The organism is Acidobacteriota bacterium (assembly GCA_003225175.1).
Classification (GTDB): Bacteria; Acidobacteriota; Terriglobia; order Terriglobales; family Acidobacteriaceae; genus Gp1-AA112.
Genome location: QIBA01000058.1, coordinates 1 through 57,671 on the forward strand (window position 1 = coordinate 1; position 57,671 = coordinate 57,671).

50 protein-coding genes and 1 tRNA gene (1 of these 51 running past the window's edge) are annotated in these 57,671 nt (G+C 55.5%); 22 read left to right on the plus strand and 29 right to left on the minus strand.

Annotated elements, in window-relative coordinates; all coding sequences use genetic code 11:
• Both DMG62_17140 and DMG62_17145 read left to right on the plus strand, forming a co-directional pair.
• The coding region (locus DMG62_17140) for a hypothetical protein (GenBank protein ID PYY21653.1) at nt 1-446 on the plus strand (446 nt) is incomplete at its 5' end.
• Nucleotides 447-499: 53 nt separating this feature from the next.
• Nucleotides 500-2,014 (plus strand): glycosyl hydrolase family 39, encoded by a 1,515-nt coding sequence (locus DMG62_17145; GenBank protein ID PYY21654.1) that lies wholly within the window; start codon nt 500-502, stop codon nt 2,012-2,014.
• A 58-nt stretch (nt 2,015-2,072) separates the two neighbouring features.
• On the opposite strand, the gene DMG62_17150 is transcribed toward DMG62_17145, so the two are convergent.
• The 3 genes from DMG62_17150 to DMG62_17160 form a co-directional block, all read right to left on the minus strand.
• A complete protein-coding gene (locus DMG62_17150; GenBank protein ID PYY21655.1) occupies nt 2,073-2,315 on the minus strand; it encodes a prevent-host-death protein in 243 nt (80 codons plus the stop codon).
• Nucleotides 2,316-2,373: 58 nt separating this feature from the next.
• A complete protein-coding gene (locus DMG62_17155; GenBank protein ID PYY21713.1) occupies nt 2,374-3,594 on the minus strand; it encodes a hypothetical protein in 1,221 nt (406 codons plus the stop codon).
• A 195-nt stretch (nt 3,595-3,789) separates the two neighbouring features.
• Nucleotides 3,790-4,101 (minus strand): hypothetical protein, encoded by a 312-nt coding sequence (locus DMG62_17160; GenBank protein ID PYY21656.1) that lies wholly within the window; start codon nt 4,099-4,101, stop codon nt 3,790-3,792.
• A 584-nt stretch (nt 4,102-4,685) separates the two neighbouring features.
• Here DMG62_17160 and DMG62_17165 point away from each other — a divergent pair.
• The 3 genes from DMG62_17165 (at nt 4,686) to DMG62_17175 (ending at nt 9,061) form a co-directional block, all read left to right on the plus strand.
• A complete protein-coding gene (locus DMG62_17165; GenBank protein PYY21657.1) occupies nt 4,686-5,900 on the plus strand; it encodes a peptidase S41 in 1,215 nt (404 codons plus the stop codon).
• A gap of 165 nt (nt 5,901-6,065) precedes the next feature.
• Nucleotides 6,066-8,336 (plus strand): penicillin-binding protein, encoded by a 2,271-nt coding sequence (locus DMG62_17170; protein ID PYY21658.1) that lies wholly within the window; start codon nt 6,066-6,068, stop codon nt 8,334-8,336.
• Nucleotides 8,198-9,061 carry a hypothetical protein gene (locus DMG62_17175; protein PYY21659.1) on the plus strand — a complete coding sequence of 288 codons (864 nt, stop codon included), beginning with the start codon at nt 8,198-8,200 and terminating at the stop codon, nt 9,059-9,061. The genes DMG62_17170 and DMG62_17175 overlap by 139 nt, the downstream gene beginning before the upstream one ends.
• Nucleotides 9,062-9,091: 30 nt before the next feature.
• Here the strand turns inward: DMG62_17175 and DMG62_17180 are convergent, their stop codons facing one another.
• Genes DMG62_17180 through DMG62_17190 form a run of 3 tightly spaced genes read right to left on the minus strand, consistent with a single transcriptional unit; the run spans nt 9,092 to nt 11,743 of the window.
• Nucleotides 9,092-10,402 carry a hypothetical protein gene (locus DMG62_17180; protein ID PYY21660.1) on the minus strand — a complete coding sequence of 437 codons (1,311 nt, stop codon included), beginning with the start codon at nt 10,400-10,402 and terminating at the stop codon, nt 9,092-9,094.
• A 4-nt stretch (nt 10,403-10,406) separates the two neighbouring features.
• Entirely contained in the window at nt 10,407-11,342 is a 936-nt protein-coding gene (locus tag DMG62_17185) for a methionyl-tRNA formyltransferase (GenBank protein PYY21661.1), read from the minus strand.
• Between the two features lie 20 nt (nt 11,343-11,362).
• Entirely contained in the window at nt 11,363-11,743 is a 381-nt protein-coding gene (locus DMG62_17190; protein ID PYY21662.1) for a hypothetical protein, read from the minus strand.
• 72 nt (nt 11,744-11,815) lie between these two features.
• Here DMG62_17190 and pgeF point away from each other — a divergent pair, with 72 nt between their 5' ends.
• Entirely contained in the window at nt 11,816-12,721 is a 906-nt protein-coding gene (pgeF, locus tag DMG62_17195; GenBank protein PYY21714.1) for a peptidoglycan editing factor PgeF, read from the plus strand.
• A gap of 6 nt (nt 12,722-12,727) precedes the next feature.
• On the opposite strand, the gene DMG62_17200 is transcribed toward pgeF, so the two are convergent.
• Nucleotides 12,728-13,063: an integration host factor subunit beta gene (locus DMG62_17200; protein ID PYY21663.1), complete on the minus strand. Its 336-nt coding sequence runs from the start codon at nt 13,061-13,063 to the stop codon at nt 12,728-12,730.
• Between the two features lie 82 nt (nt 13,064-13,145).
• Nucleotides 13,146-14,057, minus strand: a complete 912-nt coding sequence (gene sppA / locus DMG62_17205) for a signal peptide peptidase SppA (protein ID PYY21664.1) — start codon at nt 14,055-14,057, stop codon at nt 13,146-13,148.
• 188 nt (nt 14,058-14,245) lie between these two features.
• Here sppA and DMG62_17210 point away from each other — a divergent pair, with 188 nt between their 5' ends.
• The gene (locus DMG62_17210) at nt 14,246-15,361 is read left to right on the plus strand and encodes an alanine--glyoxylate aminotransferase family protein (GenBank protein PYY21665.1); all 1,116 of its coding nucleotides are present in this window, start codon (nt 14,246-14,248) and stop codon (nt 15,359-15,361) included.
• Between the two features lie 277 nt (nt 15,362-15,638).
• Complete coding sequence (locus tag DMG62_17215) at nt 15,639-17,258, plus strand: phosphoglycerate dehydrogenase (protein ID PYY21666.1); 1,620 nt, start codon at nt 15,639-15,641, stop codon at nt 17,256-17,258.
• Nucleotides 17,259-17,309: 51 nt separating this feature from the next.
• On the opposite strand, the gene DMG62_17220 is transcribed toward DMG62_17215, so the two are convergent.
• The 7 genes from DMG62_17220 to pstC form a co-directional block, all read right to left on the minus strand.
• On the minus strand, nt 17,310-17,939 hold the full coding sequence (locus DMG62_17220) for an HslU--HslV peptidase proteolytic subunit (GenBank protein ID PYY21667.1): 630 nt from the start codon (nt 17,937-17,939) through the stop codon (nt 17,310-17,312).
• Between the two features lie 147 nt (nt 17,940-18,086).
• Complete coding sequence (locus DMG62_17225) at nt 18,087-20,558, minus strand: glycogen phosphorylase (protein ID PYY21668.1); 2,472 nt, start codon at nt 20,556-20,558, stop codon at nt 18,087-18,089.
• 162 nt (nt 20,559-20,720) lie between these two features.
• The gene (locus DMG62_17230; GenBank protein ID PYY21669.1) at nt 20,721-21,143 is read right to left on the minus strand and encodes a hypothetical protein; all 423 of its coding nucleotides are present in this window, start codon (nt 21,141-21,143) and stop codon (nt 20,721-20,723) included.
• Between the two features lie 216 nt (nt 21,144-21,359).
• Nucleotides 21,360-22,022 carry a phosphate transport system regulatory protein PhoU gene (gene phoU, locus DMG62_17235; protein PYY21670.1) on the minus strand — a complete coding sequence of 221 codons (663 nt, stop codon included), beginning with the start codon at nt 22,020-22,022 and terminating at the stop codon, nt 21,360-21,362.
• Entirely contained in the window at nt 22,019-22,780 is a 762-nt protein-coding gene (gene pstB / locus DMG62_17240; GenBank protein PYY21671.1) for a phosphate ABC transporter ATP-binding protein, read from the minus strand. The genes phoU and pstB overlap by 4 nt, the downstream gene beginning before the upstream one ends.
• Nucleotides 22,780-23,646: a phosphate ABC transporter permease PtsA gene (gene pstA, locus DMG62_17245; GenBank protein ID PYY21672.1), complete on the minus strand. Its 867-nt coding sequence runs from the start codon at nt 23,644-23,646 to the stop codon at nt 22,780-22,782. Before pstA ends, pstB begins: the two co-directional genes overlap by 1 nt.
• Entirely contained in the window at nt 23,639-24,652 is a 1,014-nt protein-coding gene (gene pstC / locus DMG62_17250; GenBank protein PYY21673.1) for a phosphate ABC transporter permease subunit PstC, read from the minus strand. The genes pstA and pstC overlap by 8 nt, the downstream gene beginning before the upstream one ends.
• 138 nt (nt 24,653-24,790) lie before the next feature.
• Here pstC and DMG62_17255 point away from each other — a divergent pair, with 138 nt between their 5' ends.
• Nucleotides 24,791-25,618, plus strand: a complete 828-nt coding sequence (locus DMG62_17255) for a hypothetical protein (protein PYY21674.1) — start codon at nt 24,791-24,793, stop codon at nt 25,616-25,618.
• A 95-nt stretch (nt 25,619-25,713) separates the two neighbouring features.
• Here the strand turns inward: DMG62_17255 and DMG62_17260 are convergent, their stop codons facing one another.
• From DMG62_17260 to DMG62_17275, 4 genes are all read right to left on the minus strand, one after another.
• Complete coding sequence (locus DMG62_17260; protein ID PYY21675.1) at nt 25,714-27,564, minus strand: hypothetical protein; 1,851 nt, start codon at nt 27,562-27,564, stop codon at nt 25,714-25,716.
• A 747-nt stretch (nt 27,565-28,311) separates the two neighbouring features.
• A complete protein-coding gene (locus tag DMG62_17265; GenBank protein PYY21676.1) occupies nt 28,312-28,779 on the minus strand; it encodes a hypothetical protein in 468 nt (155 codons plus the stop codon).
• Nucleotides 28,780-29,052: 273 nt separating this feature from the next.
• On the minus strand, nt 29,053-29,259 hold the full coding sequence (locus tag DMG62_17270) for a hypothetical protein (protein ID PYY21677.1): 207 nt from the start codon (nt 29,257-29,259) through the stop codon (nt 29,053-29,055).
• 73 nt (nt 29,260-29,332) lie between these two features.
• The gene (locus DMG62_17275; GenBank protein ID PYY21678.1) at nt 29,333-30,217 is read right to left on the minus strand and encodes a hypothetical protein; all 885 of its coding nucleotides are present in this window, start codon (nt 30,215-30,217) and stop codon (nt 29,333-29,335) included.
• Nucleotides 30,218-30,358: 141 nt separating this feature from the next.
• On the opposite strand from DMG62_17275, the gene DMG62_17280 reads away from it, so the two are divergent.
• Nucleotides 30,359-30,964 (plus strand): chemotaxis protein CheB, encoded by a 606-nt coding sequence (locus DMG62_17280; GenBank protein PYY21679.1) that lies wholly within the window; start codon nt 30,359-30,361, stop codon nt 30,962-30,964.
• Between the two features lie 6 nt (nt 30,965-30,970).
• Nucleotides 30,971-32,941, plus strand: coding sequence for a chemotaxis protein CheR (locus tag DMG62_17285; GenBank protein PYY21680.1), 1,971 nt, complete (start codon nt 30,971-30,973; stop codon nt 32,939-32,941).
• Nucleotides 32,942-33,146: 205 nt separating this feature from the next.
• Here DMG62_17285 and DMG62_17290 read toward each other — a convergent pair whose 3' ends face one another.
• Nucleotides 33,147-33,671, minus strand: coding sequence for an inorganic pyrophosphatase (locus DMG62_17290; GenBank protein ID PYY21715.1), 525 nt, complete (start codon nt 33,669-33,671; stop codon nt 33,147-33,149).
• 151 nt (nt 33,672-33,822) lie between these two features.
• On the opposite strand from DMG62_17290, the gene DMG62_17295 reads away from it, so the two are divergent.
• A complete protein-coding gene (locus DMG62_17295) occupies nt 33,823-34,596 on the plus strand; it encodes a DNA-binding response regulator (protein PYY21681.1) in 774 nt (257 codons plus the stop codon).
• A gap of 93 nt (nt 34,597-34,689) precedes the next feature.
• On the opposite strand, the gene DMG62_17300 is transcribed toward DMG62_17295, so the two are convergent.
• Entirely contained in the window at nt 34,690-35,238 is a 549-nt protein-coding gene (locus DMG62_17300; GenBank protein PYY21682.1) for an inorganic diphosphatase, read from the minus strand.
• Nucleotides 35,239-35,285: 47 nt separating this feature from the next.
• Between DMG62_17300 and DMG62_17305 the strand changes: the two genes are divergently transcribed.
• The 5 genes from DMG62_17305 (at nt 35,286) to DMG62_17325 (ending at nt 42,938) form a co-directional block, all read left to right on the plus strand.
• Nucleotides 35,286-35,531, plus strand: a complete 246-nt coding sequence (locus DMG62_17305) for a phosphoribosylformylglycinamidine synthase (GenBank protein ID PYY21683.1) — start codon at nt 35,286-35,288, stop codon at nt 35,529-35,531.
• A 142-nt stretch (nt 35,532-35,673) separates the two neighbouring features.
• Nucleotides 35,674-37,545 (plus strand): glutamine--fructose-6-phosphate transaminase (isomerizing), encoded by a 1,872-nt coding sequence (gene glmS, locus DMG62_17310; GenBank protein PYY21684.1) that lies wholly within the window; start codon nt 35,674-35,676, stop codon nt 37,543-37,545.
• 57 nt (nt 37,546-37,602) lie between these two features.
• Nucleotides 37,603-38,223 carry a hypothetical protein gene (locus tag DMG62_17315; GenBank protein PYY21685.1) on the plus strand — a complete coding sequence of 207 codons (621 nt, stop codon included), beginning with the start codon at nt 37,603-37,605 and terminating at the stop codon, nt 38,221-38,223.
• A gap of 202 nt (nt 38,224-38,425) precedes the next feature.
• Entirely contained in the window at nt 38,426-42,145 is a 3,720-nt protein-coding gene (locus tag DMG62_17320) for an alpha-amylase (protein ID PYY21686.1), read from the plus strand.
• Between the two features lie 55 nt (nt 42,146-42,200).
• Nucleotides 42,201-42,938 carry an oxidoreductase gene (locus DMG62_17325; protein PYY21716.1) on the plus strand — a complete coding sequence of 246 codons (738 nt, stop codon included), beginning with the start codon at nt 42,201-42,203 and terminating at the stop codon, nt 42,936-42,938.
• Nucleotides 42,939-43,248: 310 nt separating this feature from the next.
• Here DMG62_17325 and DMG62_17330 read toward each other — a convergent pair whose 3' ends face one another.
• The gene (locus DMG62_17330) at nt 43,249-44,004 is read right to left on the minus strand and encodes a macrolide ABC transporter ATP-binding protein (GenBank protein PYY21687.1); all 756 of its coding nucleotides are present in this window, start codon (nt 44,002-44,004) and stop codon (nt 43,249-43,251) included.
• A gap of 105 nt (nt 44,005-44,109) precedes the next feature.
• Complete coding sequence (locus DMG62_17335) at nt 44,110-45,606, minus strand: secretion protein HlyD (protein ID PYY21688.1); 1,497 nt, start codon at nt 45,604-45,606, stop codon at nt 44,110-44,112.
• A gap of 274 nt (nt 45,607-45,880) precedes the next feature.
• On the opposite strand from DMG62_17335, the gene DMG62_17340 reads away from it, so the two are divergent.
• The 4 genes from DMG62_17340 to DMG62_17355 all read left to right on the plus strand — a co-directional run bounded on the left by DMG62_17340 (nt 45,881) and on the right by DMG62_17355 (nt 52,032).
• Nucleotides 45,881-47,644 carry a GWxTD domain-containing protein gene (locus tag DMG62_17340; protein PYY21689.1) on the plus strand — a complete coding sequence of 588 codons (1,764 nt, stop codon included), beginning with the start codon at nt 45,881-45,883 and terminating at the stop codon, nt 47,642-47,644.
• Between the two features lie 110 nt (nt 47,645-47,754).
• On the plus strand, nt 47,755-49,458 hold the full coding sequence (locus DMG62_17345; GenBank protein ID PYY21690.1) for a hypothetical protein: 1,704 nt from the start codon (nt 47,755-47,757) through the stop codon (nt 49,456-49,458).
• Nucleotides 49,459-49,628: 170 nt separating this feature from the next.
• Entirely contained in the window at nt 49,629-50,486 is an 858-nt protein-coding gene (locus DMG62_17350) for a hypothetical protein (GenBank protein ID PYY21691.1), read from the plus strand.
• A 25-nt stretch (nt 50,487-50,511) separates the two neighbouring features.
• On the plus strand, nt 50,512-52,032 hold the full coding sequence (locus DMG62_17355; GenBank protein ID PYY21692.1) for an exopolyphosphatase: 1,521 nt from the start codon (nt 50,512-50,514) through the stop codon (nt 52,030-52,032).
• Here DMG62_17355 and sixA read toward each other — a convergent pair.
• Together sixA and ppk1 are read right to left on the minus strand one after the other, a co-directional pair.
• Nucleotides 51,984-52,637 carry a phosphohistidine phosphatase SixA gene (sixA, locus tag DMG62_17360; protein PYY21693.1) on the minus strand — a complete coding sequence of 218 codons (654 nt, stop codon included), beginning with the start codon at nt 52,635-52,637 and terminating at the stop codon, nt 51,984-51,986. The genes DMG62_17355 and sixA overlap by 49 nt on opposite strands.
• On the minus strand, nt 52,634-54,790 hold the full coding sequence (gene ppk1, locus DMG62_17365; GenBank protein PYY21694.1) for a polyphosphate kinase 1: 2,157 nt from the start codon (nt 54,788-54,790) through the stop codon (nt 52,634-52,636). Before ppk1 ends, sixA begins: the two co-directional genes overlap by 4 nt.
• Nucleotides 54,791-55,149: 359 nt before the next feature.
• On the opposite strand from ppk1, the gene DMG62_17370 reads away from it, so the two are divergent.
• Nucleotides 55,150-55,225, plus strand: a tRNA-Lys gene (locus DMG62_17370).
• A 351-nt stretch (nt 55,226-55,576) separates the two neighbouring features.
• Here the strand turns inward: DMG62_17370 and DMG62_17375 are convergent.
• From DMG62_17375 to DMG62_17390, 4 genes are all read right to left on the minus strand, one after another.
• Nucleotides 55,577-56,143: a hypothetical protein gene (locus tag DMG62_17375; GenBank protein ID PYY21695.1), complete on the minus strand. Its 567-nt coding sequence runs from the start codon at nt 56,141-56,143 to the stop codon at nt 55,577-55,579.
• A gap of 324 nt (nt 56,144-56,467) precedes the next feature.
• On the minus strand, nt 56,468-57,160 hold the full coding sequence (locus DMG62_17380; protein ID PYY21696.1) for a hypothetical protein: 693 nt from the start codon (nt 57,158-57,160) through the stop codon (nt 56,468-56,470).
• Nucleotides 57,161-57,229: 69 nt separating this feature from the next.
• Entirely contained in the window at nt 57,230-57,469 is a 240-nt protein-coding gene (locus DMG62_17385; GenBank protein PYY21697.1) for a hypothetical protein, read from the minus strand.
• Nucleotides 57,456-57,671 carry the end of a hypothetical protein gene (locus DMG62_17390; protein PYY21698.1) on the minus strand. It continues 987 nt past the right edge of the window, so the window shows 216 of its 1,203 coding nt (coding positions 988-1,203); its start codon lies off the right edge, out of view — the gene reads right to left on this strand; it ends in the stop codon at nt 57,456-57,458. The genes DMG62_17385 and DMG62_17390 overlap by 14 nt, the downstream gene beginning before the upstream one ends.

Sequence of the window (57,671 nt, forward strand, 5' to 3'; positions counted from 1 at the left end):
CTGCGATCGGGAGCTGCGATACGAACAATGACCGCAACGGCAACGATACTTGCCCGGATTATCCTTTCGCCTACCTCGGCGGCGTAATTCAGGACCCCTCGAAGCAGCAGTTCATTAACGGGATCTTCCCGAATCCGAAAACGGAATTCGACACCACTACAAAAGGACCGGGATGCCGCTGCCGCAACATTTTCCTCGGACCAGGTTATTCGGACGTCGATCTCTCGCTGGCGAAGAGCTTCCTCTTGCCCAGCATGCCGGTGCTGGGAGAACAGGCAAGATTGGTATTCAGAGGAGATTTCTTCAACGCCTTCAATATCCTGAATCTGTCGAACTTTGGAGTGGCATTGGCGCCGACGGACATTCTGAATACAGGTCAGTTCGGCAAGGCTCAAACGGCTTATGAGGGCCGTGTGATTCAATTGCAGGCTCGGTTCCAGTTCTAAAGCGTTCCACTCGAATAAGGCGGCGCCCATAGTCGCCGCCTTTACTTCCATTCATGAACAGGCACGTCGCTACGAAGCTCATTTTTTTTCTATTACTAACCTTTGCGGTTGACGTCGCCGGGCAAACGCCGACTTCGACTCCCGCGAACGAAGTTGTGCGTGTGGATCTCTCAGCTCCCACCACTCCCTTTCCGCATTTCTGGGAGCAGATGTTCGGATCGGGACGCGCGAATCTTACGCTGCGTGATTCCTATCGTCGCGATCTGGACTGGACGCGCGAGATCACGGCACTCAAGTATGTCCGGTTCCATGCCATTTTTCACGATGAGAATGGCGTGTATGACGAAGATGCGCAGGGTAATCCGATCTACAACTTCTCTTATGTTGATCAGATCTATGACGGGCTGCTGGCGCATGGAGTGAAGCCGTTTGTCGAGCTCGGCTTTATGCCGAAGAAATTGGCGGCAAATCCTGTCCTGCACGCCTTCTGGTATAAGCCCTCTCCCGCGCCTCCGAAGGATTATTCGAAATGGGACGCGCTGATAACGGCTTTCGTGCAGCACCTGGTCGAACGCTACGGACTTGATGAAGTAGCGCAGTGGTACTTCGAAGTCTGGAACGAGCCCAACATCGATTTCTGGTCAGGAGAGCCGAAGCAGGCGACATACTTCGAGCTGTACGATCACACTGCGCGCGCGGTAAAGGCGGTGAATCCGCGATTGCGGATCGGCGGTCCGGCAACGGCGCAGGCGGCGTGGGCTGAGCCTTTTATTCAGCACGTCGCACAAAATAATGTCCCTGCTGATTTCTTCTCTACGCACGTTTATGCCAACGATCGCTCGGAAGACGTTTTTGCTACCCACGAGACGATTGGGCGCGACCAGATGGTTTGTCGTGCGGTGAAGAAGGTGCACGATCAGATCAAAGCCTCGGCGCGGCCGAGCCTGCCTTTGATCTGGAGCGAATACAACGCCAGCTACAAGAATGAGCCTGAGATCACCGATCAGGTATTCATGGCTCCGTGGCTGGCCGATACCATTCGCCAGTGCGATGGACTGGTTGACATCATGTCGTACTGGACCTTCTCTGATGTCTTCGAGGAGCAAGGAGTAGTGAAGACGCCTTTCTACGGTGGTTTCGGAATCATCGCTGCCGGAGGCTTGCCGAAGCCCGCTTTTAATGCATTCAAGGTCTTGCACTGGCTTGGTGAACAACGCCTGGCGGTGGATTCCAATATGGCACTCGCGACTTTGAAAGCAGGATCGCCGGTGCTGGCGGCGTGGAATCTGGTCTTGCCTGGAGCTACAGGCGCGGCAAAGACCGTGACCTTTCAGTTCTCTGGACTCAGTGGGCAGCACATCGCGATGATCCATCGCGTGGATTCTACGCATGGATCCTTGCTGGATGCGTACGCCCAGATGGGCAGTCCCAAGTATCCGACGCGTTCTCAGATCGTAACGCTGCAGCGGGCAGCAGCGCTGCCTGAGCCGGAGCGCCGGCAGATCGCGGACAATCAACTGACGTTAGAGTTGCCGGCGCAGAGTTTGATTGTGGTGGAGGTAAAGTAGTCATCGGAAGTTGAGACCACTGTGGCACAGCCGCCCTCGGCTGTGTGGGTTTGTGCCCTCAACGCTTCTTTCTTTTTACTCTCGTTGCTCGATTAAGCGCGGTCAGTAATCGTCGTGCATTCTTGTCTGAGCGAAGCAGGTGCAAGGTTTCAAGAAGGCCTGAGAGGTCCTTTGCAGGTAACAGAGCCACGTCTTTCGTGCCTCGATGCTTCACGATCACGATCCTCTGGCCGCTGCCCACCAAGTCAAGAAAGGATGCGAGATGTGTCCGTAGCTTCGTGTATGTTGTCGTTATAGCCATACCTTACTAAGAGCACAGCCGAGGGCGGCTGTGCCACACTTCCAGAGAAAAGCTTTTTCTAAAGAGAAGCCTCTTTAAATCCTACCGCTTTCATCGCCCTAACAATCTCCTCATTGCGCATGAATACCCTCCACACGCCTTCATTGCGAAGATTCTCAGCCATCAGCAACATGATTCCCTGATCGATGCCGAGAATCTCCGGATCGTACCATCCTGTTTTGGGATTGAAGGCGTCTACGAACCCATAGCGCGTCCATGCTTTAGGGTAGCGATCGAGGATTGTCTTGAGCACGAGCTTGCAATCGTCGGGCAGGAAGACCAGCGACCCGCCTGCGGCGCAGGGAACGATGCTGCCGTCGATCGGGCCCATTGGTGGTGGTCCGCCCCATACTACATAGCCATGTTCGGAGTCTGATGCCGTAATCCCCCACAGTTCGTCGCTGTACCAGGGATATTTGTCCCGCAAGCTGAGACAGAAGCGTTTATGGGCGAGGGTAGCGATGCGTGAGTTCTCGAAATAGTCAGCGTGGGCGTCGCGTTTGCGGCGGAAGTCTATCCAGGCGTGCGCAGACTGATGAATGAAGAGCGGAGCGGGCGCGCTGATGTAGCGCAGGTCGCCGTATTCGTAGATCGGCCGGGTCCACGCTTCCCAGGAGGATGCAGGAATTGGATGCGCCGGCGACCCGATCGCCATCAGGTACATGCCCTTCAGTTCGGAGTAGGAATCCCAGCGCGACTTCAAGAATCCCGTTTCGGGCTTCAATCCGTGGTCGAGGCTCGCGCCACTGTTCAGCATCCACTTCCAGTCGACGCGCTCGTAAATCTCGGTGGCGAGTTGGCGAATGGGATTGGAGTCGAAATAGGCGCGGGCGTGCAGGACCCCGAGCAGCAACAACGCTGTGTCAATCGATGAGACCTCCGATTTGAATGCGCGTTCGGCGGTGTGCATGTCCACGAAGTGATAGAAGAAGCCGTGCTCGTGGGGCATGCGGCTCGCCAGAAATTCCAGTGTCTTCAGCACGCGGCTCTGCGCATCATCCCGTTTCAGGAATCCGTTCGCGTGGGCAATGCACATTCCACTTAGCGCGAAACCTACCGCGGCGATGCTTGAAATGGTATGTGTGTCGGCTCCGCTGTGGACGGCGCGGTCTTTGACTAACCCGGTTGCGGGATCGGCTTGCTCGTAGAGGAAAAGACAGGCTCGTCGCTCGATCTCAGCTAAGAGATCGTTGGCGCGGCTGAGTTGGCTGGAATCCGCAGTTAGCTTTTGCGCGACCAGCGCGTACCCCAAACCGCAAAGACCATTGCGAAGGAAGTCGCGCCGGGTAGAGACGCAGCATGCTGCGTCTTCTCCATACACGGCGCAATGACGGGGCTGTTTAATCCTCGAATCTTGAATGACTGGCACGATTCACTGAGTCCGCAGCCACAGGCAGAGACGCAGCATGCTGTCCCTACCAGGTTGAGAATCGCTCTAGATCAGCTGAGGCCACTCCGATTCCCATTCGCGTTGGAAGTCTACGCAGTTCAGGGTGAACCGGAAGCGTCTTCCCAGTCTAACAGCGTGAAAGCTGATGACTTCTAAGGGCCAGGGCAGCTTGGCGGTGTTGTCATGTTCTTGCCAGCCGGACTTCACCACCGCTTGAGAAAAACGCGCGGTGATGACCTTCTCTGGATTTGATCGCGCATAGGCCGAGCATACGATGCTGCCGCCAGCTTCGAGCTCGAACTGGCGCAGCACGTAGACCCTGTGTTGCTCGAGAGCGAAATCGGAGAGGTTCTTCATTGCGACGCCGTTTGCGTGCCCTTGCTTCCCATCTTTGCACGCAGCTAGCTACACCAAGGTTCAGGGGAAACGCAGCGAGCAACACTGGTGTGGGCATGCGTGAGGAGCTGTACACGTTGTGATGGGGGAATTTCGCAGAATGCTATATCTTGCGAGTCATGGCGCCAAGCCGCCTATTCCCACGCAACGCTTGGGCGCCCCGCCCGGTACGAAGAGGTAAGAGGCTCCAGTGGAGGGAGTTTAGCCCCGGTACGCCGGGTGAGGGAACTCGGGCGCACTGTTCCTGGTTTGACCCTTGCTGACGGGTTAAAACATCATTTTCCTGGGACGTGAGGCTTGGGACAAAAACTAGTGATCTGAGCCGCCGGCATGATTATCGTTCTATGTATAACAGCAGCTTGGGTTTACGTTCATCAGAAGAATAAATCGCGGTGAGCGGGGGAAGCGCACGAACAAGCTAAAGACTTGTACGAAAGTGCTAGAAAACAAGCAAAAAAAGGCTTTGTGACTGGGTCTAATTTCAGAGCATCCAAAGCTATAATCAGGTTGCAAGCCGCGGGTTATCGCGCTTGCCAGAAGGTCTAATGTCGAAGCATCTGAAGATTGGTGTGCTCTCTCTTTCCTTTTTAATGGTTCTCTTTGTTGTTCTCGGCGGACTGGGTGTCCACGCGGCCAGCAGCAATAACGACGGAGCTTATCGCCAGCTTGGCGTTTACAGCGAAGTCCTCTCGCGCATTCGGACTGAGTATGTCGAAGAACCGAACTTCTCAGCCGTTACCAGCGGCGCACTGCACGGTCTGCTGGATTCGCTCGATGCCAACTCAAGCTACTTGAATCCTGAAGAGTACAAGTTCTACAAGAGCCATCAGAACGATGGACACGCGAACATCGGAGCTACCATCTCGCGGCGCTTTGGTTACGCGGCAGTGGTTTCCGTATTGCCCGGTGGACCAGCCGATAAGGCGGGGGTTCAGACCGGTGACATTATCGAGGCGATCGAGGGCAAGAGTACGCACGAGATGTCGCTGGCTGCGGTAGAAGAGCAGCTTGCCGGTAAGCAGGGATCGAACATTGAATTTGCGGTTGTGCGCCCAGGCAAGGCTGAGCCACAGAAAATCACGGTCACGCGGGACAACATCGCCATTCCTGGCACTACCGACAAGATGATGGAGGACGGAATCGCCGACATCCAGCCGGTGACTCTGACTAAGGGCAAGGCTCAGGAAATTGCCAGCAAAATTCGCGAAGAGCAGAAGAAAGGCGCGAAGAAGCTGATCCTCGATCTTCGCAATGTCTCAGAAGGAGACGCTGCCGAGGCAGCCGCGGTGGCCAATCTGTTTCTGAATCACGGCACGATTACTTACTTGCAAGGGCAGAAATATCCGAAGCAGATGCTGGTTGCTGAGGCACAAAAGGCGATCACCAACCTGCCACTGGTCGTATTGGTAAATCGCGGAACAGCCGGACCCGGAGAGATAGTGGCTGCGGCGATCCTCGACAATAATCGCGGCGACCTGGTCGGCGACAAGACCTTTGGCAGCGGTTCCATACAGAAGGTGATCGACATTCCCGATGGTTCCGCTCTCATCCTCTCGGTGGCGAAGTACTACACGCCAAGCGGGAAGGCCATTGAGGATAACGCGGTAACGCCCAACGTTGTGGTTGCCAGCAACATCGACGACCTTATTCCGGACGACGAGGATGGCGAAGCGGCTCCAGCGCCGCAGGAAAAACCGAAGCAGCCGAAGGATGACGATCAGCTTCGCCGCGCGGTTGAGGTATTGAAGGCTAGAAGCTAGTCAGTTCAATCGAGAATTCAAGGAGCGTCAGATGAACTCTGGCGCTCTTTGCTTTTGCTTGGAGGAAAGATGTATTTAGACAATATCTCCATTAGTGATTTTCAGCCACCAACGAGTCCCATTCCGCGATAATAGGCAGCACAGCTCCCAGACTTCACGACTTCCATGAATGTTGAGACCAATCCGCCTGTGCAGCAGGAGCAGGACGAGCAGCTAGCCGTCACGCCGAAGGAGACCGCCGGCAAGGTCGGTTTCCTGCTGCTCGCCTTGATGGCCTCTGCTGTCGGGGTGCTTTGCGGATTGCTGCTGGTCTATTCGACGGATCTTCCGCAGATCGATCAACTCGAGCGTTATCGTCCTAGTGCCATTACGGAACTCTATGACGACCAGGGACGCGAGATCGGATCGTTCGCCCTGCAGCGCCGGGTGATCGTCACTTACGACGATCTGCCCAAACTGCTGCGCGAATCTGTGATCTCGATCGAGGATAAAGATTTCGAGCGGCACTGGGGAGTCGATGTATGGCGCGTGCTGGGCGCAGCCTATCGCGACTTCCGCTCCGGCGGACGTGTGCAGGGGGCGTCCACTTTGACGATGCAGCTCTCGCGCAATCTCTTCCTGTCGGCAGACAAGAACTTCGCGCGCAAGATTCAGGAAGTGATGCTCGCCATCCAGATCGAGCGACGGTTTACCAAGCCGCAGATCTTTACCATGTACGCCAATCAAATTTTCTTAGGACATGGCGTGTATGGGTTCGAGGCGGGAGCACAGTACTACTTCAGCAAACATGCTCGCGATCTCACACTGGAGGAAGCGGCACTCCTGGCGGGCTTGCCGAAAGGTCCGTCGCTCTATTCTCCGATTCGGAACCCTGATCGCGCGCTGCATCGCCGAAACATGGTGATCAACGCCTTGCTGGAGGATGGAAAAATCACAGCCGAGGAGGCTGCGCTCGCGAAATCAACTCCGCTCCGTCTGCACCTTCAGGGCGCTCCAAATTTCGTGGCGCCATATTTTGTCGAGGAAGTTCGGCGCTATCTGGAATCGAAGTACGGCGCGGACCAGGTTCATGAAGGCGGCCTGCGGGTCTATACCTCTCTGAACCTTGATTACCAGAAAGCAGCGGAACGTGCGGTGCTCGACGGTCTTGCCGCCTATGAGCATCGTCACGGTTGGAACGGACATCTGCAAAATGTCTCCGATGTGGGGCAAACAGTCGCTACCTATGTAGAACCGGATTGGGACCAGCCGATCGAAAGCGGCGGCTACGTGCACGGACTGGTGACCATCGTTACGCCGGGCCTGGCCACCGTGAAGCTCGGCAAGGTGAATGGTTTACTTAGCGCGCCCGACGTTGCCTGGACGAAAGGTAAAGACCTTCGAGCATTATTGAAAGTTGGAGATCTGGTTTACGTTCGAGTCACAGATGTCCCGCTGCCGCGATCAGACGGGACGAATCCCACGTTACACATCACGCTCGAGCAGGAATCAGGGGTGCAAGGCGCACTCATGGCGCTCGAGAACTCCACCGGTGACGTGAAGGCAATGGTTGGTGGTCGCGACTTCGATGTTTCGAAGTTCAACCGCGCTACACAGGCACTGCGACAAGTGGGATCGTCGTTTAAGCCGTATGTTTACACGGCTGCGGTGGATCAGGGAGCGAAGCCTGACGATACAATCGTCGATGCACCTGTGAGTTTCACGAACAGCTCTGGCGTGTGGTCGCCGCATAATTACGACAACAAGTTCGAGGGAGTCGTCACGCTGCGGCATGCTCTGGCCGAGTCGCGAAACATTCCTGCCGTGAAGCTGGCGGCGAAGATCGGCATGCCAACTGTGATCTCCTATGTGCGGCGGTTCGGAATCACTTCCAAAATGGAACCGTATCTTCCAGTAGCACTGGGCGCCGCAGAGGTCACATTGCAGGAACAGGTTTCGGCCTTCAGCGCTTTCCCCAACGACGGTGTTCGCGTGGTGCCGCGTTACATTCGCCGCGTTGTGGATTATGAAGGACATTCGCTCGAAGAGAACTATCCCGAGGTGAAGGATGTGATCAGCGTAGATACGGCACGCACCATGACGGATTTGCTCGAAGGCGTGATGCTGCACGGAACCGCAGCAGCTGCCGGAGCCAGACTGAAACACCCCCTCGGCGGCAAAACCGGAACAACCAACGACTTCACCGATGCCTGGTTTATCGGATTTTCCCCGTCAATCACGTGCGGCGTTTGGATTGGCTTCGATGAGAAAAAGTCGCTTGGCAACAAAGAGGCCGGCGCTTTGGCGGCTCTCCCGATATGGGAACAGTTCATGCGGGTTCCCATCGTGGAGCATCCGGACGAAATCTTTCCTGGCAAGAGCGCTCCTCCATCAGCCATCATCAAGGCTCAAAGCCAGACCACTCATCCGCAAGCGGCGTCCGTGCTCTCCCGATGACTGCACCTAAAAGCGAGTGGCGGATCATAAGATTTTTGCGGTTCGTCACGCGCTCGCTGATTCTTCTGCTGATTGCGCTCTTCTCCGCCCTTGCAGCCATGCGATTCGCCATTCATGGACGCGAGGCGCGCGTTCCGAATGTAAAAGGTCTGTCGCTGGCGCAAGCCCAGGAAGCCGCAAACCGTGTTGGCCTCACGATGTTTATTGAAGACAAGTACTACAGCTCCTACGTTCCCGAAGGCAGCATCATCTCGCAGATTCCAGTGGCGAACAGTCGGGTGCGCCGCGGTGGGCGGGTTCGGGTGGCAGAGAGCATCGGTCCACTGCGCGTGGCGATTCCCGATCTGGTCGGGCAAACGGAGCTGGCTGCGACAATCAATCTTCGGCGGCGCGGCCTGGATGCGGTGACAATCCCTGGAATTGCTGTTCCGAATCAGTCTCCGGATCAAGTGATTGCTCAGGTGCCGCCGGCAGGCGCGACGGAATTTACATCTCCGAAGGTCAGCCTGCTGCTGGCACAGCCACCAAAGCCTCCCGAGTACGTGATGCCTAACTTCGTCGGCCGGCAATTGCCCGCGAATCAGAATCAGGATACTTCCGGCGCATCCAGCGCACCTGAAGGAACGCCGAGAAAGCCCATTTCAGGAACAGTTGCTGCTCAGAGCCCGGCTGCAGGCTCGCGAGTAACTCTCGAGACGCAGATTAGGCTCTCGGTGGCTCAATAAACTCTGCTTCGGGATTGCGAAGTTCCCCTCTCATACCTGCTCCACAATTGCGGCGAAGAATCCGTCGCAGGGCTGGATTCCCGGAATAGTACGCAGGAAATCACCCTTTACTAAGGCTTTGATCGCGTCTGATTGGATCGAGCCTTCCTGGGACAAATCCTGCAATCGCCGCTCGATCGGAATGAGCCGAAAACTCGGATGCTCAGCAACAAATCTGCTGATCACGTCTTCGCCTTCCTCGAATTCTAGAGAGCAGGTTGAGTACACAATCTTCTTTGCCTGCTTTGCGACCGAACTCAGGATTTCGAACTGCAACTGAGCTAATCGCGGAAGATCGTGTGGTTGGAGGCGCCACTTGATTTCCGGATTACGGGCCAGCGTGCCTGTGCCGGTACAGGGCAGATCGGCGATGATGCAGTCGAACTGCCGGTTGAACGGAAGGTGACGGGCGTCGGCTGTTAGCACGTTCTCCAATCCTGTCAGCGTGCGCATGAGCCGCACGCGGTGAAGATGCAAGTCCATCGAAACCACCAGGGCCGAGGGATTCTGCTCGGCGGCTATCGCACTCTTGCCACCAGGCGCCGCACAACAATCAAGGATCGTCTTGCCTTGCGCAAGCAGTGCGACGAGCTGAGACGCCTCATCCTGCACAGCTAGGCGACGCTGCTGATAAACATGCGTCTGGGTGATGTCGCCGGCGATCACATGCCTGGCATTCGCAACCAGCGATGCTGGTTTGAGCGTGATGCCTTCGTTCGCGAGTTCTTCCAGAACTTCGGGCGAACTTGTGCGAATCGTGGTTTGAGGACGTTGCTGGTTATGCTCGCAGATAGCGCGAGTGGCTTCTGCGCCGTAGTGTTTTGTCCAACGCTCGATCAGCCACGCAGGATGCGAATAGGTTCGGGCGAGATCGCCGTCAAAACGTTGGGAAGCGGAAGCAGTCTCTCTGGAGAGTTTGCGCAACACGGCATTGATCAAGGGTGCTGCGGAGCGCTTGCCGTGCAGCTTCACCAGTTCCACACTCTCATGCACCGCGGCGCGCGCGGGAATCCGGTCAAGATAGAGGAGTTGGTAAGCGCCGATGCGGAGAGCGAGCTTTACTTCAATATCAAACTTTTCGATAGACTTGCCGGTCGCGCTCTCAACCAACTGATCGAGCCTTTGTTGCCAGCGCAAGACGCCCATTACCAGTTCGGTTGTCAGGCCACGATTGCTGGGACTCAATGGAGCAAGAAGATTGGAGTGCAATAGCTCTACTGCGTAGGAATCATGGGTTGCAACGCGCAGAAGCACTTCATAGGCCGCACTGCGCGCCGGGGAGATGCGCGCTGGAGATGGCATTGACTCACGCCCCCAGCTTTTCGCCCATTTGCGGACGATAACCGCGGATGAAGTCGGCGGCAGACATCCTGCGCTTGCCTTCGGGCTGTACTTCGAGCAGCTGTAGCGCGCTGTGGTCGCCACAAATGACGAAGAGTTGCTCGCGATCCACGAGCAGCTCGCCCGGAGCTTGAGTTCCAGAATAGGAATGATGTTTCGCGGACGTGATTCCCAGCTTCTTGCCTTTCAGCGTCGTATAGCAGCCGGGCCAAGGCTGGAATCCTCGCAGCCGGTTGTAAATGCGCTGTGCCGAAGAGCTGAAATCCGCCTGCGCATCTTCTTTTTTCAAAATGGGAGCGAGGGATGAGCGGCTGTGATCCTGGGGCTGCGGTTTGATGCTTCCCACCTGCAATTTTCGCAGCGTCTCGACCATCAGCTCCGCTCCGACTGCTGAGAGCCGTTGACTATAAGTGATGGCCGTGTCATCCGGAGCGATTGCGAGTTCGCGATGAAGGAGGATGTCGCCGGTATCGAGTCCTTCATTGAGGAGCATGCTGGTGACGCCGCTTACCTTTTCGCCTTCCGCGATCGCCCACTGAATGGGCGCGGCGCCGCGATACTTCGGCAGCAGCGATCCATGAAGGTTGATGTTGCCATGTTTTGGGAGAGCCAGCATCCACGGCGGAACAATGCGTCCATATCCGACGACGATGATTGCCTCCGGATGAATCTTTTCCAGCAGTGCGCGAAACTCCGCGTTGTTCTTGATTTTCTCCGGCTGCTCGATTGGCAGATTGTGGCGCTGTGCGGTGTGCTTGACTGGCGAAGTAGCGAGTTCGAGTCCGCGACCTTGCGGGCGGTCTGGTTGCGTAACTACTAATACAATCTCATGGCTATCAGCGAGCAGAGCTTCGAGCGTGGGAACCGCGAACTGCGGCGTGCCGCAGAAGACGAGCTTCATTGTTCTTAAGCTACCAGTCTTTACGCCTCCACGCGCGGCATCATGGGAATGGCACTGGCGCTCTTGAATTCATTCATCACGGCATGCAGATGCTCGAGCGTCTCGTCCACCGAGAGCGTGTACATTTCGCGGCCATTGTCATAGCCGCTCTCGATTGCGGATTTCACGTAACGTCCGGCGATCTGAATGGCCAGCGGATCGGTGATGGCTTTGCCGGTCTGTTCTTTGTATTTGACCCAGGCGAGGTGCGGCAGGGCGATCCACACGGGACGGCCGCCGCACAGGAATTTGATGTCGATTGCGTCGGCGTGGCGAGTGGCGATAGCGACAATTACGGCCTGATAGGTGCAGTGAAGCGGCTCTCCCGACCAGCGATCGACAGCAGTGAAATCGTCGTACATGGCAGAAGAAAAAGAATATCACGCGGTCTTGCGGCGATCTCGATCGAGCGGCGGTGCCATTTACAATTGCCTGTGCCTCCCAGTGTAACCACCGGAAAAACACTCCCACCGCGTTCCGACTCGGAAATCCAGATCATACGAGCAACGAATCTCGCGAAATTCCCGAATGTGACTCACGGATTTAGCACTCGCATCGGGGGCGTTTCAGAGGCCTATGGTGGCAGACAGCTCAATCTGGGATTTGCTTCCCCAGACGAGCGGAAAGCTGTGGAACGCAATCGCCGCGCTTTTCTTCGTGATCTCACTGGAAAACTGCAGCCGCCCTTTCTCGTGACTCTGCGGCAGATTCACTCCGGTGTAGTTCGAATTCTGAAGACTAAAGATCCTGTGTCCGGGCATGCGCTGAAGGGTGATGGCGTTATCACCACTCAGAAGAATGTGCTGCTAGGAATTCTGGTCGCCGACTGTGTGCCTGTACTCGTCGTCGATCCGAAGCGTGGCGCTATCGGAGCATTCCATGCCGGATGGCGCGGGACGGCGAAGCGCATCGTCGAGCGCGGAGTGGGCAGTATGCGCGCGATCTTAGGATGTGAGCCGTCGAGCCTGCAAGCGGCCATTGGTCCTTGCATCCACTCGTGCTGTTATGCCGTTGGCGAGGAGGTCATTGACGAATTCCATTCGCAGTTCCTATACGCCGATGAATTGTTTTCAGAGGTTTACGATCGTGATCCGATCAAAGAGAAGTATCCGCTGCTTTTCCTGACGGCGCGCGCGCCCGGACACAGCAACATTGGTCCGCAGAGGCATCTCGATTTAATGGAAGCAAATCGCCGGCAACTCCTCCATGCGGGAGTGCCTAAAGACAACATTTGGGCAGCCGAGGAATGCACATCCTGTCGTACTGATCTACTGTTTTCGCACCGCCGTGAGGCGGGGTATACGGGACGGATGATGGGCGTCGTTGGACTGATTGCCTGAAAGAGCTTAGCTGTGAGTGGGTTCCGTGGTCGGCGTATGCGAAACGGCGCCGGCGCCGTTCGTCTGCGTGCTGTTGACCAGATCTTTTAACTCTTTGCTGGGCTTGAAGAACGGGATCTTTTTGGCGGGAACTTCAACCCGGTCGCCGGTTTTGGGATTTCGTCCAACACGGGAATTGCGCTGGCGGGTCCGGAAGCTGCCAAAGCCGCGAATCTCGATTTTGTCGCCTGCCCTCAGCGAATGGACGATGCTGTCGAAGATGGTTTCCACGATCACTTCGCTATCCCGGCGGGTCACGTCGGTAATTCGGGCAACTTCTTCGATCAGATCGGCTTTCGTCATAAGTTGTACATTCCACCCGAGATGCGGCAATCCGTCAAGTGCTAACCGTGACTATGGAATGTGAATTTCCAAGCCCTGCCAATTAGCGCCAGAGATAAAAGAATCCTGGGTTGTTAGTTTGCAGCATTCGTGCCTGTGCCGGAAAAAACTGAGTAATGTCGCCGAAAAGAAGGTCGGCTAAGGTTCGCTTCTTCTCTTCAGGATGTACGAGGGAAGGTTCACCGCGAATGCCGACCGCCTTGGCCGTGTCATCAACGGCGTTCTGGAAGCCGCCAAGCTGGTCGATCAACTTCAGACCAATGGCCTGCTCGCCGGTCCATACGCGGCCGCTGGCCATTCCCTTTACATCATCAACCTTAAGCTTTCGGCCATCTGCTACGTCCCGAACAAACTGTCCGTACATTTCGTTTACCAGGCTCTGCAGGTATGCTTGTTCGGCCAGCGTCATATCTCGGGCCGGATCGCCTGCGGCTTTCAGTTCGCCGGCGGTGAAGATCACTTCTTTGAGCTTGGCCCAACGCAGAAGATCGCCGTAGTTTACCCACTCGGCGATCACCCCGATGCTGCCCACAATGCTGGCACGATTCGCGTAGATCTTGCTCGCCCCGGAGGCGATGTAATATGCCCCGCTGGCGCCGACCGTCTGAATCGAGGCGACGATCGTCTTTTTCTTTTGATCGCGGATACGCTTTACCGCTTCGTACATTTCCTGCGAAGCCGCGGCGCCACCGCCGGGGGAATCGATACGCAGGATGATCGCCTTGATAGATGAATCGTCAGCATACTTCTTGAGGTCATCGACGAAAGGCTTGGCCTGCAGAATCACGCCCTGGACGTCCAGTATGGCAATCTTCTCGCCACCCATATCAAATCCGGAGTCGTTGCCGCGAACACTGAAATAAAGCAGGGAAAAAATGAGCAGGGTAAAGACGAAGAAGGCTCCGCCTCCAATCACAATCCACAGGAGCGTGCGCGGACGATTCTCGTCGGGCATATGGGAAAGTGTAGCACTCAGCTATTCCTTGGCTTCATGGTAGAGACGCAGCGGGCAGCGTCTCTACGGTAGCCTGAAAATCGAAAATTAGTTCTTCGAATAATGCTTAGAAGATTTTTCGATGATTTTGTTCACGAAACGCGCTTATCACAACGTGAAACAGCGCCAGCTCACCTTAAAATAGAAAAATGCTAAAGAAGGTCCGTCTTTTTACTCCTGGTCCTACTCCGCTTCTGCCCGCTGCGCAGTTGGCTATGGCTGCGGCTGACATTCACCATCGCACTCCGGAATTTCGTGCGCTTTACCAGCGAGTGCTGGCTCAGTTGAAAGGGTTCGTCGGGACGAAGAATGATGTAATTCTCATTGCGTCGTCGGGTACAGGCGCCATGGAGGCTGCGGTTTCCAACCTTACATCGCCCGGAGATCGCGTCCTGGTGCTTACCGCCGGCAAATTTGGCGAGCGCTGGGTCAGCTTGGCCAAGGCGTTCGGATGTCGGGTAGAAACCGTGAGCGCTCCCTACGGACAGACGTTCTCGATCGAGGAGGTTCGCGCACAGCTGAAGCCTGATGTGAAAGCAGTCTTCATGCAAGCTACTGAGACCTCGACGGGTGCGCGCCACTGTGTGCAAAGTGTAGCTGCTCTGACGAAGGAAACGGATGCCCTGCTTGTCGTCGATGCCATTACGGGACTGGGCACGACGCACTTCGACGTGGATGGCTGGGGCATCGATGTCATCATTGGCGGCTCGCAGAAAGCGGTCATGATTCCGCCCGGACTGGCGTATTGCGCCGTGAGCGATCGAGCGTGGCAGCGCATGGAGACGACGAAGAATCCGCGCTACTACTTCGACCTGCGCAAGGAGCGGAAGTCTGCTGCCAAAGGCGAGTCCGCCTACACTCCGGCAGTAGCCTTGATTGCAGCTCTAGGCGCCGCGTTCGACTACATCGCCGCCGGTGCCGGCGGGGAGATCGCTGCGGGTCGCGATGCGCTCATCCACAACGCCGAGGTCATGGCGGAAATGACTCGCGCAGCAGTAACCGTCGTTGGTTTGAAGCTCTTTGCACCAACAGCTCCGGCAGCCGCAGTGACGGCCGTCTACGCGCCTGAGGGTACCGATTCGGGAGCGATCGTAAAGGGCTTCAAAGAGCAGTTCGCGGGCGTGATTGCCAACGGCCAGAGCGAGATGAAGGGACAGCTCTTCCGCATTGCGCACCTTGGATTCTTCGATTATTTGCGCAGCTGCTCGAATCCGATAGTCGCTGCTCGTGTGGACGTCCCATCGACGAATGTTCGTCGACATTGACTGCGGTCGGCGCATAGCAATTCGATCAACCAGCAACTGTCATCGAGCCTTCTACGGGCGAAGGACCCGGAATGTGTCAGGCTTCATTGCCGCCTCCGGGCTCTTACACCACGAGTTCGGGCCGGAAGCTGAGAAGCGGCAATTTAGTTCGAGACATCGCGCAGGATCCTTCGCCGGCAGACGGCTCAGATGACAGACTTAAGAGAGAATTGAGCTCGTAAAGAACAGAGTCGAATAGCGGTATTCAGGTTTTCGCCAATTCTCGTTTCAGGAACTCATGAAAATTCTTATCGCAGAAAAGATCTCTCCAGCGGCGCTCAAGGTTTTTCGCGACGAGCCCGAATTTGAAATTGTTACCAGTGAACAGATGGGCGAGGTCATGACCGCTGTACGTGACGCTGACGCTCTGGTTGTCCGCTCGGCTACCGACGTAAATGCGAAGTTAATCGATGCGGCTCAGAAGCTGCGCGTAATCGGGCGCGCAGGCGTCGGAGTGGACAACGTCGATACCGAGGCCGCGACGCGCAAGGGCATTGTCGTTATGAACACGCCTGGTGCGAATGCCATCGCCGTCGCCGAGCATACGTTGGGTCTCATGCTCTCGCTCGCTCGCTTCATCCCGCGAGCTGACCAAAGTACCCGCGCGGGCAAGTGGGAGAAAAAATCGCTGCAAGGGACTGAGCTGCGGGGCAAAACTCTGGGTATCGTTGGACTGGGAAGGGTTGGGGTGGAAGTCGCTCGCCGGGCCAAGGCTTTCGCCATGAAGGTCATTGCTTACGATCCTTTTGTCTCGCAACAGTTGGCGCGCGATCTTGAGATCGAGCTGGCAGCGCTGGATTTGCTCTACGCGGCTTCAGATTACATCTCGCTGCACGTGGGTCTAACACCACAGACAGAGGGAATGATCAACGATGCCGCGTTAGCAAAAATGAAAAAGGGCGTTCGCCTGGTGAATTGTGCGCGCGGCGAATTGATTGACGATGCCGCGCTGCTGCAGGCGCTCAATTCAGGACATGTCGCAGGAGCGGCACTGGACGTATTCACGCAGGAGCCACCGAAAGAGAATCCGCTGCTCGCCGCACCAAATGTGATTGCGACTCCGCACATCGCTGGTTCAACGAACGAAGCACAGGAACTGGTTGGCGTGCAGATTGCGATGCAGGTCAGAGAGTATCTCAAGCGCAGCGTCATTCAGAATGCCGTCAACGTGCCTTCGCTCTCGGACGAAGAATATGGCGAGATGCAGCCTTACATCGAGCTCTCGGAAAAGTTAGGCCTCTTTGTCGGCCAGCTCAGCGAAGGAAATGTTGAGAGCATTACGGTTGGGTATCACGGAAAAGTGGCGGAGTGGAAGACAGCGTTGCTCCGCAACTCCGCGCTCAAGGGTACGCTCAAGCAGAGTATCGACAGCGTGAATCTCGTCAATGCTGGGTCCGTTGCGGCGGAACGCGGCATTCAAGTACAGGAACAGAAGAAGCCGGAAGACACGAGTTCCGGCAATGTAATTTCTCTTGTCGTTCGAACTCATGAAGGCGAGCATCGCGCGCGTGGCGTGGTTCTGCATGGGCGCTCTCCTCGGCTTCTCGATCTCGATGGCTTTCACGTTGAGGCGCCCCTGGAAGGACATCTTACCGTGTTGCGCAATCGCGACGTGCCCGGAGTAATCGGTCAGGTAGGAACAGTTCTGGGCAAGAACGAAATCAACATCGCGAATTTCGCTCTTGGGCGAAGCGATGCTAGTGCAAGCAGCGCGATCGCGAGCGCCTCGGCGGGTGCTGGGTCGGTTCGCGCAGAAGCTATGGCGGTGGTGCAAACTGATCAAGCAGTCTCGCCCAGCGCCCTACAGGAATTGAAACGAATTTCGGCGGTGATAAGCGTGAGGGCGGTGCAGATATAAAAGAGTTTCAGGGTGAAACTCCTTTTCTGAAACGCCTCACCTGAAATGCCTCTATCCCGGCGCTCCGTCTTGTCCCACAGCAACCGGTTGAGGGGCGGCTGCGAGTTCCTCGTAAGTAATTCGGTCATTGGTGAAGATGCAGATTTGACCTGCGATCTTCATGGATTCTTCGGCGATAGTGCGCGCCGGCAACTCGGTATTGTTCATGAGGGCGCGCGCCGCCGAGAGAGCATAAGATCCGCCGCTCCCGATGGCTGCGATCCCTTCATCGGGCTCGATTACATCTCCCGCACCACTGATGAGAAATGTCTGGCCGGGATCGGCGACGATCAGCAACGCCTCGAGATTGCGAAGAATCTTGTCGGTTCGCCAGTCCTTCGCGAGTTCCACTGCGGCGCGGCCGAGGTTTCCGTGATATTGCTCTAGCTTGGCTTCGAACCGGCTGAACAAGGAGAACGCATCGGCTGTTGACCCAGCAAATCCCGCGAGAATCTTGTCCTGGTAGAGCCTGCGAATCTTGCGGGCGTTGTGTTTGATCACGCCTTCGCCCAGCGTCACCTGGCCATCGGCAGCCATAACAACTTTGCCGTCGCGCCGGACGCAAAGCACTGTTGTGGAACGGATTTTGGAAATTTTCCTGGGTTTTTCAGGCGCGAGTTGAGCTTGCAGTGACTTCTTCATTCGATAGCAAAATTATAGATGGAAACGAGGCTGTCGGCTGTCGGCTATCGGCATTTGGCCACTGGACACCGTGAAGGCCAAGCCTGTGTTTGTGAACTGTGACCGCTCATTGGCCGAACGTCGAACGCCGATCGCCGAAAGCTTAGCCTACACCGTAACGGGCTGTGGTTCCGCAGCCAAATGCCATATGTCGCGCGCGTACTCCACGATGGTACGGTCGCTGGAGAATTTTCCCATTCGGGCGACGTTGAGCATGGCGCGGCGGGACCAGTTGTCGCGATCGCTGAAGTCGCGCTGGGCACGCTCGTGTGTCTCGATATACGAAGGCAAGTCGGCGAGATGGAAGTAGCGGTCGCGATAGACCATAGTCTCGTACACCCAGCGGAAGAGACCATACTCATTTGGACTAAAGCGGTCGGAAGAGAGGACGTCGATCACGCGGCGGATGCGCGGATCTGCATCGTAAATCTCGCGCGCCTCGAAGCCTTTCGCCTGGCGATCGGCGATCTCTTGCGCAGTCAGCCCGAAGATGTACATGTTGTCGCTTCCAACCTTCTCCAGCATTTCAATGTTCGCGCCATCGAGTGTCGCCATCGTAAGCGCTCCATTCATGGCGAGCTTCATGTTCCCAGTTCCGGAAGCTTCCATTCCGGCAGTGGAGATTTGTTCGCTCAAATCGGCTGCAGGAATGACGATCTCGGCGAGCGAAACGCGGTAGTCAGGAATGAACGCGATTTTGATCTGTTCGTTGATGCGTTTGTCGGCGTTGATCACGCGTGCGACATTGTTGATGAGCTTAATAATTTGCGTTGCAGCGAGATATGCCGGGGCAGACTTTCCGGCAAAGATGTAACTGGCGGGAGTCGTGAGCGTCTCGCCGTCTTCGGTGACTCGCAGATAGTCGTAAGTAATCCGCAGCAGATTCAAAAGCTGGCGCTTGTATTCGTGGAAGCGCTTGATGTGCACGTCGAACATAGACTCTGGATCGACGATCACTCCTGTGGTCTGCGCGATTACTTTTGCCAGGCGCTGCTTGTTCTCGCGCTTGATCTCGCGGAAATCGGAGCGAACGCCGGCGTCGTCAGCTACCGCCTCAAAGCGTTTGATCTGATCAAAGTCGAGAATCCAGCTCTCGCCGATCGTACGATTCAGCAGTTCTGACAGTCCCGAATTGGCTTTCAGTACCCAGCGGCGATGCGCAACACCGTTCGTCTTATTGTTGAAGCGTTCTGGGAACATCTTTGCGAAGTCGGGCACCAGCGTTTTCTTGATGAGCTCGCTGTGCAGCTCGGAAACGCCATTGATGGAGTGACTCCCTACCGTTGCCAATAAAGCCATCCGCACTTGTTTCTCGCTAGCTTCTTCGATGATGGACATGCGGCGCGTGCGCTCGAAGTCCAGCGGATCGGATTGAACCACCTTCATCAGGAAGTCATGATTGATGTTGTAGATGATGTTCATGTGCCGGGGGAGTACGTGCTCGAGCAGCGGCAGCGCCCACTTCTCCAGTGCTTCAGGCAGAAGCGTGTGGTTGGTGTAGGCAAGCGTTTCTTGCGTGATCTCCCACGCCCTCTTCCACTCCATCCCGTGTTCATCGATCAATAATCGCATCAGCTCGGGAACGGCGAGTGCTGGATGCGTATCGTTCATTTGAATCGCGATCTTCTGCGGAATCTGATTCAGATCATTGTTGTCGGTGAGGAATGCGCGCAGAATATCGCGGAGCGCGCAGGCTACAAGGAAGTACTCCTGCAGAAGCCGGAGTTCCTTGCCTGACTTCACCTGATCGGAGGGATAAAGCACGCGAGAAATGTTCTCGCCTGCGATCTTCTGCTCTACGGCGCGAATGTAGTCGCCGCGATTGAAAATCTGGATGTCGAACTCCTCCGACGCGTGCGCCGAAAACAGACGCAGATAATTGATTGTGCGTCCGCCGTAGCCTGCTACCGGCAGGTCGCTGGGAATACCCACCACCAGCTTCTGATCGGTCCACTGTGAGGCACGAGCATGGGCATCGCAGCGGCCGTAAATGGGCACGTGCACGGATTGATCCGGCCGAGGTATCTGCAGGGGAGTTCCGAATTTCTTCCAGCGATCTGGTTTTTCGCGCTGATATCCGTCCTGGATCTCCTGCGTGAACATCCCGTATTCATAATCAATGCCATAGCCAAATCCGGGCATCCCGAGGGTGGCCAGCGATTCGAGGAAACAAGCAGCAAGACGTCCCAGGCCTCCGTTGCCCAGGCCGGTGTCAGCTTCTACTTCGAGCACCTCATTGAGGTCCACTCCGTGCTCGGCGAGGGTGTCTCGACAGAGCTCATTGAGCTGCAGATTGCATAAGTTGTCGCTCAGCACACGGCCCATGAGGAACTCCATCGACAGGTAGTACAGGCGCTTGGCACTTGTCGTGCGATATCGCTCCTCGGTCTCCAGCATTCCGTCGATAAGACGATCGCGAATCGCCAGCGCCAGCGGGCGCAACATTGCTTTCGGACTCAGGTCGACACGGGACTGCCCGAGCGTGTAGCGAATGTGCTTCAGGATCTCTTTCCAGAGTTCATCTGGAGACGAGAATCCAGGATGTAAGGCTGGTCGAACGGATGTTAAAGATGAATGCATTGAAGAGTCCTATGAAAATACGGCCACAATGAATGTAAACGTAGAGAAAGTCAGGAGCAACAGGAGCAGCTCTGCTTAACTAGATGCGGACGCACGTTTCGCGCCATGGAAAATGTATGTGAAGCTTAGGATTCGGGCTTCAGGAAAGATATCTAAGTCAGGTTATGCAGCCTCAGCCCGGGCTGATGCAACGCCTTCGTTTGCCCGCAAATCCTGTCCTATGTTGTTGCTGGAGAGAGTCTCAGCAGTCAGCAAGAGCCTGCGATGCATCTCCTCACTCCGAGAAAGCACGGATTCCAGTTTTTCCATCAGCACTTCGGCCCTGGTTAACAGCGCCCTCATCTCGGAAAGTGGAACCGCAGAGCTAGCTAAGTCGCTGGCTAGAGGTAGAGCCTGCCGTACTGGGCGGCTGTTAAGCCATTCATCGAGCTCGTTCGAGAATGCCAAGACTGTGCTGTGGTCTCTTCCCGCTGGACGATGCACGGGAAGGCCGAGGTTGGTCTCCCAGCGCTGCACGGTGCGCACACCGCGACCCAGATAATTGGCGATCTCTTTCCACGAGTTCAGAATCCGGCGCTCGATCATCTAGTAACTTCTCCCTGAAGCCTGGGTAAAGATCACAGAGACTTTCTACTTACCTCTAGAGCTTCTACGTTATGTTCAGGATCGTCAAATGTTTAGCTCAAACCAGGCAAGCCGCATATGCGTAAATAGATGAAACAAAGCGACTTGCATTTGCCCCTTGGCACAAGTTGGCACGTGTCGTTGTAACGGCTTAGTTACGGATTCCGGAATGGGTGACTAGCTCACGCCATGGTGACGAACATCTGCGCCACGTACCCAGAAAATTACGTCTTCGGCAATGTTGGTGGCGTGGTCGGCTACGCGCTCCAGATTGCGTGTCACGATAAGAGCATCGAGTGCCTGTCGAGTGAGTGTGGGATCGTTTTGCATGACGCGCGTGAGCGATTCAAATGCTTCGCGATTCATGGCGTCGACGATGTCGTCGCGCTCGAGGACTTGTTGCGCCATTTCGGCGTTCTCTTCAATGAAGGCTTGCAGTGATTGATGGACCATGGCCGCCGCAATGGAAGCCATGCGCGCGATATCCACGGGAAGTTCGCCGACCGGAGACTTAGCCAAATCTAGTACGCGCTCCGCAATGTTGACCGCCTGATCCCCAACGCGCTCCAGATCGGCGTTGATCTTGATCACCGAAAAAAGGAATCGCAGATCGACAGCCATCGGCTGCTGCATGGCCAGAAGATCGACGGCGATTTCGTCAATTTCGCGTTCGGAAGCGTTAATGGCTTTTTCGTCTTCAAGGACTCTCTTGCACAGCTCCACATCGCGCGTAGCGTAGGCGTGAATCGCGCGGTCAACGGCTTGCTCCGCGAAACCACCCATGATCAGCAGACGCCGTTTCAGTTCATCAAGTCCCTGGTGAAAACGAGTACGCGTCATCCAAACCTGCCCGTAATGTAGTCTTCAGTTCGCTTCTCGCCTGGAGTTGTGAAGATTTTTTCCGTCTTATCGAACTCTATCAGCTTTCCCAAAAGAAAAAAGGCGGTAAATTCCGCAACACGCGCTGCCTGCTGCATGTTGTGGGTGACGATTACGACCGTGTAGTTCTCTTTGAGTTCGAAGATCAGATCCTCAATCTTGGAAGTTGAAATTGGATCGAGCGCCGATGCTGGCTCGTCCATCAGCAAGACATCGGGCTCGACGGCAAGAGCGCGCGCGATGCAGAGACGCTGTTGCTGTCCGCCGGACAAGCTCGCGCCGGACTTTTTCTTGAGATCATCTTTGACCTCGTCCCAAAGTGCGGAGCTTCGCAATGACTTTTCGACAATCTCGTCCAGCTTCTTGCGGTTGCGAAATCCGTTCAGCTTTAGCCCAGCCGCGACGTTGTCGTAGATGCTCATGCTGGGAAACGGATTAGCTTTCTGGAACACCATACCGATGCGGCGACGGACGTCGACCGGGGCTACACCGTCGGCGTAGACATCCATGTCTTTCACTTGCACTTTGCCTTCGGCACGGGCGTCGGGATTGGTCTCGTGCATGCGATTGAGACAGCGGACGAAGGTGGATTTGCCGCATCCGGAAGGTCCAATGATGGCTGTCGCATGGTTCGACAAGATCTCCATACTGATATTGTGCAGCGCCTGGTGTTTGCCGAACCATGCGTTGAGGTTCTCAACCTTGATGCCGACGCCCATTAGCGAGCACTTCCGGCGAATCCGCGACTGGCGATCCAGCGAACGGAGGCACTAGTTGCTACGATGAGCACGATGAGCACGAGGGCGCCGCCCCAGGCAAGGCGGTGCCATTCGTCATACGGCGAGAGCGCATAAACATAGATCTGCAACGGCAAAGCGGCGATGGGCTGATTGAGCTTTGTACTCCAGAACTGATTCCCCAGCACGGTGAATAGAAGCGGAGCCGTCTCACCGCTCACGCGCGCGAACGCCAGCATCACGCCAGTGATCACGCCCGAGATGGCAGTACGCAGCGTAATGGATAGAGTACTTCGCCACTGTGGTATGCCGAGTCCTAGCGCGGCCTCGCGAATTGAGTTAGGCACCAGCCGCAGCATCTCTTCGGTAGAGCGCGTGATAATAGGAATCATCATGATTCCCAATGCGACACCACCTGCCAGCGCCGAGAAATGCTTCTGGCGGATGACCAGCAGGGCATACACAGCGATTCCAATTACGATCGAGGGAACGCCATTCAGGACGTCAGCGGTAAATCGCACAACTCTGCCGAATTGGCCTCGCGAGTATTCCGACAAATAGATTCCCGATCCAACTCCCAAGGGGACACCGATGAGGCTGCCGGTGAGCAGAACGATCGCCGATCCGACGATCGCATTCGCCATTCCGCCTCCCGGCTCACCCGGACTGCCGCTGGGGATGTGGGTGAAGAATGCGACATTGAGCGACGCGACTCCGCGAATCACCAGGTAAATAAAGATCGCTGCCAGAGGAATTATGACCAGCAAGACGCAAATGATTGCTAGGGTGGTTGCGAGCTGATCCATCAGGCGACGATGCCACTGGATGGTGAGATTCGCCTCAGGCATTGGCTCTCCGTGGAGCGCCCCGGGTTACGCTCCAGACCAACAGTTGCGCAAACAAGTTGACCACGATCGTCACTAGAAATAGGGCAAGTCCAATTTCGATAAGCGCGCTCAGATACAAGTCGTCAGTCGCTTCGCTGAATTCATTCGCAATCACGCTTGCCATGGTGTAAGCCGGAGCAAACAACGACTTCGTAATCTCCGGACGATTTCCGATCACCATAGTGACAGCCATAGTCTCGCCCAGAGCTCGTCCTAATCCGAGGATGATCGCGCCACAGATGCCGGCGCGGGCATTGCGCAGCACGCCGACTCGAATCATCTCCCACCGCGTAGCTCCCAAAGCGAGGGCAGCTTCGCGCTGCTGGTGTGGTACGGCGGTTAGAACCTCGCGCGTGATGGAAGAAATGATGGGTACGATCATGATCGCGAGAATAATGCCGGCGGTCAGCATGCCCCCTCCGTAGATCGGACCAGTGAACAGACCTGTCCAGCCAAGCGTCTTCGCCAATGCAGGTCCGATGTAACGCCTGAGCAGCGGGATGAGCACAAAGATCGCCCACATTCCGTAAATCACGGAGGGTATCGCAGCTAAAAGCTCGGTGAGATACGACAGAATCCCGCGCAGAGATCGAGGACACATCTCCGTAATGAAAATCGCAACGCCCAGACTCAGGGGTACCGCAATGATCAAAGCGACTAACGACGAGACCAGTGTTCCGTAGATGAACGGTACAGATCCGAAATTTCCGTTTACCGGGTCCCAGTCGCTACCAATGAAAAACTTCCAGCCGAACTGATGAAGTGAGAGGCTCGAACCCTTAATGAGCTCCGTCAGGATGAAGGCGACAATCGCCAGGACGCCGGCGGCAGACAACCAGACAAGGCCCTGAAAGGAAAAATCCGCAAACCGGCTCGCCCGGCTGCTCCGCCGAGGCACGAAGCGCAGGTTTTCGCCGACCGGGGTCAGCGCAGATCCCACAGGTTGTTGCCGGTGGAGCACGGACATTCAGCTTACGCTAGCAAACCTCGATGAATTCTGTATTAAAACGTTCGACCGGAGCGAGCATTGCCGTCGTTGGTGTTGGTGTTACGACGGTTGCCTGAATTCGTATATAAAAATGATATGAGTCGTATTAATAGGTGCATGCCGATCCTCGCGCGGACCTGCGCCTTTCTCGCGTGTTTGCTTCCTGGAGCTGCTCCGCTCAAAGCTCATTTCTTTGAGAATTGGCAAGCTCGCGTCACTCAAACGCAAGCGGAGCAGCCCCATTGGGTGACGCCGCTCGTCACTGTGACCCCGCGATTGGAGCAGGAGTTCCGTTTTGACATCTTGCGGCAGCGGATTCCCGGCGGGAAAGATTTGTTGAACCTCGGAGGAGGAAAAGGGCTTGAACTGATCCCGAGCCGTCGCATTGAAATCATCATTGCAGCTCCTCCTCCATACCTGATTCATCACGACCCGAATGTCAAAGATGGTTTTGGAGACGAGACCTTCCTGCTCAAGTATCGAGTTGCCTCCGGGAACGAGGAGCACGGCAGCTACATTCTGACGTTTTTCCTAAGCGGAAGTATTCCCACCGGTTCTTACAAGAATGGATCTATGGCGGCGGTGGTAACTCCGACAGTTGCAGCCGGCAAGGGATTCCGAAAGATCAGCGTGCAGTCCACTTTGGGAGTGGGCCTGCCTGTGGACAGCGTGCAGCGTCTAGGCCACGCGGTCGCGTGGAACACAGCATTTCAATATCACGCGAGACATTTTCTTTGGCCCGAATTGGAAGTTAACTCGACATTTTTTGAGGGCGGCGTGAACGACGGAAAAAAGCAAACCTTCCTCACTCCCGGACTCGTGGTTGGGCGATTTCAACTGCATAAGCGAATAGGCCTCACACTGGGAACCGGAATGCAGATTTCAGCCACTCGCTTCCACACCTTTGACCACAATTTGATTTTCACCGCGCGACTGCCGTTCTAAAGCGTAGCTAGAGACGCAGCATGCTGCGTCTCTCCCAAAGAAAAACCGGTGGGCTGCGGCCCCACCGGCAATGGAGGTTTGCGCTTTGGACTGTCTCAAGGCAGGTAATAGCGGAACGACGTGAAAACCATATTGGTGTTCGCGGTCGGAGATCCGCCCGTGCCGCGCCAGGTCTGCTTATTCAAGTACGAGTACTGGAACCCCTCGCGGAGGCGTCCCTTTGGCCCGCGGTAAAAGTCGTACCAGAAACCCAACGAGGCTTCCTGAACATCCCGAGTATCGGGAGCGCAGGCGGCTGGATTCGTAGTGCTCGAAGCAGGAGTGTTGTTGCCGGTCGCGGCGATGGTTGGCACGTTGCATCCAGTAGTGGCTGCAGTAAAGCGGCCATACCCGATGCTGCCGGTTCCGTTGTACAACTGACGCTCGGCATAGTCGCCGCCGTAGTAGCCGTAGATTTCCAATTTGGGAGTCGCGTGCAGTTCCAATCCCAAGAGAGCGGAGCCGCTGCGAATCGGTGCGAGGGTTCCGTCAGCCCTCGTAGTCACATCTGCGAGAGTTGCGTCGCCGTAGCGTCCAACGCCATCCCCGGCAAGTATGTGGACTCCGAGATCAAGCTTCTTGGGGATGATGGCGAAGCGAGCATTTGCCCCAACCCCGCCGGCCATAGTCGTGTAGTTGAAGGCTCCCAGTGCACTGGCAGCGGTGCCAACATTTGCTGCGGTCGCGTTTGGGAATACGCGATCGCGGAATCCGCGGAGAAGCCCGAAGATTTCGTAGTGGCCATAGCCGGGCTCGAAGGCTGCCTTCAAGACGAAGTCCGGCAGCCAGTTGTAGCTGTAATTCTGCTGGGCGGTATTGCCGCCATTGTTCAGAAGACCGCCGGTATTGCCGGCCTGCTGATACGTGAAAGTACTTGCTCCGCCACCACCGAGGTTCAGCGTCTGTGCCTCTTCGATCGCTCCTCCCAGGAAGACTTTCTTTCCGAAAGCCTTGGTCACGCGGAAGCCAAACTGACGCTCCCAGGAGAATCCCGCCGTATATTGCGGGTCAATGGTCTGCGGCAGGACCTCGGTACGGTTCTGCAGTCCGTTGCGAGTCTCCGTCACCAGGCTCCACATCTGGCCGCCCGTAATGGTCCAACCGCCCGCCGATTCGGCCTGAGCGAAGATCTGGCGCTGGCGATTTGTGTAACTGTTGCTTTGGTTGGAGTTGGAAGTCACGCCGGCGGACAGCCAATCGCTTTCCCAGTAACCTCGCCCGGTCCAGTTGCCGATCTTACCTTCGGCCAGGATTGCGAGACGCGACTGGCGGCCGCTGGCATTGAACTCGGAGAGGCTCGCGTTAGGTGCGCCGTCGAACGGAGCGCCGGTGAGTTGGGTGTTGACATCGGCGCCCATGCCGCGGTCGCGCCACACCGTTTCTCCTGCGAGGAAGCTGCCGGTGAAGCTGATCGTGGCTCCCTTGAAATGAATCGCGGTAGGAGTCTCAGTGGCCTCATTTACGTGCTTTTGCTCGCTTTGAATCGTCTCCGCTAGATTCTGATCATTCGTTTTCATCGCGCTGACGGTCTCGCTTAGACTTGCGACCCGCGTTTTGGAGTCGCCCACAGTGGAAGCGGCCTCAGACGCCTTTGCTGCAGCATCGGCTGCTTTTGCGTTGGCATCATTAGCCGTCTGCTGCGCCTGCTGAACCTGCTGATCGCGGGTCGCAAGCTGGCTTTGCAATTGACGAATTTGTTGTTGTTGCGCATTGAGCATATCTCGCAGCTCGCGCAACTGCTCTGCTGTCGAATCTGCAGCGGCTGCGGGTTTCGCCGCGCGGCGAGTGGTCGTTCTCCTGGTTTTCGATTGCGTGCTGACCGTGCTCTGACTTGTGCTTGTGCTCTGTGCTACCAGCATGCTGCTCGAAAGCAGGCACACTAACGAACTTCGAAGCAAGGCTTTCATTCCTTCTCCTTCGCCAAAAAAAAATGTGAGCCAGTGTATGACTCGCTTCAACGCGATGCAAAAGATTGCTTAGCGAAACGCAGGTGCTGAAGCTCGCCTAAATATTGAGCGAGTTCCATAGATAGGGCGGGAGTGTGAATGCGCAGTTACAAGGACGTGAAAAGCAAGTGAATCGAGCCGACTTCAGGAATTTTTAGGAGTCACGGTTGCTCTTGCATTTGAATACACGAAATTCCCTGCTTCAGGGAATGCAGCAGGGGCTTTTTCCGGTGAAAAAAATCTTATGGCAGACCCGCATGAATACAGCCGATTTGAAACCCGGCAGGGAATGAGGAAGGGAACCTGCAGGGAATTGCGATTTGTGCGGCCTAGAAATTAGCAGCATTCAATGCACGCTGCGCTCCTTCTTTCGTGCTTCGGCAGCCGCTTGGGATTTGGCCACTGCTCGTCGCGATTCCTCGCGCAGGGCGCGCGACTGCTCGATCGTTTCGCGCGAGACCTTCCGGACTTCCCGGAGATAATTTCGGTCCTTCGGCTTGTCCCTCATAGCGTGGATCATGGCAGATTTTTGCCGGATGCGGAAGCGTCAAAAGGCGCAAGGAGTCATAGCAAGATGCCCCTCAATGTTCAGGCTGTTCTGGTTTCGTTCGGCAGCCCTAAGACACTCCATGCGAAGAACCGCCAGCATGTTCCGTTCTGCTGGCGGCCGACGAATTCGCCGTTTGAGAGTGAATCTTAGAATGAATCTTATGGTGCGAGGCTATTACGTACGGGGGGCGCTTGCGGGGCCAAGACTTGCTGAGGAGCTTGCAAGTCGGGACCGAGTTGCGCACGACCCGCTCGAGCTTTTTCCAGGGAGGCTGCTAGCTGATCGAGCAAGGCTTTCGTGGCTGACAGTCTTTCCGTCACACGCCGCGCCTGCTCGGATCCCAGCTTGGCTTTCAGCCACACGGAATGCATCCGCGCTGCGTGATCCGTTTGTGCATGGTTAGTCACGACCTGAACAAATCGCGTGGGGCTTCCGGCCAGCCATCGGTCGATCTCATCGGTAAAGGCGAGGACTGCACTTCGTGGCGATCCTGCCGGCCGGTGAACCGGAAAACCAAATTGGACTTCATACCGCTGGATGGTGCGAACGCCGCGCCCTGTGTAAGTAGAAATCTCTTTCCAGGAGTGCAAGACGCGTCGTCCGGGCGAGTAGACGCTGGTAGCCATAAGATCTCCTGACGCTTTCATCAGTTCACGTGCCGCAATAGACACGTGCCCACCGTCTCGATTTCGCGAGAGCTGTCCGAAGCTAGACGGTGGAACTAACACGATCGTTAGCTATTTCTTACGATGCTCAGTATAGTCCTGTTCGTCGTATCCGGAGTTCCTTAATTTTGTTATCTTTGTTATGCAGAGACACGTCGGAGTTGTGAAAGACGGAAGCTGCCAGAGATCCTGAGAAGCTGCTTCGCGAATGCCGGGCTTAGATACAGATGAATCTCAGTGCTTCTTGCCTTTGCGGTTGTTTCGATCGCGCGTTGCCTGCCGGGTCTCCATGAGCTTGTTGTGAAGCTGTTCCGCCTTCCGGTGAGCGGAATCCGCAACGTTGTGTAATGCCTCAGCCTCGCGCAGAAGCTCCTGCGTCCTGCGTGCCGTCTCCCTGGCCTTTCCCAGGACTTCGTTGAGATTGGAGTTTTTTGTCGGCATCGAACCTTCTTGGTTTGCACGCCGTAGAGACGCAGCATGCTGCGTGTCTACCTATCCTGCATGGAACTTGCAGCTAGCTCACCCGTTCCAACTCCTCTTTACCTTGGTTACCTTCCGCCTCACTCTGTCGCTGCTTTGAGCCCAGCAAGAACTCACGTAGAACTGTGGCGTGGCGCTTGCGGTCGTGCGCCTTCTGCAGGTAGAAGCTGTGTGCATTCTCGCGCTTGCGATTCGCCGACACGTCAGCGAGCCGCTGGTCCAGCGATGCGCCCTCTTCAAGCACGCGCAGTGCGATCCAAAGGGAGCGTTCCACCTCTTCGTCGGCCGCATCGCGCATTGCCTCTGGTGAATAAGAGTGGCCCACGCGGCATTCGAAGCGCACTTCGCCGTTCTCCTCTACTTCCCAGATGGTTCCGTGGCAGTCCGGACAGGTGAACGTGGTCAGTGCCTTGTTCTTTTCCAACCGACTTCCCCCATTGCCCTTGTTTGTACCGACCATCGGTTTGACCTCCGTTTCTGAGAGCCGATTGATGAGATTTCCGATACTTCCGGCCGGCACACAGTAATCAGGCTGTACCTGTTGCAGTGCATTCTTGGGCATAGAAGCTACCCGCGCATCATCCGGATCCTGCACAATCGCGATGCCTCCGGCGTTCTTGATCGCCAACAATCCAGAGCTGCCGTCATCCAGGAATCCAGTGAGAACGATCCCGACAACCCGCGGGCCATAATTACGGGCCGCCGTTCGGAAAAGCAGATCAATCGCCGGGCGATAACGGTTGTGTTTGGGCCCGCGTGCCACTTGCATACTTCCGGGTTCGAGCGTCAAATGCCGGTCGGGGGCGACATGGACGACTACAAAAATGGCGGCATTAGTGTCCGGCGAGAGCTGTTTGACGATCTGTATAAGGGCTTCCACGCCCCCAGCCGAGGCGCCGATCACGACGATGTCGTGCATGGATTGGAACCCCCGCAGGTTGGAACTAAGGGGCTGAATTAAAGATGTCCGCTGCCATACGTTAGTGTGTAATATGGCTAGTAGACAAGATCATAGACGGCCCTCACCTGAAGATGTCGGGTAGAACGGAAGTGGCACAACATGGCGTTGGCGGCATTGAAGCCGCGGCCGAAGCCCACCCGGCTTGTCTGCGTCGTCGCTATTGGAGCGTCTGCTGGTGGCATCAACGGTCTACTGCAGTTGCTGCCTCATCTGCCGGTGATTCCGAATGTAAGCCTGCTGATCGTGGTCCATCTTGATCCTCGATCTAAATCATTTCTAGCGCAAATACTGGGTCGTAACGCGCATTGGCAAATGAAGCAAGCAGAAGAGGGCGAGCTTCTGCGCGCTGGGGTCGCATATATCGCTCCACCAGACTTCCATCTTGTTTTAGGCGGCGGGCGGTTGCATCTAACCTCCAGCGGACCGGTACAAATGCATCGGCCCTCAGTGGATGTGTTGTTTGAATCCTTAGCCAAACAAAAGCGCCTGAAAATGATCGGCGTTTTACTATCGGGATCGGGACGCGATGGCTCGAAAGGATTGCGTTCCATGAAACTTTCGGGCGCAAGCACCATCGTGCAAGACCCGGCTGATTCCATGTTCCCATCGATGCCGGAGCATGGAATTGAGACCGGATGTGCAGACTTCGTCGTGCCGGCGCGCTCCATTGGGACACAAATTTCCATGCTTTGCGCTCAAGGATGAGGTGCCTTGAACCTCGAAGAGTTTTTGCAGTTTCTCGCGGAAGAACGCGAATTCGATCTGCGGGGATATAAACCCACCACACTGGAGCGGCGAATCCGCAAGCGCATGGGGCAGCTTGCGCTTCCTGACTACACTACATACGTCGACTACGTTCGCGCGAATCCGAGCGAAACCAATCAGCTTCTCGACACCATCCTCATCAATGTAACCGAATTCTTCCGCGATCCCGAGGCCTGGGACGTGATTGCGAACAGTATCCTCCCTTTTTTACTCAAACGTCTGCGCACCGGCGACAGCTTTCGCGCGTGGGTGGCAGGCTGCTCGAGTGGTGAAGAAGCCTACTCGCTGGCGATTCTTGTGGCCGAATTTTTTGGGCCACGCATCACAGAATTCGACATCAAGATTTACGCCACCGACGTTGACGATTCTGCCCTGAACACAGCGCGTCGCGGAGAGTATCCGGCTGAGCGACTCCGGCGAGTGCGTCCAGAATGGCGGCACAAGTACTTTTCGTCAGCTACCTTGCCGCGCGTGCATCGCGACATTCGCCGCATGCTCATCTTTGGACGCAGTGACCTCGCGCAGGACGCGCCCATTTCGCATGTGCAGATGATTGTCTGCCGCAATGTTCTGATCTATTTTGATTCCATCACGCAAATGCATATCCTGAATCGGCTACATTACGCGCTTGATCCAGGAGGAATACTATTTCTCGGCAAATCCGAGTCGAAGCTCAGCAATTCGACGATGTTCAAACCCGTCGATTCCCGCTGGCGCATCTTCCGCAAGAACCACGCCGAAGAAGGTAGGGAGATACGTCGTTCGTCTTCGTCCCGGAAGGATGAACCCATGACACCCAATGAAAAGTCCCCTCGCGAAGAAGAGCTGGCCCGAGTAAAGCTCTATTACTCCGCCCTGCTCGAAGTTCTGGAACCGGGCATCTTTTCGCTAGACGGCAATGACGTGCTGCTTACGGAAAACAAATCGGCCCTGGCGCTATGGGGACTCTCAGGCAGCAAATTGGTCGGCCAGCATATTGCCGAGTCTGCCCTGGCGTCGCGCTGTCCCGAATTGGTCCAACGGCTGGAAGAGAGTCATCGTAATCCAGGGAAGCAAGTCAAATTCGATTGTGCTGTCAAGGTCGATGACGGACAACACATGCTCGCGGTCAGTATTCGTCCTGTGAATGGCGAAAACGGCCAGCGCGCAGGTTCGCTCATCTATGCCGAAGACATAAGCCATCGCGAAAAACTGCAAACCACGATCGAACAACTCGAGGCTACGGGCGAAGAACTGCAGTCTGCCAACGAAGAGCTGGAAACGACCAACGAAGAACTGCAATCCACCAATGAAGAGCTCGAAACGACGAACGAAGAACTGCAGTCCACGAATGAAGAGCTCGAAACGACAAATGAAGAGCTGCAATCGTTAAACGAAGAGCTGGAAAACATGAATGAGGAACTCGAGTTCCGCACCCGCGAACTCGATTCTGTGAACAGTCGCTACGCCGAGACCCTGGAGCGCATGCCGTGGGCAGTCACGGTCCTTGATTCAGATGGAAAAGTGCAATTCTGGAACTCGGCGGCAGAGAAGCTCTTCGACATCCAGGCAAACTCAGTGATCGGCCTGGAACTCAGTCAGCTTCCCATCCAGCCGGAGGTGCGCGATGGGCTGGTGCGACGCCGCAAAGCCATCGTGGAACGCAACACGCCCATGCTGCTACGCAACCAGCAGCTCAAAGTAAAGCGCTCGAACTTGATGTTCGACGTCCATCTCACCCCGCTGAGCCGCGACGGCGGCAGACCCAGCCTGCTGCTGATGTTCGCACCCCAACAGCCGGAGAACGTCGCGCGACAATCCGCAACTTCCGGAAACGGAAACCCCAGCGGCGGGAACTCGAAAGGCGTGCAGCGAAAGAACAACGCGAGGAGCAAGACCGGGAGTAGCGGAAAGAGTTCTGCGAACCGAAAGAAGTGATTACTCACTTCGCAAGGCGGGGGCTTGCAGAGATAGGGCTGTCCAATACTACCGTCATCCTTCTATGGCGTTAGACGCTGCCGAAAGATTCTTTGCAAGCATCGCGGGATTCTTCCGCCCAATTACGGCACGATTCACGCTTTGTCAAAACCGTGCCCTCCAAAACCCAGAAGGCTAACAGCTAATTTGGATAAGCTATTGGTTTCTAGGCGGCCCTGCGCTGCGACTTTTTCATCTGTCTGAACGCGGCGTCTGGACCTTTGCACCCCAGCACCTTGAACTTGGTCCCATCGTTGGTATGGTAATTGACGAAGAACTCCTCGACTTCTTTCAGCAGGGAGCGGTTCAGATCACTCACCGAACGTACATCGGAATGTGTGTGACTTGATTCGGCGACCGCCAACAACCGGTCATTGCGCTGCGTCTTGCCATCCTCTTTTTGCTCACCCTCAATCATGCCGATAACCCTCGCCTGAACGACACATCCCGGAAAAGCCGGCTGGTCCATAAGGATGAGAACATCGAGTGGATCGCCATCCTCAGCCTCTGTAGATGGAATGAAACCAAAATCATGAGGAAAGACCATCCCCTCGGGCAGAACTTTCTTCAGCATAAAAACACGCTGCTCAGGATCGAACGCATATTTGTTGCGGCTGCCTTTGGGTGTCTCGATCACAACGCGAACGTTCTGCTTCTCATCGATCGCCTCGAGCCGAGCAGGATTGGCCATTCCCGACTTTTTCTTTGCCACTCGTTATCCTCCAGATTTCCCTCTTAGGAGTGGATGTGGAGGAGCGATGCCCGGCTGCCTTGGCGAGTTCCGCCAACGGAGTCGTAGACGGCGCATTCCCTAGCCAGCGTTTATACTTCAGTTCAGTTCCATGGCTATCTCCACCATCATCGTTGACGACGAGCAGCTCTCCCGCGAAGAGCTGACTTATCTACTGAAGAGCGTTGGCGATGTCGAGGTGGTCGCGCAGGGAAGTAACGGGGTCGAAGCCATCCATCTTATCCGCGAGCACAACCCCGAGCTCGTGTTCCTCGATGTTCAGATGCCTGGGCTTGATGGGTTTGGGGTGATCAAGAAGTTAGTCGATAAGAAGCATCCCCTTCCGCAGATCGTTTTCGCTACGGCATTCGACCAGTACGCCGTCCGGGCATTCGAGGTGAACGCCGTGGACTATCTGCTCAAGCCGTTCGACAAGAAGCGGGTGGTTCAGTCAGTGGAGAAGGCAAAGCAGAAGCTTTCAGCAGCGCCGCCATCGAGTGAGCGTCTGGAATCTCTCATCAACCTTCTGGAGCAGCAGCAGAAGCCGCAGCAGCAGAAGATCCTGCTGCGATCGGCGGGAAGGTTGATCCTGGTGGATCAGAAGGACGTATGTTTCGCCACGATCGACGAAGGCGTGATCACCGTAGCGACCTCCAGCATGGAAGGACATTCCAACTGCCGGACGCTGGAAGAACTGCTTGAAACCCTTGATCCCAACCTCTTCTGGAGAGCCCATCGCTCGCACGTGGTGAACATCAACCGGATCAAGGAGGTCCTGCCCTGGTTCAAGAGCTCCTACCAGCTTCGCATGGACGATCGCAAACACACCGAGCTGCCGGTCAGCCGGGCGCAGACGAAGCGCTTGAGGGAGCTGTTTGGCTTGTAGTGTTCGCTGGGAAATTAATCTAGAACGTCTTTTCAAAGCGCCGCTAACCACGCCGGAAATCCCTTGCTCTCTGCTCGATTATTTGGGCATTCTCTAACTGGTCTTACCCGCTGCCCGTCTTTGCTGCTCGGAGTAGGCCCTCTGACTCTCGGTTATGAGCGCCCGCGCGGCCGAGGCATCCTGCCACCCTTTGGTTTCGACGCGTTTGCCTTCCAGATCTTTGTAGATGGAAAAGAAGTGCATGATTTCGCGAAGGATGTGGGGATAAATCTCAGAGTAGTTCCAGACGTCCTTATAGCGCGGATTGCACTTGCCTACCGCCAGCAATTTCTCGTCATGCACACCCTGGTCAAGCATGTCGAGAACTCCGATGGGACGTACTTCCATCACGCATCCAGTAAAGCTGGGACTGTCGACCAGGATTAAAACATCCAGGGGATCGCCATCATGGCTGAGCGTGCTCGGTAGAAACCCATAGTCGCCAGGAAAGTGCACCGGGGAGTAAAGGTTGCGGTCTAGGCGAAAGACATGGAGTTTTTTGTCGTACTCATACTTATTGATGGATTGAAGGGGAATCTCCACCACCATGTTTATAACTTCGGGTGCTTTATCCCCGAGCGGGAGGGCGACGTAATCGATCATTCTGCCAGTGTATCGTTCGGGCTCCCGTATAATCGACGCAGGATTCGATGAAGGCACACGTTTACGTCACCCTCAAAACCACGGTTCTCGATCCCCAGGGAAAAACAATTCAAGGCGCTCTGAAAAAGATGAATTATGTGGGCGTGGAAGACGTCCGTCAGGGCAAGTACTTTTTGCTGACGCTGCAACCGAATCTTGAGAAGGAAACAATACGAGCAGAGGTCGAGCGCATTGCCCGCGAAGTGCTCACGAATCCTGTGATTGAGGAGTTTGCCTACACGCTCGAAGATTAGGCACGAGCAGCTTTTCGTCGTCCCCCGCGTAACCTGCCCCCAGCGAAGGAATTCAGGTAAGCTCCTGAACAGCAACTCGCATCCATAAAATAGGATTGCTTCGGCCATAAGGTCTCTCCCAGAAGTTGAGGAACTTCCACGTATGTGTGGCATCGTCGGGTACGTAGGTCAGAAGAGCGTGGTCCCGGTAATCATCGAGGGTCTGCGCAAGCTTGAGTATCGCGGGTACGACTCCGCGGGGATTGCCGTCGCCGGTAACGGAGATGGACTTCAGGTCCGCCGTGCGGAGGGCAAGCTGCGGAATCTGGAAGAGGTCATCCGCCACAAGCCTCTCGAAGGCTCATACGGCATTGGGCACACGCGCTGGGCCACCCATGGACGTCCTACGGAAGAGAATGCTCATCCACATCGCGACTGCACGGGACGCGTGGTGGTTGTTCATAACGGTATTGTCGAAAACTATCTCTCGCTAAAGAAGAGGCTGATCGAAGAAGGGCATAAGTTCTCAACCGAGACAGATACCGAAGTCATCGCTCACCTGATTGAAAATGCTCTGAAGAGCGGCAACGGCACGCGTCCTTCACTCGAAGAGGCGGTCCGTAAGACTGTGAAACAGCTCACCGGCGTTTTCGCGCTCGTGGTTATCAGCGCCGATGAACCGAACAAGATCGTTGCAGCTCGCAACGGACCGCCGGCCGTAGTTGGCCTTGGACAGAACGAATACTTCGTAGCTTCGGATATTCCGGCGATTCTTCACCATACTCGCGATCTTTTCTTTCTCGCCGATGGTGACCTGGCGGTAATTACTTCTTCGGGCGTTCACCTCACGGATTTCGACGGCAAAGGGATTCAAAGGAAAGTGCAGCGCGTGACCTGGGATCCAATCCAGGCGGAAAAAGGCGGCTTCAAGCACTTCATGCTCAAGGAGATTTATGAGCAACCGCGTGCCGTCCGCGATACCACTTTGGGACGCATCTCGCAGGACTCCGGCAAGATATTCCTCGAAGAAATGGAAATCAGCGAGGACGAGTTCCGCAAAGCGAACAAGGTAAATATCGCTGCATGTGGAACCAGTTGGCACGCTGGTCTCGCCGGCAAGTTCATGATCGAACGACTCGCCCGTATGCCGGTGGAAGTGGATTATGCCAGCGAATATCGCTATCGCGATCCCATAACAGGACCTGATGCCCTAACGCTGCTAATTACACAGTCGGGCGAAACCGCCGATACGATCGCAGCCCAGCGCGAGTCCAGGGCGAAAGGCTCCAAGACGCTCGCGATCTGCAACGTAGTTGGCGCGATGATCGCCCGTGAAGCTGCCGGAACGATCTACACTCACGCTGGTCCCGAAATCGGCGTTGCTTCAACGAAGGCATTTACGGCGCAGCTTACGGCGCTGTTCCTGTTTGCGATGTTTCTCGCGCAAAAGCGGAATCAATTAAGCGAGCAACAATCGATCAAGCTGGTGCAAGAGCTCACCAAACTTCCAGGAAAGCTGGAATCGATTCTGAACCACGACGAGGCCTGCGATCATTTGGCCAGGCAATATCAGAAAGTCGGGGGTTTCCTGTTCCTGGGCCGGGGCATTCACTATCCCATCGCGCTGGAAGGCGCTCTCAAGCTCAAAGAGATCAGCTACATTCACGCGGAGGGCTATCCTGCGGGGGAGATGAAGCACGGTCCGAACGCGCTGATTGATGAAAATCTTCCTGTCGTTGTTCTCGCGACGAAAGATCCCGACGATCCCGATTCGGTGCTGCGGTATGAAAAAACCACCTCAAACATCAAGGAAGTCACAGCGAGATCGGGCAAAGTGATTGCTATTGCTACGGAAGGGGACGAAGAAATTCGCGAGTCCGCGGACCACGTCTTATATGTGCCAAAAGCTCCAGAGTTGCTGCTTCCGATTCTGGAAGTCGTCCCCCTGCAGCTTCTGGCGTATCACATAGCAGTCCGGCGAGGCTGCGACGTGGATCAGCCGCGAAACTTGGCTAAGTCCGTCACCGTCGAGTAGACAACGTAGGGTTCACAATTTGTATCTGCCAAACCGTGCTGCTCGTCTAATAAGGTAGTGCTCTCCTATAAGTCTCAGGATAAAAACATAGGCGTGGTGGTCTATGAGCCGCAGCGCTCTGGAACTTTTCCAGCTCTGCTGGTTATTCACGGCTCCTCCGGCCCGGTCAGCTCTTTTGTCGGTGCATATGCCCAGCAGCTCGCGAATCTTGCTTATGTCGTCTTCTTCGTGCGTTACTTCGATGCGACTGGAACAATATGGGCCAGCATCTCTGGAATTCGCACGGACTTCATTACCTGGTTGGTTACATTGGCCGATGCTGTGACTTTCGTAGAGCGACATCCCAAAGTTGATCCGCGGCGGATCGGAATGCTGGGCGTCTCGCTCGGCGGATACCTCTCGCTGTCACTTGCGTCTAAGGATCGTCGGATCACCGCTGTTGCCAGTCTCATGGCCGGAATGCCGCCTGAGATTGTCGCCGAAACTACGTACATGCCACCGACACTGCTGCTGCACGGAGAAGCAGATGCGACGGTGCCCATCAGCGAAGCGCTCGTGGTTGAATCACTGCTCAAGCGACTCGGAACCAAACACGAGCTGAAGATATATCCGGACAGGGACATAGCTTCACGGGTCTGGCGCAAATGGACGCTCTTACGCGAACACTGCGTTTTCTGAACCAGCACTTGAAGCAGCAGAATGCCGCATTTGGGCTGAGCGATCTGCTGCTCAGCTTCCGCTGATCACCATCCAGCAAACTACAGGCGCTCGATATCCTCGAGTAGCTCTCGTGGGCTGATGTCTTTGAACTAGGCATCGGGACATTGCGCCGAGTAATCACACTTCACTCGGTTCTGTTCTAATAGAGAGCTTGCAGCCTATGGACTTTCCGCTCAAGTTCGAGTTCCACGTCTCTCGCGCGGCGCGCCAGCGCTACGGCTTTGAGGAGGAACTGTTCTCGTGGACCGGCAACGTGTTGTTTGCGAACGTTGGTGCCAGCCGCCGCTTTGCCGAAAAGATGAATAGACAGCGTGATGTGGAACGCGATCCAGAGCGGACGATCCACGCCGGCGCGCTGAACGCGATGGCGCTAATTGACGAGTTGCTGCACGCGTTAATCGCGCAGTACCGCCGTCAACGAGATCCGAAAGTGATGATTGATGCGCTCGCGTGGTTCGAAGATCAGGTCGGCCGTGACTCGGTAGAGAGCACTCTGCTTGCTTTCACGGATCAGTTTCCACCGCTCGATGTGTATACGGGCAAGCAATCTGCCAGTGAATGGCTAAACGCTTCGAGCGGGGATACGTCTCGTCGCGCAGTCGCTCTCGAAGAACTGATGATGCTCTGGTTGGCAAATTCCAATCCGGCGTTCCATCGCTTCAAAGAACTGTTCGACGATTCGGAGCTCAAGAAGAACACGGCTTATCCGAAGATCACCTCGAACCTGAAGGAATATTTCAAGACTCGCCCGGGCTTCGGTCCGGCAAATCAGAACCTTATTGATCTGCTGCGCGCGCCCGCACTGGCATCGCCTGATTCTCTCGAAGGACAGCTTGCCTACATGCGTGAGACATGGCCAGACGTGCTGGGCGAGATGATCCGGCGCATTCTGGTGGCTCTCGATATTTTCAAAGAAGAAGAACTCGCGATCTGGATGCGCTTCCATCCGGCGGATCACGCTGCCCACTTTGGATTGCCGCAGGATCGCGGTGATTCCAGCGCCGCAGCTGTTCCGCATTACAACCTGAAAGAGCCAGAGTACGAACGCTTCAGTCCCGATGTGGACTGGATGCCGCGAACGGTAATGATTGCCAAGAGCACCTTCGTATGGCTCGATCAATTATCGCGGGCCTATCAGAGGCACATTCACCGCCTCGACCAGGTTCCAAATGAGGAAGTCGATGCACTCGCGCGGCGCGGATTCAATGTGCTCTGGTTGATTGGGGTCTGGGAGCGAAGCAAGGCTTCACAGAGAATCAAGCAGCTTACTGGAAACCCCGACGCCGCAGCTTCTGCGTATTCGCTATTCGACTACACCATCGCAGATGAGCTTGGAGGCGAAGGCGCGTACTTCAATCTGCGAGATCGCGCCGCCGCCCGTGGGATTCGCATGGGCACTGATATGGTCCCGAACCACACCGGTATCGATTCGCGCTGGGTCGCTGAGCATCCCGACTGGTTCATCTCTCTTCCTTATCCTCCGTTTCCCGCTTACCGGTTCGATGGGCCCGATCTTTCTACAGACGGCCGCGTGGAAATCAAGATCGAAGATCACTATTACAACAAGACGGATGCCGCCGTTGTCTTTCGTCGCCGCGATCGCTGGAGCAGCGAGACGCGATACATCTACCACGGCAACGATGGGACAAGCTATCCCTGGAATGACACCGCGCAGTTGAATTATCTGAACCCCGAAGTTCGGGAGGCGGTGATTCAGAAGATTCTCTACGTTGCTCGGCTGTCTCCGGTGATCCGCTTTGACGCTGCGATGACGTTAGCCAAGCAGCATTACCAACGGCTTTGGTATCCCGTTCCGGGAACCGGCGGCGCGATTCCGTCGCGTGCTGAGCATGGACTCACCAAGCCGGAATTCGACGCGGCCATACCAAACGAGTTCTGGCGCGAGGTGGTGGATCGGTGCGCGGCCGAAGCTCCGGGCACCCTCCTCCTTGCGGAAGCCTTCTGGCTGCTCGAAGGATATTTCGTGCGAACGCTGGGCATGCATCGCGTGTACAACAGCGCGTTCATGAACATGCTGCGCGATGAAGAGAACGCGAATTATCGCAACGTGATCAAGAACACGCTGGAGTTCGATCCGGAAATTCTCAAGCGCTATGTTAATTTCATGAACAATCCCGACGAGCGCACGGCTGTAGACCAATTTGGGAAGGGGGACAAGTACTTCGGGGTCTGCACGCTGATGGCCACGCTGCCTGGATTACCGATGTTTGGACACGGACAGGTGGAGGGCTACACCGAGCGTTATGGAATGGAGTATCGCCGCGCCTATCACGACGAGTCTCCGGATCCGTGGCTCGTGTCGCGCCATGAGCGTCAGATTTCTCCTTTATTGCACCGGCGCGGATTGTTCGCGGAAGTGCGCAATTTCCTGCTCTATGATTTTTACAGCGATTCAGGCGCGGTGAATGAAAATGTTTTTGCCTATTCGAATGGAGAAGGGAGCCGGCGAGCGCTGGTCATCTACAACAACAAATTTGCGGATGCGCACGGCTGGATTCGAATCTCCAGCGCCTATGCCGAGAAATTCCCGGACGGAGGCAGAGCACTTCGACAGCGTGATCTCGCGAGCGCGTTCGATATCTCTGGCGATGGGGCGCAGTTCGTGGCTGCACTTGACGCAGTAACCGGGCTTGAACACATTTACAGCGGCCGCGAGTTGAAAGAGAAAGGAATGCGATTCGATTTGGGCGCGTATCAATGTCACGTGTTCATGGATTGGAAACATCTCCGCGATGACGTCAGTCATCCCTGGCGTGAGCTCTACGAGCACTTGCGCGGACGAGGCGTCGCCAGCCTGGCAGACGCGATGCGCGACCTGCAGCTTAAGCCTGTGCATGATGGGCTGTACGCGATTCTCGATGCGGTGCTTATCGAGCAGCTCTTCGATGTTCCGCGAATCGAAAAAGAGCCGGCGGGAAAGGAAGGTGCTCCTGTACTTGAAGGCGCGGCTGTATCGACAAAGAAGACTTCGGCAGAGAAGTCGAAACAAGAGCTCGTGAGCGGCGATGGGCACTCGTCTCACTTAAGAAAAGAGCGGCTCGATGAACTCATCCAGCGTTTGCACTCAATGCTGTTAGCTGCTCAAGGTCTCATTTCAGGTGAGTCGGCCGAGTCCCTCGGAGTGCCGCAGCAGAATGAATGGCTAGGAAGCGTCGAAGAAGCCGTCGCCTCTTTCACAAGGTGGGTGGAAGCGGCGCGCCGCATTCCATCACTGGAAAAACATTTTCGCGTGGCATGGTCAACGGAAGCCTGCACGGTTCTTCCTAATGACGCAGGAAAGGAAAACGCTGCACGCTGGGCTACGGTGATTGCGTGGGCCACGGTACGAGCTCTTGGCGAGCTGCTGAGTACATCGGAGCCCGATGCAGCTGGTGCCAGGCTGTTTGATGCTCTTAGATTGCGCGAGCCAATTGCCAATGCTCTTTCCCGATTTGGTCTCACTGGCGAGGAGCACTGGAGAGCAGCCGCGCGCATTCGGGCTATATTGGCAAATGAGGCATGGTTGCCCGGAGCGCGGCGTTCAGCTAAGTCGCCATATAGCTGGCTGCACGATCCCGACGTATCCTGGCTGATCAATGTTCACGACTACCAGGGTATTCGCTACTTCAGCAAGGAGATGTATGGATGCCTGCTCTGGTGGACGGCGCTTCCCGCGCTACTGCGCATCGCAGAGTTGGCGACACCCGATCCGAGAAAACTGCACGAGCTTGAACTGCAAATCGAGTCCCGAATTGACGCAGCTGAAGCGGCCGGATATCAGGTGGCCGCTTTGTTCGAACTGGGCGAGGGCACTGCACCGCAGGAATCCTCGCCAGTTCTCGGCGACGAACAGGTGCCGGTCAAGAACCATGAATCCTAGACTGTCTTGCGCGCGTGGATAACGCGTTAGTCTCCATCTTTGAGGAACAGATTTGATCGAGCGGCCATTACACACGGCGCACCTCGTGCATCAGGAGTGGCTTTCAAAGTCGAGCGAAACCAAGCATCTGGTCTTCTCCATTGAGGACATGAAGCGTTTCGATTTCACGGCTGGCCAATTTATTTCGATGGTTGCGCCTCATGATGGCAAGACGATTACGCGCGCATATTCTCTTGCCTCGGCGCCGAGAAAGAACGAGTTTGATTTGTGCCTCAATCGCGTCGAAGAAGGATTCTTCTCCAACTTTCTATGCGACATGAAAGAAGGAGAGACGGTAAAGTTTCACGGTCCGCACGGCACATTCGTGCTGCGAAATCCGCTGCGCGACTCGATTCTTATCGCGACAGGAACCGGAATAGCTCCGATCCGAGGATTTGTGCAGTGGTTATTCGCTGACGAGTCGCGCCATCAGGAACACGAGATTCATCTGGTATATGGCACGCGTTACCCGGTTGATATCTACTACAAAGACTACTTCGATCTCATCGCGCACGACTTCCCAAACTTTCATTACGTAATTACGTTGAGTCGCGCTCCCGACGACTGGAAGGGTGAGCGCGGCTATGTGCAGCACCAGGTTCGAAAGATTGTCATGGCTCGTCCCGAATCAGAACGCACGAATATGGATGCTTATGTCTGCGGGCTGAACGACATGATCTCGGCAACGAGAAAGTTGCTGAAAGAGGAGCTTGGCTGGGACCGCAAGCAGATTATCTACGAGCGATACGACTGAGAATCGAACGCCGTAATACGCAACCGCGCAGGCTCCTGCCACAGGATATTCAACTCTGTTCGCGTTTGATAATCCGACAAACTCGCGCAAGTCCTTGCTTAGCGGCATCGGGGTGACGGCGGTCGCGGAGCTCAATTACCAATGCGATGCGTTTCGTCCGGAGACATGGCCATGTGCTCACGGGCATCCGCTTCGTCGGCGTCTTTGAAATTTGAAAAGACCCGGACCCTTTTTTCCATGCTTGCGATTGTACGGAACGTTTGCTGCGTTTTGCTTAAGACGCCCCAATGCAGCGTCTTTGCTGGAGCTCCTAAACCTGCCGTCCTGTTTTACGATCGTCGGCGATGATGCCGTCGCGGATGTAGATCACGCGATGCGCGTACTCGGAGATGTCATGCTCGTGGGTCACAAGGACAATAGTGTTCCCCTGGGAATGCAGGTGATCCATCAAAGCCATAATTTCATTACCGGTTTGGGAATCGAGATTGCCGGTAGGCTCATCGGCCAGGATGATGGAAGGACTATTTACCAGGGCGCGCGCGATCGCGACTCTCTGGCGCTGGCCGCCGGAGAGTTCGTTGGGCTTGTGCATCATTCGGGGTTCGAGATCAACTTTGCGCAGCGCTTCTTTGGCGCGGCGAATGCGCTCTTCCGAAGGCGTGCCGTTATAAATCAGCGGAAGCTCGACATTGTGCAGAGCTGTCGCACGAGCCAGCAGGTTGAACGTCTGGAAGACGAAGCCGATCTCCTTGTTACGGATTCTTGCGAGTTCATCATCGTCAAGTTCACTTACCAGATGTCCGTTGAGCCAGTACTGGCCACGGCTTGGAGTGTCCAGACATCCGATCAGGTTCATTAACGTCGACTTACCCGAACCGGAGGGGCCCATGATGGCGACATATTCATTCCGTTTGATTTCGATATTGACGCCACGCAACGCATGGACCTGCTGCTCTGAACCCATGTCATAGGTCTTCCAGAGATCCTCGACTCTGATCATTGCGGAGGTCGCTGGCCGGGTGCTAATCGCGTCCATCGTGGTCAGTTCTGCCATTTGCGTCGCCATTCCGGTCTCCTAACACCAAATACGGGGAGACACAAAATCCGGTTCCCCAATATTGGACGAAAACACCCTATTCACGCTATAGACGTTCCCAAAGAGCTACGGTTACTAGGAGTTGTCGTCCTTTTTCCCAATGCTGTTGTCTACTTTGACCTTGGCGCCGATTTTCAACGTGCGCAGGACTTTGTAGCTGCCAGTGACAATTTCCTGGCCTTCAGTGAGGCCGCTGAGGACTTCCATATCCGTGGAGCCTTGAATGCCGGTTTCAACAGGCTTGAAATCGACCTTTTTTGTATTCCTATCAACTACGAAGATTCCCTGAATTTCCTTCTTGCCCTTCGGATCCTTAATGCCACTTTGAGACGCTTTGGCCGCAGCAGATCCCTTCTTTCCAGCAGCCGCAGCGCGTTGCGTATCCAGATCGCCCTGAGTCCTGATCGTCAATGCCTGAATAGGAACTGCGACCACGTTGCTCTTGCTGGCCGTGGTGATCTTCGCAGTCGTCGAGAATCCCGGACGCAGATTTTCCGGCGGATTGTCCACCGTGACGACGACCTTGAAGTCCTTGGCTTCCTGGGTTCCTGCAGTCGTCTGCGAGGTAGCAACTCCGGAGGAGCGCACCAGGGCTTGATCGCCGATCTCTGTCACGCGGCCCTTGAAGACATGATCGGGAAGGGCATCGATGGTTACGTCGGCAGATTCCCCGAGCTTCACGTTCACGATATCCGTCTCATCGACGCGAACTTCTGCTGTAACCACGGACATGTCCGCCAAGGTCATGAGCGTGCTGCCAGGCGAATTCTGAATGCCAACGACAACTGTCTCTCCTTCGCGTACAGGGAGGTTGGTAACGATGCCGTCAAACGGCGCAACGTATTCAGTCTTACCCAAAACGTCCGTCAACTTACTCAACATGGCATTCGCCTGGCTTACACGGCCGACGCTAGATGCCCTCTGCGCGCTCATCTGAGAGACTTTGGCCTGGTCGGCGCTCAGGGTTGCTACTGCGACGTCATAGCCGGCTTTCTTGGCGTCGAAGTCGGACTTGGAGATGAGCTGGCTTTGATAAAGATCCTTCGCACGGTTGTAATCGAGAGTCTTCTGCTCGAGATCGGCCTTATCCCGTGCCACCTCAGCCATTGAGGTCTGGATGGCGGCGTTGGCAGAATCAAGATCCTTCTGCGCGGTTTCGATGCCGGCACGCTGCGCGTTCACATCTGCCGAACTCTGAACGTTTTCCAGCTGTGCCAGTTTTTGACCACGCGTGACTTTATCGCCTTCCTTCACATACAGCTTGACGATCTTCCCAAAGCCCTGGGCTCCAATGTTCACGTACGTCTTTGCCTTGATCTCTCCTGAGCCGGTAACTACGCTTGAGATATCCTCTCGCGTCACCTTAGAAGTCGTAATCGTGATGACATTGCTCTGGCTGCTCCGGACGCTGACGGCGATGAGGGCAGCCAGCACCACAACGACAGCAACGGCAATGATGATCTTCTTCGCGTTGCTGCCCTTCTTGCGTTCCGGAGCGCCGTAAGTGCTGGTGACGACAGAAGGTCTGGGGCTGCCACCAACCGGCAGATCAAGTGTTTGCGTGTCTGGCATGCACCCTCCAGGCGGTGATACGCCAACTTCAGACAAAAAGTTTCTAGGGCAGTCGAGGATAGACAGTCCTTCGGCTGGGAGCAGACGAGGAAGAAACTCAACTAGCCGGGAATGTTAATTATAGCGTGAGTTACGGCTGTCGACAGGTGTAAACTTGCGGCAGACACTCCGCCTTCATTTGCCATACATAATTGTGACGGTTTGCTTGCTCCGATACGTGGAAGTGCCTAAAATAATGAAGCCCAACGTGTGTCTCTGAGGGGTGGGTCGCAGCATGCATTCTTCATTAGTCCGCAAGTTTTCGCTCCTTTTTATCTTTTCCCTACTCTCAGTTTTGCCGGGATTCTTGGTGGCGCAGACTGCGTCCGCTGATGTTTCGAATTCGTCGAAACCTGATCAGCCGGCCGCGACAATTAAAACCACGAACGCCGATCAAAGTTCGCCGGATGTTGACAAGCGCAAGCGACAGCTCACAGACAAGGAAAAGAAAGAGCAGGAACGGCGATTCAAGAAAGAAGTCGAGACCGTCTACAAAAAATGGCTCGACGAGGATGTTCGCTACATCATCACCGATGAAGAGAAGTCTGCATTCAAGCAACTCTCGAACGACGAAGAACGCGACAACTTCATTGAAGCCTTCTGGGCGCGGCGTGATCCCACGCCCGATACGGTAGAAAACGAATTCAAAGAAGAGCATTACTCGCGTATCGCTTATTCCAACGAGCACTTCGCAGCCGGCATTCCTGGATGGAAAACTGATCGTGGTCGCATGTACATCATGTATGGCAAACCGGACGAGATCGACTCGCACCCGAGCGGTGGCACCTACGAGCGTCCGATGGAAGAGGGTGGCGGCGAAACCTCTACCTACCCATTCGAAACCTGGCGTTATCGTTATCTGGAAGGAATCGGGCAGGAAATCATCATTGAGTTCGTCGACACGTGCATGTGCGGCGACTATCACATGACGATCGACCGCTCCGAAAAGGACGCGCTAAAGAATGTCCCTGGCGCCGGCCTGACGCTGTATGAACAAATGGGACTCGCCTCCAAGGCAGACCGCTTCACTAATAGCGGCCTTGAGCAACTGGGAGCTGGACCGTTCAACCAGAACCTCCAAAGCAAGCAGTTCGACCGGTTAGAAGAGTTTGCGAAACTGAATCGTCCGCCCGCAATCAAGTTCAAGGATCTGGACGAAGTTGTCACTAGCAAAGTTCGTTACAACCTCCTTCCCTTCGACGTTCGAGCCGATTTTGTACGTGTGACCAGCGATACCGTTCTAGTACCGGTAACGCTGCAAATCCGGAAGAGAAATGTAACTTACGTCAATAAAGATGGGGTGGAACGCGGAACGCTGAACATCTATGGTCGCGTCACCACTCTCACGGGCCGCATTGCTCAGACTTTCGAAGACACAGTTCAGGACGATCAGCCCGCAGAACTGCTGCCCAAGCTTCTTGACAATGCCTCGATTTACTGGAAGGCGCTGCCGCTCCGCCCTGGGCGCTATCGTTTCGATATCGTTGTGAAGGATGTGAATGGCGACCGCATGGGCACGTGGTCCCGTGGAATCATCGTTCCTGATATGAGCGACGACAAGGGGTTGACGAACTCGACGCTCATTCTTGCTGACGTGATGGAGAAGGTTCCGTCAAAGTCTGTAGGCGCAGGGAACTTTGTAATCGGCACAACGAAGGTTCGGCCTCGGCTCGATAGTGCTGATGGGACTCCGGCCAAGTTCAACCGCAACCAGAAGCTGAATTTCTGGATGCAGGTATATAACCTTGGGATCAATGATCAGAGCAAGAAGTCTTCAGCACAAATTGAATACGACATTGTGAACTCAGCCACGAAGAAGGCTGTTGTTCATGCAGTGGAAACGACCGATCAGCTCGGCAATGCCGGCGACCAGATCACGCTCGAGAAGAGCATGTCGCTGGCCAGTCTTGAACCCGGCGCGTACGAGCTGACGATCAAAGTGAACGACAATATTTCCAAGCAGTCGATCGCCCCAACGGCGAAGTTCCTGGTTCAGTAGAAGGTCAGCAGGAACTGGAGTCCATTTCGTACTGGGGACCGGGTGATCGATAGGAACCTTGCCGCTGCTCGAATCTGGCGGACATAGGTTCGATATCCAGGGGTGGATAAATGGCAAACCGGCGTAAGTGGTTGGTTGTGCTGTTAGGCGCAGCGCTCCCGGTGTGCGCTGCGACCTCGGGCTCCATTTCAGGCATAGTGAAGAGCGCGGATGGGACTCCGCAGATGGGCGCGCTGGTTGAAGTCTTCGCTATGGGAACTCTTCAGCCGATCGTCGCCTTTACCGGTCAGGCGGGATCTTTCCAGGTTCCCAGCGTCACGCCTGGAAACTACCGGCTCAAGGTGACGGCTGCCTCCTTCCTCCCCTCGCTCGTGGAAAATGTAGTCATACGTTCTGGCGGACGCGCTGTTATCAATGTGACGCTGAACACTCTTGCCGAGGCCATACGTTTCCTGCCTCCGCGCCAGCTTTCTGATCAGGACCAGGATGATTGGAAGTGGCTGCTTCGCTCAGCCTCGAACCGTCCTATCCTGCGCTTCGATGAAGACAACGGGCTCATTCTTGCTACCTCAGCAAAGTGCGAGCATCAGGAGAGCCATTCTGTCAGCGGCAAAGTTGCATTTGTGGCTGGGGCGCAGGCAGATGGCTTCGGCAGCGCGCCAGACTACGGAACCAGTTTCGACGTTCGCCAAGCCTTGTTTTCCGCGGACATGTTGTCATTCGACGGCAAGGTAGGCAACGGAAATGGGCAACCTGCAGGAGTGATCCGCACCGCCTATAGGCATCAGTTTGCAACTGGCGACACACCTACCATAGCAGTCACGCTTCGCCACACAGCACCCCCTGGAAGCATCGCCGCGAATGCACTCAGCTCCGTGGCGTTTACTTTCTCTAATACCACGAATGTCGGCGGACTAATCGATCTGACATACGGCAGTGAAGTACAGGGAGTTCAGTTTATTCGGCGCATCAGCGGAGTTCGTCCTTTTGCCACGGCTGGGCTGCACCTTGGCAAGAACATGGTTCTGGAGTACCGCTATGCGACTGCAGAACCGGCGAGTGCCTTTGACCGTGCGCTGGATAACGGCAACGACGATCAAGTGGTTTCGACGCCACGCATGTCGGTGGTCGGCTATGCTCCTGCTTTAGAGCGTGATCGGCATCAGGAGATTTCCGTTTCACGCAAACATGGAGATACAAAGGTCCAGGCAGCGCTCTTCTTTGACCGGGTCTCCAATCTGGCTTTGACCGGCTCTGGTGACGTCTCCTCGATCGCTTCCGATGTAATCCCCGACGTCTCCTCCGATACCTTCACATTCAACGGCGGCAATCTTGAAACCCGCGGATTCCGTCTGGTCGCGGAGCACACATTCTCACGCGAATTGACCGCGCTGCTCGACTATGCGTTTGGCGGTGCTGTGACAGCTCCCGACTGGAACTCAGCTGGATCCTGGGCAGATCTGCGCGAGGCGCTCCGAGTCGAAGATGCGCATTCCGTGACTGCAAAGTTGAATGGGCTAATCCCAGAATCTGGAACGCGCTGGGCAGCTTCCTACAAACTGACCAGTTCCAACGCTGTTACTCCGGTCGATCTCTTTAACGCCTCTCCTGGTCATGCCGATCCATACTTCAGTTTCGTGATTCGGCAGCCTATTCCTGGCGGTTCTTTCATCCCGGGACATGTGGAAGCGGTACTAAACGTTCGCAACCTGCTCGCGCAGGGATATCGCCCTTTCCTCAGTCCGGACGGAAGAACACTTTATCTCGTGCAATCTGCGCGTGCGGTGCGGGGCGGCCTGGCATTCACGTTCTAAATTGCTGCAAAGCAGAATTCACTGATCTTTCACTGTAATTCACTGCTCCGAAAACACGATTTGCAGATTTTCGGCAGAATTCTGCAACTTCGAAGTTATTGCAAAAAATTCGCTGTTAATTTCCCTGTTATTTAAAATGCAGCGAATTCTTAGGAGGCTGAACTTCCAAGATGCCGATCCTGAGTAAGGCCTCCACAGACGACTTTGACTCTCCGCTCGAGCGGTTGCTCGCCTCCATAGCGAATTTGCGGCAGCAGCCCACGGCGAAAGGCGCACATTTTTATCGGACGAGCCTCCGCCGATTCCAGGCCTGGAGTGAGATCTTCCATCCCCACATTGACGCAGAACAGCGCCAGGCTCTTAAGTTCCTCGACAAGCTGCGCAAAGCTACCGGCAAGCTGCGTGACAGCGAAGTCCATCAGGATCTGTTGGACGGCATTGCTGGGGTGAAAGCCAAGGAAAAAAAACAGCTGGAGAAGATTCTGAAAGCACGCAAGAAGTCTTGCAGCAAGAAACTAAGATCAAACCTCCGCGATCCGATTCTGAGTGGGATCTGGCGAGTTCTGCGCGTTCTCGACGAATCGCCGGGTCAACCGAGCGAACCAGCGCATCGCATAGAAGGCAGTGCCGAGCTTGCACTGGAAGAGTACCGGGCGTTTGTGCAGCGTCGAAGCCGGCTCTCGGTCGAGAATCTGCATGAATATCGGCTTGAATGCAAGCGATTTCGCTACACCGCGGAACTCGCCGGAGACACTCCCCAGGCAGAGAGACTGATCGAAGCCTGGAAAACAGTTCAGGACGTGATTGGGGAATGGCACGATTACCTGATGTTGTCGGAGGTGGTTCAGAGCATCTTTGGCAACTCAGCTTTACACACGAAACTTTTGCAGCACGCGCAGAAGCAGTATCGGGAATCGTTGCGGGCTGTCTCCAAATGCGAGCGGAAATTGCTTGCCTCAGCAGCTCTCGTTCCAAAAAAGGAACCCCAGCGCGCACGTTCCGGCCGTAGTTCCTCACGCGCGGCCTGAGGGACTGTGACACCTCTTAATCCCTATGCCAGTTTTTGCGGCAGTAGATATTGGCGCCAACTCTGTCCGACTCAAGATCGCTGAACTTACCCGGCGCAAGTTCACAGTGGTTCACGAGGATCGCGAGGTTACACGGCTCGGAGAATCCGTATTTCGCAACAACGTACTCGCTCCCGACGCGATGGCGCACACCGTCAAGGTACTCACGCGTTTTTATCGAGCCACGCAGAAATTTCGCGTGGAGAAGGTACGTGTCGTGAGCACAAGTCCGCTGCGCGACTCCAAGAACTCGCGCGCCTTTATCGAATGGGTGAAGTCTGCAGTCGGATGGAAGATCGAAATCATCTCCGGTCTGGAGGAAGGGCGACTGATTCACCTCGGAGTGCTCTCCAACGCGCGAATCGAAAATCGAGACGTACTCATGTTCGATCTCGGAGGCGGCAGCTGCGAGGTCACTATTTCCGAAAAAGGACACATCCGGGAAATGTTCAGCCTGCCATTAGGTGCGGTGCGACTCACGCAAGAGTTCTTGCTTCACGATCCCGCAAAAACAAAAGAAATAGCTCGAATGCGCGAATACATCGCTGAGCAGGTCAACCGTATTGCTCCCGTTATTCGCCGCTATCGCGTGGACCTGGCGATTGCCACTTCTGGCACAGCCGCGGCCCTAGCCGGCGCAGCGCGCGCGCTACAGGGGCGGTCGAAATATTCGCATACAGTCTCTCGCAAGATTGCCACTGAATTGGCGCACGATCTCGCGGAGAAGTCGGTACAGGAGCGCGCTCAGTTTCCCGGGATCGCTCCTCGCCGATCGGAGATCATCGTCGCCGGTGCTTTCGTCTTCGCAGAAATGATGGCCCACTATGGGCTGCCCTCTTTCCAGTACTCATCATTGGGTTTGCGCGACGGACTGCTTGCACAGATGGCAGCAGACGCTGACATTGGAACCCGCCAACACCGGCAATTAGAAGCAGAGCGAGAGGACGCATTGAGCTCGCTGTGCAAAAGGTACAGCGTAGATATTCGCCATGCAACGCAGGTTCGCGATTTATCCCAACAATTATTTAAATCGCTGAAGGGAATTCATGGATTGCCAAGCGATTATGCGGAATGGATCGCGGCAGCGGCGATGCTTCACGAGTTGGGCTCCTACGTGAATCGCAATGGAAGGCATCGCCATACTTATTACCTGATTGCCAATTCGGAACTCTTCGGCTTTTCCCCGGAGCAGCGCCACATTGTGGCTTCGATCGCACGTTATATGGGGAAATCTAGACCCAGCGAACGCGATCGCGAAGTGCGCAATTTGCGTCCATCCGCCCGTGAGTTCCTCGATCGTGCCGTCGTGCTGCTGAGAATCGCGCGTGCACTAAATCAAGGACGCCGCGGCATAGTGCAGAAGCTTCGTGCCAAAGAGGCAGGAGCGGAGGTAATGCTCGAATTGCGCGGAAAACCGGGGATGGATCTTGAGGTGTGGACCGCGGAAAAGGAACGCAGTTACTTTCGCGACGTGTTTGGACGCGACTTGCTCGTAAGAGCCGCCTGAAGCTGTTTCTTTTTCTTCTTCTTGTCTTTCTTGCCCTTCGCGGGAATTTCTTCCACATTGCCGCTCCCATTCGGGGAGATGGCGATATGTCCTGTCGAACCTTCGCTCACGCTCGCATCCGCGCTTGCCTTGGCGAGCCGCGGGGTGAGTAACCACTGCAGAACGAACTTCTTCTGCTCGGACTCGATTTTCGCGACCGCGCCTTTCTTCAGATCGACATACGCGCGATCTCCGTTCGCGACGACCATTCTGCCAAGAAACTCGCTGAAATTCGGATTATGCCCGACTACCATCAGAGCTTCGAGCTTGGAGTATTTGCGCAGCATGTCGCGGAAGTGGTCATACTTGGCCTCCGGCCGGAGCGCATTCTCGATGGTCAACTTTCCTTCGTGTCCGATCTCATTAGCGATCAACGATGCCGTCTGGGTAGCGCGTTTTAGCGGGCTGGAAATGACGGCGTCCACGGTAACTTCCATTGCCGATAAGATGCGTCCCGTCTGCGTGCATTGGTGGATGCCTTCGGCATCCAAGGGACGCTTTTCATCCTTCTTGGGACTGATTTTTTTTTGGCCTGCACTGGCGTGACGGACGAAGTAGACGATCATAACTGCTCAACTCTGGGACGATAACGAGAACGGTGTGGGCGGGCTGCCGGCGGGGGGATTGCTGCCAACGACTCTTTGCCCTGTGCTAATCCTATCAGGAATTCCTGCGCATTGAAGACCACAGGCGCTCGGCCGCGGCCATTCACACGGGCTCCGATGCGGGCGTAATCACCGTTTGCATCGAGGAGGCGCGCCTTCGCCGTGTCAGCAAGATAGGATTCCAAAATCTCCTGGCGAACTCTCTGCCGCAATAAGGGATCGAGCACTGGAAATACGACCTCAACGCGCTCATACAGATTCCGAGGCATCCAATCTGCGCTGCCAACATAAAGCTCCTCATCGCCGGCATTCGCAAAAGAGTAGATCCGGCTGTGCTCCAGCAGTCGCCCTACAATACTTCGCACACGAATTCGATCGCTGACTCCGCGCACTCCCGGACGCAGAGCGCACATCCCGCGAACAATCAAATCGATTTCTACTCCGGCTTGCGATGCGCGATAGAGTTCCTGAATAATGGATTTGTCGAGCAGCGCATTCATCTTCGCAACGATGCGTGCCGGACGTTTAGCCTTCGCGTGATCGGCTTCTCGCCGAATCAGGGCAATCGTGCGCTCGGCGCAGTCTACAGGGGATACCAGCAGCGGATCATAGTGTGGATGGTCGGCATATGCTGTCAGGAAATTAAAAACCTCCTGCACCGCTTCCGTGATTTCTTCATTAGCGGTGAAAAGACTGAGGTCGGTGTAAAAGCGTGAAGTCACCGCGTTGTAATTTCCCGTCCCCAAGTGCGCATATCGACGGGTAACGTCGTCAGGATCGCGCCGTACCAGCAAAGTGAGTTTGCAGTGTGTCTTTAGTCCTACCAGACCGTGGAACACCTGCACGCCGGCATCCTCAAGACTTCGCGCCCAGCGGATGTTGGAAGCCTCATCGAAGCGGGCCTTCAATTCCACTACCACAGTGACTTCTTTGCTGGCCGCGGCCTCGCTCATCGCCTGCACAATCGGAGACTCTTCGCCCGTGCGGTACAAAGTTTGCCGCATCGAGATCACATTGGGATCTTTCGCCCCGGTCTCGATGAATCCGACAACAGCATTGAATGAATCGAACGGATGGTGCAGCAGAATATCGTGCTTGCGGATCTCCTCGAAGATGTCCCGCGACTTTCCCGTCAGGTGCAGTTCGCGCGCCACGAAAGGCTTGAACTTGAGATCGGAGCGCTGTGTCTGCTCATAAATGCTGGAAACTCGCGATAAGTTCACCGGACCATTTGTCCGGAACACCTGCCATTCATCCAGTCCAAAGTTCCCACGCAAACGCTCAATAATCTCCGGCGCTGCCGCGGCTTCAATCTCCAGCCTTACCGCATCGCCCTTGCGCCGGTTGTGGAGTTCCGTGCGCACCGATTCCAGCAGATTGCGCGACTCTTCTTCCTGCAAATAAAGGTTGCTATTACGCGTCACTCGGAAGGCCGCGGCCGAAACAATCTCGTATCCGCGATACATCTTGGCCGCATGAGAGGCGACGAGATCAGCGAGAAAGACATGGTCATGTGTGCCTTCGCTGGAGGGGACGCGCAGAATGCGGGGAAGGGAACGCGGTACCGTGATCACGCCCATATAGACCGCCGACGATCGCCGTCGCCGCCGCAGCAGAAATGCAAGGCACAACGCTTTATTGACCACGCGAGGAAACGGATGCGCAGGATCGATCGTGATCGGAGTCAGCAGCGGATCTACTTCACGCTCGCAGTAGTCATTCAGAAAATCCGCAGCATTAGTATCCAGCTCATTCAGCTCGAGAATGCGGATGCCATTTTCGGCCAGCGCGGGACGCAGGCGGTCATTCCATGCCGCGTATTGCGCGGCCACAAACTCGTTGGTCCGCTTGATTACGAGTTCCAGCTCCTGCTCCGGAGGGAGGCCATCCGGACCTGGCGTCGTGTAGCCATCCTCAATGCGTTGTAGCAGACCAGACAGACGAACCTCGAAGAACTCGTCCAGGTTCGAAGCTGTAATGCTGAGAAACTTGACTCGCTCCAGAAGCGGATTCGTTTCGTCTTCCGCTTCTTCAAGAACACGCTGATTGAACCTGAGCCACGAGAGCTCACGGTTCAGGAAATACTCAGGTCTGTCAGTCGAAAGAGGCGGCATCTTCAGCCCGGAAGGGGAGTAGCTTGGCTTTTCCAGGGGATCTCGTTCATTAGAAGTTTACCGCACGCAAGCAGCAATGGAAATTCGCAGCGTCGCGAGCTCCTACCCACGAACCTCTTTCAGTGCAGAAGAAAGCAATCAGCGGAAACAAAGTAAGAGAGCTAGCCGGCACTGGGCTAATTGTAATTAGCCCAGTGCCAGTTAGCCTGACTTGCTGAGAGTGACGACCTCATTTAGGATGTTGGAAACAGCGCTTCATGCGCTGTCCATCTGGTGTGCGAATCTCGCCGGAACCGCGTGTCCTCTCTGAGTCACTGAATCGGCGCACATTCCAGTCCCTTGGGTCCTCATCGTAAGATGGGCGCGTAGCTCAACTGGCAGAGCAACTGACTCTTAATCAGTAGGTTGAAGGTTCGATTCCTTCCGCGCTCACCAAATCCTTCCTTTTCAGGTGCTTGCACCAGCCTCGATTCTTAAACTTTTGGTTGAACGTTCGGGCGAGTGGTCCCGTTGTGGGTCGTTGATAACAAACGCTCAGCTTCGCCGCTCTACGCAGCTAGGGAACAACCTTTTGAGCATGAAGACGCGAACATGAAGCTTCATTTGCTAATCGGGCACGCGAAATGAAATCAATGGCGTAGCCGCCGGGTAGCAGCACAAAACTGGGGATTGGAACAAATGGAAATTTTTGTTCGTTCCATTTGTTCCAGTGAGTGTATCCGCATCCTTATTAAAGGAGCGGCTTGCCGCGATTGGACTCGAATCAGTTGATCACCTGTGGCACGATTAATTGCCGCGGCGTTCCTCTTCGAGCTTCTGAATGCCGGCGGCAAACCAAACGCCTCCAGCGTTGCGGATGAGAAGTACCGGAGTTTCGCAAACACTCGGGGGAGCCGGCGACAAGAAGTCGTCGATTCTGAAGTCTCCATCAGCTTCGAGGGCAACTCCGGCAAGTGTTGAGTTGTGAGCAGTGGCCGTGGCAGCGGGTCCACAGAACAATGTCGCATGAACGCTCTGCCCGGCATTGGTTCCGATGCCGTTCCCAGCTGCCAGGAGCAAGCCGCGTCCTTCGATCTTGATATGGCCGTCAGCGTTTACGTCAGCTTCAAGCGCAGCAATTCGCCAGGGACCGCCCGGAGATACTCCCCTTACGATGTTGAGGTTGATCGCGCCATTGGCGGCGACACCTGTAACGGGAACCACGCCGATACCACCCTTGAACTTGAGCGCGGTTTCATCTTGCGCCATTGCGATGCAGGTGGTCGTCAGGATAGTGATTGCAAGCAACAGTGCGCTGATCACATTTCGAGCCGGTCTGCTCTCGGAAAAGTTTCCACTTCTGATCTCTTTCATACTTTCTCCTTGCGTTATTGTTGAAAGCTGCTGACGCAACCGCTCCTCCGACAATCAATAACACTCTTCACCGCACAACGCGCATTCATCGATACATCAGGAATGATTGTGTTTCGCAGCTCTTCACATGACCCACAGTATCCAGCGTCAGTTGTCGAGTCATGAGGCAGCGGTCATGTTCGCGTGGTGTTTCGGTGGCGGCGCTACTCCAGGGGAGCTCGGCACTACCTGGATTCGTATAAAAAAAACAGACGCGCACGCGAGAAGCACGATGTTCCGTAACTCCGCGTGCGCGTCCTAACGGCGGCAGGATGGGATGAAAAATTATTCGACGCCGCCGCGGAAGAACCAGTAGTCGGCGCTGTATGGCACCAGCGCTTGTTTACGCACATCGCTGGCGACCGAGCATCCCGTAGCGGGAGCCGAGCCGCCCTTCGTGTTTAACCGCTGAATGAAGCTGGTTTGAGTCAGAAATTTACCGCCAGTCGGCCCTTCATCTGCGCCAATGACTTGCAGTAACAGGCAAGCGATAGAGCCGGTATTAGGGCAGCTCGGTATGTCGGCTGAAGGTTGGATCGCGTGCTGTGTCTGTGCCCACACTTTGCTGGTGTCGAACGAACTCTGCCATGTTGCATTGCCGAAGGCCACAGGGCTCGGCGCAAACTTGTTTGGTTTCGTATTGGGACTGAGGAAGTGCGTGATGATTTGGACCTGTTGCCCAAAGAAGGTGGTGAAAAGCGTGGCTTCAGGCCGAGCTTGGTTTACCGTCCATGAGGCATCAGAACTGCCTTCGCTCGTCGGCAGGCAAACGTATCCCTGAGTTCCCAGTGCGTGTCCCACCAGAAATGCAGTGGCTCCAACTGGTGGCGTGATGAGGGTGGGGGTAGGTGGTGACGCAATGTTCTGTGCCGTCGCTTGATTAACTGCGCCGAAGGCACATGCGAACACGAGAGCGGCCAGCAATAGGCTCCGAACTCGCGCGAGTTGTTTCTTTGGTTGAACGACATCAAATTTCATTTATTTTTTCTCCTGTTTCTTGTTTCGTTGTTGTGGGTTAAGAAAGACTGTCGCGTCCCAGAATGAAGATCAGGCTGAAACGTGTTCGCCCGAACACTCCAGCACAGCTTCAATTGCGCTGCGAATGTGCCGATATCCTTTCGGCAACTTGGGTTCCTGGTTCGTGGACTGCCTTTCAGGGCGACTGACCTTCAACTCCTGGTTATCGCGGCGAGTGCTCCGGTTCCGTCCCGCCGCGCAGGTTGCAAACAACCTTCCGGTTCCACTGTCGGCACGTCGTGAGTTTGCAACCTTGTTATTGTCCGTCATGATTTTCCCAATCTGGTTCCGCACCTGATCTGCCGCGCAAAGAAGCGACTGCTATGCCGGAGCGCCCGTCTTGCAGGTCGTATTCAAAAGCGAGCAGGAGGCTGTCGCTGAGGGCAAATCGTCCGACGCTGACGCTAGTTACGGTCGAGCCAAACAGCGGATCTCCGGTCTGGAGTATGGCGACCGGAGAGGCGCCGCCGGT

Coding starts and splice junctions, on each gene's coding strand:
- DMG62_17265 (PYY21676.1), bottom strand. CDS start 28,779: ATGGCTACCAGCGTCTACTCGCCCGGACGACGCGTCTTGCACTCCTGG.
- DMG62_17145 (PYY21654.1), top strand. CDS start 500: ATGAACAGGCACGTCGCTACGAAGCTCATTTTTTTTCTATTACTAACC.
- DMG62_17230 (PYY21669.1), bottom strand. CDS start 21,143: ATGATCGAGCGCCGGATTCTGAACTCGTGGAAAGAGATCGCCAATTAT.
- DMG62_17200 (PYY21663.1), bottom strand. CDS start 13,063: ATGACGAAAGCCGATCTGATCGAAGAAGTTGCCCGAATTACCGACGTG.
- DMG62_17340 (PYY21689.1), top strand. CDS start 45,881: ATGCATTCTTCATTAGTCCGCAAGTTTTCGCTCCTTTTTATCTTTTCC.
- DMG62_17210 (PYY21665.1), top strand. CDS start 14,246: ATGCTAAAGAAGGTCCGTCTTTTTACTCCTGGTCCTACTCCGCTTCTG.
- glmS (PYY21684.1), top strand. CDS start 35,674: ATGTGTGGCATCGTCGGGTACGTAGGTCAGAAGAGCGTGGTCCCGGTA.
- ppk1 (PYY21694.1), bottom strand. CDS start 54,790: ATGCCGCCTCTTTCGACTGACAGACCTGAGTATTTCCTGAACCGTGAG.
- DMG62_17335 (PYY21688.1), bottom strand. CDS start 45,606: ATGCCAGACACGCAAACACTTGATCTGCCGGTTGGTGGCAGCCCCAGA.
- DMG62_17350 (PYY21691.1), top strand. CDS start 49,629: ATGCCGATCCTGAGTAAGGCCTCCACAGACGACTTTGACTCTCCGCTC.
- DMG62_17275 (PYY21678.1), bottom strand. CDS start 30,217: ATGCACGACATCGTCGTGATCGGCGCCTCGGCTGGGGGCGTGGAAGCC.
- DMG62_17150 (PYY21655.1), bottom strand. CDS start 2,315: ATGGCTATAACGACAACATACACGAAGCTACGGACACATCTCGCATCC.
- DMG62_17175 (PYY21659.1), top strand. CDS start 8,198: ATGGGAACAGTTCATGCGGGTTCCCATCGTGGAGCATCCGGACGAAAT.
- pstB (PYY21671.1), bottom strand. CDS start 22,780: ATGGGCGTCGGCATCAAGGTTGAGAACCTCAACGCATGGTTCGGCAAA.
- DMG62_17220 (PYY21667.1), bottom strand. CDS start 17,939: ATGAAGAAGTCACTGCAAGCTCAACTCGCGCCTGAAAAACCCAGGAAA.
- DMG62_17255 (PYY21674.1), top strand. CDS start 24,791: ATGCCGATCCTCGCGCGGACCTGCGCCTTTCTCGCGTGTTTGCTTCCT.
- sixA (PYY21693.1), bottom strand. CDS start 52,637: ATGATCGTCTACTTCGTCCGTCACGCCAGTGCAGGCCAAAAAAAAATC.
- DMG62_17185 (PYY21661.1), bottom strand. CDS start 11,342: ATGAAGCTCGTCTTCTGCGGCACGCCGCAGTTCGCGGTTCCCACGCTC.
- DMG62_17355 (PYY21692.1), top strand. CDS start 50,512: ATGCCAGTTTTTGCGGCAGTAGATATTGGCGCCAACTCTGTCCGACTC.
- DMG62_17270 (PYY21677.1), bottom strand. CDS start 29,259: ATGCCGACAAAAAACTCCAATCTCAACGAAGTCCTGGGAAAGGCCAGG.
- DMG62_17375 (PYY21695.1), bottom strand. CDS start 56,143: ATGAAAGAGATCAGAAGTGGAAACTTTTCCGAGAGCAGACCGGCTCGA.
- DMG62_17215 (PYY21666.1), top strand. CDS start 15,639: ATGAAAATTCTTATCGCAGAAAAGATCTCTCCAGCGGCGCTCAAGGTT.
- DMG62_17300 (PYY21682.1), bottom strand. CDS start 35,238: ATGATCGATTACGTCGCCCTCCCGCTCGGGGATAAAGCACCCGAAGTT.
- DMG62_17165 (PYY21657.1), top strand. CDS start 4,686: ATGTCGAAGCATCTGAAGATTGGTGTGCTCTCTCTTTCCTTTTTAATG.
- DMG62_17290 (PYY21715.1), bottom strand. CDS start 33,671: ATGGCCAATCCTGCTCGGCTCGAGGCGATCGATGAGAAGCAGAACGTT.
- DMG62_17280 (PYY21679.1), top strand. CDS start 30,359: ATGGCGTTGGCGGCATTGAAGCCGCGGCCGAAGCCCACCCGGCTTGTC.
- phoU (PYY21670.1), bottom strand. CDS start 22,022: ATGACGCGTACTCGTTTTCACCAGGGACTTGATGAACTGAAACGGCGT.
- DMG62_17190 (PYY21662.1), bottom strand. CDS start 11,743: ATGTACGACGATTTCACTGCTGTCGATCGCTGGTCGGGAGAGCCGCTT.
- pstC (PYY21673.1), bottom strand. CDS start 24,652: ATGTCCGTGCTCCACCGGCAACAACCTGTGGGATCTGCGCTGACCCCG.
- DMG62_17160 (PYY21656.1), bottom strand. CDS start 4,101: ATGAAGAACCTCTCCGATTTCGCTCTCGAGCAACACAGGGTCTACGTG.
- pstA (PYY21672.1), bottom strand. CDS start 23,646: ATGCCTGAGGCGAATCTCACCATCCAGTGGCATCGTCGCCTGATGGAT.
- DMG62_17345 (PYY21690.1), top strand. CDS start 47,755: ATGGCAAACCGGCGTAAGTGGTTGGTTGTGCTGTTAGGCGCAGCGCTC.
- DMG62_17180 (PYY21660.1), bottom strand. CDS start 10,402: ATGCCATCTCCAGCGCGCATCTCCCCGGCGCGCAGTGCGGCCTATGAA.
- DMG62_17380 (PYY21696.1), bottom strand. CDS start 57,160: ATGAAATTTGATGTCGTTCAACCAAAGAAACAACTCGCGCGAGTTCGG.
- DMG62_17170 (PYY21658.1), top strand. CDS start 6,066: ATGAATGTTGAGACCAATCCGCCTGTGCAGCAGGAGCAGGACGAGCAG.
- sppA (PYY21664.1), bottom strand. CDS start 14,057: ATGCCCGACGAGAATCGTCCGCGCACGCTCCTGTGGATTGTGATTGGA.
- DMG62_17385 (PYY21697.1), bottom strand. CDS start 57,469: ATGACGGACAATAACAAGGTTGCAAACTCACGACGTGCCGACAGTGGA.
- DMG62_17305 (PYY21683.1), top strand. CDS start 35,286: ATGAAGGCACACGTTTACGTCACCCTCAAAACCACGGTTCTCGATCCC.
- DMG62_17225 (PYY21668.1), bottom strand. CDS start 20,558: ATGCATTCATCTTTAACATCCGTTCGACCAGCCTTACATCCTGGATTC.
- DMG62_17260 (PYY21675.1), bottom strand. CDS start 27,564: ATGAAAGCCTTGCTTCGAAGTTCGTTAGTGTGCCTGCTTTCGAGCAGC.
- DMG62_17295 (PYY21681.1), top strand. CDS start 33,823: ATGGCTATCTCCACCATCATCGTTGACGACGAGCAGCTCTCCCGCGAA.
- DMG62_17330 (PYY21687.1), bottom strand. CDS start 44,004: ATGGCGACGCAAATGGCAGAACTGACCACGATGGACGCGATTAGCACC.
- DMG62_17320 (PYY21686.1), top strand. CDS start 38,426: ATGGACTTTCCGCTCAAGTTCGAGTTCCACGTCTCTCGCGCGGCGCGC.